General features: G+C 63.7%; 50 protein-coding genes, 1 pseudogene and 1 riboswitch (1 of these 52 only partly in view). Of the genes and pseudogenes, 19 read left to right on the plus strand and 32 right to left on the minus strand.

Annotated features, from left to right (window positions below):
* Both NKI10_RS05630 and NKI10_RS05635 read right to left on the minus strand, forming a co-directional pair.
* A protein-coding gene (locus NKI10_RS05630; RefSeq protein WP_352859043.1) for an ABC transporter substrate-binding protein crosses the window boundary here: on the minus strand, nt 1–170 show its 5' portion. It extends 1,090 nt beyond the left edge of the window; only the first 170 of its 1,260 coding nucleotides appear in the window; it begins with the start codon at nt 168–170; its stop codon lies off the left edge, out of view.
* A gap of 1 nt (nt 171) precedes the next feature.
* Entirely contained in the window at nt 172–1,128 is a 957-nt protein-coding gene (locus NKI10_RS05635; RefSeq protein WP_023696935.1) for an N-acetylmuramic acid 6-phosphate etherase, read from the minus strand.
* A gap of 197 nt (nt 1,129–1,325) precedes the next feature.
* Between NKI10_RS05635 and NKI10_RS05640 the strand changes: the two genes are divergently transcribed.
* The 6 genes from NKI10_RS05640 (at nt 1,326) to NKI10_RS05665 (ending at nt 8,431) form a co-directional block, all read left to right on the plus strand.
* The gene (locus tag NKI10_RS05640) at nt 1,326–2,204 is read left to right on the plus strand and encodes a glucosamine kinase nucleotide-binding domain-containing protein (protein WP_352535473.1); all 879 of its coding nucleotides are present in this window, start codon (nt 1,326–1,328) and stop codon (nt 2,202–2,204) included.
* The gene (locus NKI10_RS05645; RefSeq protein WP_352859045.1) at nt 2,201–2,983 is read left to right on the plus strand and encodes a GntR family transcriptional regulator; all 783 of its coding nucleotides are present in this window, start codon (nt 2,201–2,203) and stop codon (nt 2,981–2,983) included. Before NKI10_RS05640 ends, NKI10_RS05645 begins: the two co-directional genes overlap by 4 nt.
* Nucleotides 2,980–4,011: an SIS domain-containing protein gene (locus NKI10_RS05650; protein WP_352859047.1), complete on the plus strand. Its 1,032-nt coding sequence runs from the start codon at nt 2,980–2,982 to the stop codon at nt 4,009–4,011. Before NKI10_RS05645 ends, NKI10_RS05650 begins: the two co-directional genes overlap by 4 nt.
* Nucleotides 4,008–5,183 carry an N-acetylglucosamine-6-phosphate deacetylase gene (gene nagA, locus NKI10_RS05655; RefSeq protein WP_352859049.1) on the plus strand — a complete coding sequence of 392 codons (1,176 nt, stop codon included), beginning with the start codon at nt 4,008–4,010 and terminating at the stop codon, nt 5,181–5,183. Before NKI10_RS05650 ends, nagA begins: the two co-directional genes overlap by 4 nt.
* 9 nt (nt 5,184–5,192) lie before the next feature.
* Complete coding sequence (locus NKI10_RS05660) at nt 5,193–6,305, plus strand: NAD(P)/FAD-dependent oxidoreductase (RefSeq protein WP_352859052.1); 1,113 nt, start codon at nt 5,193–5,195, stop codon at nt 6,303–6,305.
* A 71-nt stretch (nt 6,306–6,376) separates the two neighbouring features.
* A complete protein-coding gene (locus NKI10_RS05665; RefSeq protein ID WP_352859054.1) occupies nt 6,377–8,431 on the plus strand; it encodes an ABC transporter ATP-binding protein/permease in 2,055 nt (684 codons plus the stop codon).
* Nucleotides 8,432–8,503: 72 nt separating this feature from the next.
* Here the strand turns inward: NKI10_RS05665 and NKI10_RS05670 are convergent, their stop codons facing one another.
* The 5 genes from NKI10_RS05670 to NKI10_RS05690 form a co-directional block, all read right to left on the minus strand.
* Nucleotides 8,504–10,015: a malonate--CoA ligase gene (locus NKI10_RS05670; RefSeq protein WP_352859056.1), complete on the minus strand. Its 1,512-nt coding sequence runs from the start codon at nt 10,013–10,015 to the stop codon at nt 8,504–8,506.
* A gap of 230 nt (nt 10,016–10,245) precedes the next feature.
* Nucleotides 10,246–10,983 carry a GntR family transcriptional regulator gene (locus NKI10_RS05675; RefSeq protein ID WP_352859058.1) on the minus strand — a complete coding sequence of 246 codons (738 nt, stop codon included), beginning with the start codon at nt 10,981–10,983 and terminating at the stop codon, nt 10,246–10,248.
* A 494-nt stretch (nt 10,984–11,477) separates the two neighbouring features.
* Complete coding sequence (rpe, locus tag NKI10_RS05680) at nt 11,478–12,155, minus strand: ribulose-phosphate 3-epimerase (protein ID WP_023684266.1); 678 nt, start codon at nt 12,153–12,155, stop codon at nt 11,478–11,480.
* Nucleotides 12,156–12,458: 303 nt separating this feature from the next.
* Nucleotides 12,459–16,316 (minus strand): DUF7929 domain-containing protein, encoded by a 3,858-nt coding sequence (locus NKI10_RS05685; protein WP_352859060.1) that lies wholly within the window; start codon nt 16,314–16,316, stop codon nt 12,459–12,461.
* Nucleotides 16,317–16,326: 10 nt separating this feature from the next.
* On the minus strand, nt 16,327–18,582 hold the full coding sequence (locus NKI10_RS05690) for a hypothetical protein (RefSeq protein WP_352859108.1): 2,256 nt from the start codon (nt 18,580–18,582) through the stop codon (nt 16,327–16,329).
* Between the two features lie 202 nt (nt 18,583–18,784).
* Here NKI10_RS05690 and NKI10_RS05695 point away from each other — a divergent pair, with 202 nt between their 5' ends.
* A complete protein-coding gene (locus NKI10_RS05695; protein WP_352859062.1) occupies nt 18,785–20,377 on the plus strand; it encodes an ABC transporter substrate-binding protein in 1,593 nt (530 codons plus the stop codon).
* Nucleotides 20,378–20,383: 6 nt separating this feature from the next.
* The gene (locus tag NKI10_RS05700) at nt 20,384–21,247 is read left to right on the plus strand and encodes a hypothetical protein (protein ID WP_352859064.1); all 864 of its coding nucleotides are present in this window, start codon (nt 20,384–20,386) and stop codon (nt 21,245–21,247) included.
* A 6-nt stretch (nt 21,248–21,253) separates the two neighbouring features.
* On the opposite strand, the gene NKI10_RS05705 is transcribed toward NKI10_RS05700, so the two are convergent.
* The 7 genes from NKI10_RS05705 to bcoG form a co-directional block, all read right to left on the minus strand.
* Nucleotides 21,254–22,189, minus strand: coding sequence for an alpha/beta hydrolase (locus NKI10_RS05705; protein WP_352496952.1), 936 nt, complete (start codon nt 22,187–22,189; stop codon nt 21,254–21,256).
* A 123-nt stretch (nt 22,190–22,312) separates the two neighbouring features.
* Nucleotides 22,313–23,095: a carnitinyl-CoA dehydratase gene (locus NKI10_RS05710; protein WP_352859067.1), complete on the minus strand. Its 783-nt coding sequence runs from the start codon at nt 23,093–23,095 to the stop codon at nt 22,313–22,315.
* Nucleotides 23,088–25,166 (minus strand): acetate--CoA ligase family protein, encoded by a 2,079-nt coding sequence (locus tag NKI10_RS05715; RefSeq protein ID WP_352859069.1) that lies wholly within the window; start codon nt 25,164–25,166, stop codon nt 23,088–23,090. The genes NKI10_RS05710 and NKI10_RS05715 overlap by 8 nt, the downstream gene beginning before the upstream one ends.
* Before the next feature lie 3 nt (nt 25,167–25,169).
* Nucleotides 25,170–26,333, minus strand: coding sequence for an acyl-CoA dehydrogenase family protein (locus NKI10_RS05720; RefSeq protein ID WP_023684275.1), 1,164 nt, complete (start codon nt 26,331–26,333; stop codon nt 25,170–25,172).
* A 5-nt stretch (nt 26,334–26,338) separates the two neighbouring features.
* Nucleotides 26,339–27,433 carry a carnitine 3-dehydrogenase gene (locus tag NKI10_RS05725; RefSeq protein ID WP_023732588.1) on the minus strand — a complete coding sequence of 365 codons (1,095 nt, stop codon included), beginning with the start codon at nt 27,431–27,433 and terminating at the stop codon, nt 26,339–26,341.
* A gap of 2 nt (nt 27,434–27,435) precedes the next feature.
* Entirely contained in the window at nt 27,436–28,059 is a 624-nt protein-coding gene (locus NKI10_RS05730; RefSeq protein WP_352859072.1) for an HD domain-containing protein, read from the minus strand.
* A gap of 14 nt (nt 28,060–28,073) precedes the next feature.
* Nucleotides 28,074–28,997: a 3-dehydrocarnitine:acetyl-CoA trimethylamine transferase BcoG gene (gene bcoG, locus NKI10_RS05735; RefSeq protein ID WP_352859074.1), complete on the minus strand. Its 924-nt coding sequence runs from the start codon at nt 28,995–28,997 to the stop codon at nt 28,074–28,076.
* A 78-nt stretch (nt 28,998–29,075) separates the two neighbouring features.
* On the opposite strand from bcoG, the gene NKI10_RS05740 reads away from it, so the two are divergent.
* Nucleotides 29,076–30,056, plus strand: a complete 981-nt coding sequence (locus NKI10_RS05740; RefSeq protein WP_023668864.1) for a GlxA family transcriptional regulator — start codon at nt 29,076–29,078, stop codon at nt 30,054–30,056.
* Nucleotides 30,057–30,117: 61 nt separating this feature from the next.
* On the opposite strand, the gene NKI10_RS05745 is transcribed toward NKI10_RS05740, so the two are convergent.
* Nucleotides 30,118–30,321 (minus strand): hypothetical protein, encoded by a 204-nt coding sequence (locus NKI10_RS05745; RefSeq protein ID WP_023684278.1) that lies wholly within the window; start codon nt 30,319–30,321, stop codon nt 30,118–30,120.
* A gap of 205 nt (nt 30,322–30,526) precedes the next feature.
* On the minus strand, nt 30,527–31,852 hold the full coding sequence (xylA, locus tag NKI10_RS05750) for a xylose isomerase (RefSeq protein WP_023684279.1): 1,326 nt from the start codon (nt 31,850–31,852) through the stop codon (nt 30,527–30,529).
* A gap of 113 nt (nt 31,853–31,965) precedes the next feature.
* Between xylA and NKI10_RS05755 the strand changes: the two genes are divergently transcribed.
* A complete protein-coding gene (locus NKI10_RS05755; protein ID WP_023745168.1) occupies nt 31,966–32,328 on the plus strand; it encodes a nuclear transport factor 2 family protein in 363 nt (120 codons plus the stop codon).
* A gap of 191 nt (nt 32,329–32,519) precedes the next feature.
* On the opposite strand, the gene xylB is transcribed toward NKI10_RS05755, so the two are convergent.
* The 3 genes from xylB to NKI10_RS05770 all read right to left on the minus strand — a co-directional run bounded on the left by xylB (nt 32,520) and on the right by NKI10_RS05770 (nt 36,029).
* Nucleotides 32,520–33,974 carry a xylulokinase gene (xylB, locus tag NKI10_RS05760; protein ID WP_023745167.1) on the minus strand — a complete coding sequence of 485 codons (1,455 nt, stop codon included), beginning with the start codon at nt 33,972–33,974 and terminating at the stop codon, nt 32,520–32,522.
* Between the two features lie 81 nt (nt 33,975–34,055).
* Nucleotides 34,056–35,381: a tetratricopeptide repeat protein gene (locus NKI10_RS05765; protein WP_023755578.1), complete on the minus strand. Its 1,326-nt coding sequence runs from the start codon at nt 35,379–35,381 to the stop codon at nt 34,056–34,058.
* A 24-nt stretch (nt 35,382–35,405) separates the two neighbouring features.
* Nucleotides 35,406–36,029: a LysE family translocator gene (locus tag NKI10_RS05770; RefSeq protein ID WP_352859078.1), complete on the minus strand. Its 624-nt coding sequence runs from the start codon at nt 36,027–36,029 to the stop codon at nt 35,406–35,408.
* A 229-nt stretch (nt 36,030–36,258) separates the two neighbouring features.
* Here NKI10_RS05770 and NKI10_RS05775 point away from each other — a divergent pair, with 229 nt between their 5' ends.
* The 6 genes and pseudogenes from NKI10_RS05775 (at nt 36,259) to NKI10_RS05800 (ending at nt 40,785) form a co-directional block, all read left to right on the plus strand.
* Entirely contained in the window at nt 36,259–37,026 is a 768-nt protein-coding gene (locus NKI10_RS05775) for a L,D-transpeptidase (protein WP_352859080.1), read from the plus strand.
* Between the two features lie 99 nt (nt 37,027–37,125).
* A complete protein-coding gene (locus NKI10_RS05780; RefSeq protein WP_023831241.1) occupies nt 37,126–38,292 on the plus strand; it encodes a diphosphate--fructose-6-phosphate 1-phosphotransferase in 1,167 nt (388 codons plus the stop codon).
* Complete coding sequence (locus NKI10_RS05785; RefSeq protein WP_352859083.1) at nt 38,292–39,056, plus strand: MBL fold metallo-hydrolase; 765 nt, start codon at nt 38,292–38,294, stop codon at nt 39,054–39,056. The genes NKI10_RS05780 and NKI10_RS05785 overlap by 1 nt, the downstream gene beginning before the upstream one ends.
* A gap of 15 nt (nt 39,057–39,071) precedes the next feature.
* Nucleotides 39,072–39,302 (plus strand): annotated as a pseudogene (locus NKI10_RS05790) (PDZ domain-containing protein); the annotation flags it as partial.
* Nucleotides 39,303–39,436: 134 nt separating this feature from the next.
* A complete protein-coding gene (locus tag NKI10_RS05795) occupies nt 39,437–40,048 on the plus strand; it encodes a sulfite oxidase-like oxidoreductase (protein ID WP_023684287.1) in 612 nt (203 codons plus the stop codon).
* Nucleotides 40,045–40,785: an FAD-binding oxidoreductase gene (locus NKI10_RS05800; RefSeq protein ID WP_352859085.1), complete on the plus strand. Its 741-nt coding sequence runs from the start codon at nt 40,045–40,047 to the stop codon at nt 40,783–40,785. Before NKI10_RS05795 ends, NKI10_RS05800 begins: the two co-directional genes overlap by 4 nt.
* A gap of 45 nt (nt 40,786–40,830) precedes the next feature.
* On the opposite strand, the gene NKI10_RS05805 is transcribed toward NKI10_RS05800, so the two are convergent.
* The 8 genes from NKI10_RS05805 to NKI10_RS05840 all read right to left on the minus strand — a co-directional run bounded on the left by NKI10_RS05805 (nt 40,831) and on the right by NKI10_RS05840 (nt 48,673).
* The gene (locus NKI10_RS05805) at nt 40,831–42,300 is read right to left on the minus strand and encodes a nucleotidyltransferase family protein (protein WP_352859087.1); all 1,470 of its coding nucleotides are present in this window, start codon (nt 42,298–42,300) and stop codon (nt 40,831–40,833) included.
* Nucleotides 42,300–42,992 carry a glycosyltransferase family 2 protein gene (locus NKI10_RS05810; protein ID WP_352545532.1) on the minus strand — a complete coding sequence of 231 codons (693 nt, stop codon included), beginning with the start codon at nt 42,990–42,992 and terminating at the stop codon, nt 42,300–42,302. The genes NKI10_RS05805 and NKI10_RS05810 overlap by 1 nt, the downstream gene beginning before the upstream one ends.
* Complete coding sequence (locus NKI10_RS05815; protein ID WP_352738934.1) at nt 42,977–43,729, minus strand: glycosyltransferase family 2 protein; 753 nt, start codon at nt 43,727–43,729, stop codon at nt 42,977–42,979. Before NKI10_RS05815 ends, NKI10_RS05810 begins: the two co-directional genes overlap by 16 nt.
* 33 nt (nt 43,730–43,762) lie before the next feature.
* Complete coding sequence (locus NKI10_RS05820; RefSeq protein ID WP_023725908.1) at nt 43,763–44,506, minus strand: glycosyltransferase family 2 protein; 744 nt, start codon at nt 44,504–44,506, stop codon at nt 43,763–43,765.
* Nucleotides 44,503–45,552 carry a hypothetical protein gene (locus NKI10_RS05825; protein ID WP_023822091.1) on the minus strand — a complete coding sequence of 350 codons (1,050 nt, stop codon included), beginning with the start codon at nt 45,550–45,552 and terminating at the stop codon, nt 44,503–44,505. The genes NKI10_RS05820 and NKI10_RS05825 overlap by 4 nt, the downstream gene beginning before the upstream one ends.
* Nucleotides 45,553–45,705: 153 nt before the next feature.
* Entirely contained in the window at nt 45,706–46,128 is a 423-nt protein-coding gene (locus tag NKI10_RS05830; protein ID WP_023725910.1) for a PqqD family protein, read from the minus strand.
* A 159-nt stretch (nt 46,129–46,287) separates the two neighbouring features.
* On the minus strand, nt 46,288–47,388 hold the full coding sequence (locus tag NKI10_RS05835) for an FAD-binding oxidoreductase (protein ID WP_023703626.1): 1,101 nt from the start codon (nt 47,386–47,388) through the stop codon (nt 46,288–46,290).
* Between the two features lie 37 nt (nt 47,389–47,425).
* Complete coding sequence (locus NKI10_RS05840) at nt 47,426–48,673, minus strand: aromatic ring-hydroxylating oxygenase subunit alpha (protein WP_023823862.1); 1,248 nt, start codon at nt 48,671–48,673, stop codon at nt 47,426–47,428.
* A gap of 117 nt (nt 48,674–48,790) precedes the next feature.
* A riboswitch (cobalamin riboswitch) is annotated at nt 48,791–48,992 on the minus strand.
* Between the two features lie 500 nt (nt 48,993–49,492).
* On the opposite strand from NKI10_RS05840, the gene NKI10_RS05845 reads away from it, so the two are divergent.
* From NKI10_RS05845 to NKI10_RS05855, 3 genes are all read left to right on the plus strand, one after another.
* Nucleotides 49,493–49,699 carry a DUF680 domain-containing protein gene (locus tag NKI10_RS05845; protein WP_023668885.1) on the plus strand — a complete coding sequence of 69 codons (207 nt, stop codon included), beginning with the start codon at nt 49,493–49,495 and terminating at the stop codon, nt 49,697–49,699.
* A gap of 67 nt (nt 49,700–49,766) precedes the next feature.
* Nucleotides 49,767–49,970: a DUF680 domain-containing protein gene (locus NKI10_RS05850; protein ID WP_023668886.1), complete on the plus strand. Its 204-nt coding sequence runs from the start codon at nt 49,767–49,769 to the stop codon at nt 49,968–49,970.
* A gap of 71 nt (nt 49,971–50,041) precedes the next feature.
* Nucleotides 50,042–50,275 carry a DUF680 domain-containing protein gene (locus tag NKI10_RS05855; protein WP_023694259.1) on the plus strand — a complete coding sequence of 78 codons (234 nt, stop codon included), beginning with the start codon at nt 50,042–50,044 and terminating at the stop codon, nt 50,273–50,275.
* Between the two features lie 73 nt (nt 50,276–50,348).
* Here NKI10_RS05855 and NKI10_RS05860 read toward each other — a convergent pair whose 3' ends face one another.
* From NKI10_RS05860 to NKI10_RS05880, 5 genes are all read right to left on the minus strand, one after another.
* Nucleotides 50,349–51,461: an ABC transporter ATP-binding protein gene (locus NKI10_RS05860; RefSeq protein WP_023725912.1), complete on the minus strand. Its 1,113-nt coding sequence runs from the start codon at nt 51,459–51,461 to the stop codon at nt 50,349–50,351.
* Nucleotides 51,462–51,527: 66 nt separating this feature from the next.
* The gene (bglA, locus tag NKI10_RS05865; RefSeq protein WP_031198273.1) at nt 51,528–53,192 is read right to left on the minus strand and encodes a beta-galactosidase BglA; all 1,665 of its coding nucleotides are present in this window, start codon (nt 53,190–53,192) and stop codon (nt 51,528–51,530) included.
* Between the two features lie 5 nt (nt 53,193–53,197).
* The gene (locus NKI10_RS05870) at nt 53,198–54,352 is read right to left on the minus strand and encodes a carbohydrate ABC transporter permease (RefSeq protein WP_023742570.1); all 1,155 of its coding nucleotides are present in this window, start codon (nt 54,350–54,352) and stop codon (nt 53,198–53,200) included.
* 1 nt (nt 54,353) lies between these two features.
* Nucleotides 54,354–55,367, minus strand: coding sequence for a carbohydrate ABC transporter permease (locus NKI10_RS05875; RefSeq protein ID WP_023668891.1), 1,014 nt, complete (start codon nt 55,365–55,367; stop codon nt 54,354–54,356).
* 234 nt (nt 55,368–55,601) lie between these two features.
* A complete protein-coding gene (locus tag NKI10_RS05880; RefSeq protein ID WP_023668892.1) occupies nt 55,602–56,957 on the minus strand; it encodes an ABC transporter substrate-binding protein in 1,356 nt (451 codons plus the stop codon).
* Between the last annotated feature and the right edge of the window lie 20 nt (nt 56,958–56,977).

Here is a 56,977-nt window from a genome sequence, read left to right on the forward strand (position 1 = left end):
ATGCCCGGGTTCTTGGCCTCAAAAGCCGGGATCAGCTTGTCCTTCCAGATGGCAAGGTCGTCGCCGCGCCAGCTTTCGATATTGAGCGTTACGTCATCGGCGTGAGCCAACCCGGCGGTGCCGAGAATGCTGGTGCCGAGAAGCAGTGCCGTCAGTAATTTCGTTGTCATGCTAGTCTCCCTGTTGACCTTTTTCAGGTTCGGTTTTGAGAACAGGGGCCTTCGCGCCCTTGTTCCCCTCGATCGCGGAAAGGGCTGGCCGCAGCTTCTGGCCGGTCCCTTCCAGTATCTTCTCGGCCGCAACGGCGTTGGCAGCGCCGGCGGCGAGCAGAATGGCTGTTTTGACGACGCCGCCGCTCGCTTCGAGCAGCCGCACGGCGTCTTGCCGGTCGCGGCCGCTGATAGCGGCGACGATGCGAGCCGCGCGGTCGCGCAGCTTGATGTTGTCGGCGGTGAGATTGACCATGTAGCCGTCATGGACATGGCCGAGATGAATGGCGGTAAGCGTCGACAGCATGTTGAGCGCGATCTTCTGGGCAGTGCCGGCGCCCATGCGCGTCGAGCCGGCAATCACCTCCGGTGGCGTCTCGAGCAGGATGGCGACGTCGGCCAGCCTGAGCAGGGGCGTGTCCTTGTTGTTGGCAATGGCGATGGTTGCCGCGCCCCGGCTGCGCGCATCCTTCAGCGCCTGCACCGCATAGGGCGTCGAGCCGCTGGCCGAAATCGCGATCAGGCAGTCGCCCTTGCCGATGCCGGCGCCGGCAATTGCCGTCGAGGCTTCGTCGGTGTCGTCTTCCGGTCCGCCGGCCAGGGTCTTGAAAGCGTCGTCGCCACCGGCGATGAGGATGGCGATGCGTTCGCGCTTGATGCCGAAGGTGCCGGGCAACTCCAGCGCGTCGGCCAGCGCCATCAGGCCGGAGCTGCCGGCCGCAGCATAGGCGAGCTTGCCGCCGCCGTTCAGCCGCCCGGCGATGATTTCGGCTGCGGCGGCGATGGCGGGAATGGCGTCGCGCACAGCCTTGGCGGCCTCGATCTGCGCATTGACCAAAGAAGAAAGGATGGCGTCCGGGGCCTGGATGTCCAGTCCCTCGGCATTGCTGTGAAGCGCTTCGGTGCGCGGTTCGGCCATCCCTGTCCCTCCGATGGACGAACAATACCAAAAAAATACCACTTGTCCACACGCATTAACGAAATTGCGAACTGGAAATCGTTGAGCCGGCGAAATTCCCGGGTTTTCAACCTGATACGCCTTAATCTTTTTGAAACGGAAATTAATCCCTTGGCTATTGGTATTTTATTGGTATTATCGCCCGGAGGAGACATCGCGTGAAATTCGTGCTCGGTATCGACGGCGGCGGCACCAGCTGCAGGGCAGCCCTTGCGACAGGCGATGGCGTTGTCATTGGCCATGCCAAAAGCGGCGCCGCCAACATCCGCACCGATCTCACCGGCGCTCGCACCCACATCGTCGAGGCTGCTCGTCAGGCCTTCATCGCCGCCGGGCAAGATCCGGACCTGATCCCGCAGACACCAGCCATTCTCGGCCTTGCCGGCGCCAATGTCGGCACCTACCGCCAGCAGCTTGAAGCAATCCTGCCGTTCAGCATCAGCCGCGTCGAGACGGACGCCGAGATCGCGCTCGAAGGGGCAGTCGGCTCTGGTGACGGCGCCATGGCCATCCTCGGCACCGGCACCGCCTATATGGCGCGCAAGGGCGGCACGTCGCGCGCCATCGGCGGCTGGGGCTTTCAGGTCGGTGATCAAGGCAGCGGCGCCCGGATCGGCCGCGACCTGCTGGAGCAGACGCTGCTCGCCCATGACGGCGTCCGGCCGCGCTCAGCCCTGACCGACAGCATGATGGCCATTTTCCGCAACAATCCCGAAGACGTGGTCGAGTTCACCACCAATGCCAAGCCCGGCGATTTCGGCGGCTTCGCGCCCAAGGTTTTCGAGCATGCCGAGAAGGGCGACAGCGTCGCCAACTGGATCGTGGACAAGTCGGTTGCCGATGTCGAGGCGTCGCTCCACGCGCTCGACCTCTCTGATGACGCCCCGCTCTGCCTGCTCGGCGGGCTGGCGCCGCTCTATGGGCCGCGCCTTTCCCAGCGCTACCAGGCGCTGCTGAAAGCGCCGCTCGACGATGCGCTGGGCGGCGCCGTGCAGATGGCGGCCCGCATCTTCGTCAAAGCGGAGGCGACGCGATGAGCGATGCCGCCGACCAGATCTTCGCCACGCTGAGGCAGTCGTCGCAGAGCGGCGCCCCCCTCTACCTGCAGCTCAGGAAAAGCATCGAGGACGCCGTCAATCGCGGCCTGATCGGGCCGGGCGATGCGCTGCCTTCCGAGCGCGACATCGCCACCAAGGCCGACATTTCGCGCGTCACCGTCCGCAAGGCGGTGCAGGACCTAGTCAAGGGCGGCATCCTCGTGCAGCGCCACGGCTCCGGCACCTTCGTCGCGCCGCGCATGGAGCGCGTCGAGCAGTCGCTGTCCAGGCTCACTTCATTCACCGAGGACATGGCAAGGCGCGGCATGGCGGTGCGTTCAGCCTGGCTCGACCGCGACCTCTACCCGCCCTCGCCGGACGAGATGATGGTGCTCGGCCTGTCCTCCAGCGAGTTGGTGGCGCGCGTGTCGCGCCTGCGCATCGCAAACGACACGCCGCTGGCCATCGAACGCGCCTCGCTGTCGGCCAGCGTGCTGCCGGATCCGGCCGGGATAGGCTCGTCGCTCTATGCGGCGCTGGAGCTGACCGGCAACCGGCCGGTGCGGGCGGTGCAGCGCATATCGGCCGCCAACCTCGGCGACGCCGATGCGCGTCTGCTCGAAGTGCCATCCGGCATTGCCGGCCTGCACATCGAACGCATTTCCTATCTCGCGAGCGGCAAGGTGATCGAGTTCACCCGCTCCATCTACCGCGGCGATGCCTATGATTTCGTCGCCGAATTGCGCCTGACAGGGCCGAGCGAAGAGGGCCGACCATGATCCCCAAGACCACCCATATGCGGCGCGAGATCGACGAAATTCCGCAAGCCGTCGCTCGCCTGCTCGATGGCTCGGCGGCGGTGCTGACCGAGGCCGGACGCGGCATTCGCGAGCGCGATCCGAGCTTCGTCGTTACCGTCGCGCGCGGTTCGTCCGACCATGCCGCCACCTTCATGAAATATGCGGTCGAACTGACCGCCGGCCTGGCCGTGGCATCGGTCGGTCCGTCGATCGCCTCGATCTACGGCGCCAAGCTCAAGCTCGCCGGTTCGGCTTGCCTCGCCATCTCGCAATCCGGCAAGAGCCCTGACATCGTCGCCATGGCCGAGACGGCACGGGCCGGCGGTGCGCTCACCGTCGCCATCACCAACACCGCCGATTCGCCGCTGGCGCGGGCTTCGGATTTTGCCATCGACATTCTGGCCGGCCCCGAGCGCAGCGTCGCGGCGACCAAGACATTCGTCAATTCGGCGGTCGCCGGCCTGGCGCTGATGGCGCATTGCACCGGCGACGACAGACTGCTGGCCGCCCTTGCCCGCCTGCCCGAGCATTTCAGCAAGGCGATCGCCTGCGACTGGATGGCGCTGGCCGACGCATTGGAGACGCCGCAATCGCTGTTCATCCTCGGCCGTGGCCCGTCGGCGGCGATGGCCGACGAGGCGGCGCTGAAATTCAAAGAGACCTGCGGCATGCATGCCGAGGCCTACAGTGCTGCCGAAGTCATGCACGGCCCGCTGGCGCTGGTCGGGCCAGGCTTCCCGGTGCTGGCGCTCGCCGCCCGCGATGCCTCCGAGCCGTCCGTGGCAGAGGCTGCCGACAACCTTGCCGGCAAGGGTGCAGCAGTTTTTGTAACCTCGGACAAAGCCAAGAGCGCGGCGCGGCTGCCGCATGTCGCCACCGGTCATCCCTTGACCGACCCGCTGACGCTGATCGTCTCCTTCTACGGCTTCGTCGAAGCCTTCGCCCGCCATCGCGGCCTCGATCCGGACGTACCGCGCAATCTGCGCAAGGTGACGGAAACCGTATGAGCGACCGTTTTGCCCTGACTGGCGCCCGAATTTTCGATGGCGACGACTGGCATGATAACGCCGCCCTTGTCGTGCACGGCGATGTGGTCGAAGGCATTCATCCCGTCGGCGCCATTCCGTCGGGCGTTGCCCGCATCGACGCCGGGGGCGGCATGCTGGTGCCGGGTTTTGTCGACCTGCAGGTCAATGGCGGCGGCGGCGTCATGCTCAACGACCATCCCGATGTCGCCTCGCTGGCAACAATCTGCCGGGCGCATGCGCCGTTCGGCACGACCGCACTGCTGCCGACGCTAATCACAGATACGCCTGACATCACCGCCGCGGCCATTGCCGCCGGCACCGAGGCGGCACGGCAAAAACTGCCGGGGTTTCTCGGCCTGCATCTCGAGGGACCGCATCTCTCGGTCGCCCGCAAGGGGGCGCATGACCCGGCGCTGATCCGGCCGATGACGGATGCGGATGAAGCGGCGCTGGTCGCGGCACGCAAAAACCTGCCGGTGCTGCTGACGACGATCGCGCCCGAATCCGTCGAGCCCGCCCGTGTTGCGGCTTTGGCCAAGGCCGGCATCGTCGTCAGCCTCGGCCATTCCGATACCGGCTATGGCACGGCCAGAGCCTTTGCCGACGCGGGCGCCAGCGTGGTCACACATCTGTTCAACGCCATGAGCCAGATCGGCAACCGTGAGCCGGGGCTGGCGGGTGCGGCCATCGACATAGGCAGTCTGTCGGCCGGGATCATTGCCGACGGCATCCATGTCGATCCCGCCACCATGCTGATCGCGCTGCGCGCCAAGCAGGGGCCGGGCAGGATCGTGCTGGTCACCGACGCCATGGCGACGATCGGCACCGACATGACGTCGTTCACCCTCAACGGCCGCATCATCTATCGCAAGGATGGCAGTCTGCGGCTGGCCGACGGCACGCTGGCCGGCGCCGATCTCGATATGATCTCGGCCGTCCGCTACATGCACAGGATCGTCGGGCTGGACGTGTCGGAAGCGTTGCGCATGGCCTCGCTCTATCCGGCGCAGGCGGTCGGCCAGGCACACCGGCTCGGCCGCTTCGCCAATGGCACGGCTGCCGATATCGTCGCTTTGTCGGACAACCTCGACGTCACCGGTGCGTGGGTTGGCGGCGACAAGGTTTTTGCAGGCGCGGGAAGTTCGCGCTAAAGTCCACTTATGCATGATGTCGACTGCGTTGTCGCTGGCGCCGGTGTTGTCGGCCTCGCCATTGCCCGCGCGCTGGCGCTGTCGGGCCGCGAGGTGCTGGTGGTCGAGAAGGCCGCAGCCATCGGCACCGGCACCAGTTCGCGCAATTCGGAAGTCATCCATGCCGGGCTTCATTATACGCCGGGCAGCCTGAAGGCCCGTCTCTGCGTCAACGGCCGCGAGCGTCTCTATGCCTATTGCCGCGAGCACGACGTCGCCCATCATCGCACCGGCAAGCTGATCGTTGCCGTCGAACCCGACCAGTTGGACAAACTGCAGGCGATCCAGATCAACGCGGCGCAATGCGGAGTCGGTGACCTCAAGCTTTTGACGCGCGCAGAGGCCGAAAGCCTGGAACCGGCGCTGAGCTGCGCCGGCGCGCTGCTGTCGCCGTCGACCGGCATCGTCGACAGCCAGGCGCTGATGCTGTCATTGCGTGGAGACGCGGAAGCGGCCGGCGCATCTTTCGCCTTGCTCACCGTTGTCTCAGGCGCGAGCATCGAAGCCGACGGCATCCGGATCGACACGCGCGACGCCGATGGCGAGGGTTTCACCTTGAAGACCGGCGCCTTCATCAACGCCGCCGGCCTCGACGCGCAGGCGCTCGCCGGCCGCATCGAAGGCCTCCCGCAAGACCGTGTTCCGCCGCTGTGGCTGGCGCGCGGCAATTATTTCGCGCTTTCCGGTCGCTCGCCCTTTTCGCGGCTGATCTATCCGGTGCCAGTCCATGGCGGCCTCGGCGTGCATCTGACCCTCGACATGTCGGGGAGCGCGCGCTTTGGCCCGGATGTCGAATGGATCGATCGCGTCGACTATACCGTCTATCCCGCACGAGGCGCTGCCTTCTACGACGAAATCAGGCGCTACTGGTCCGGCCTGGCGGACGGCGCCCTGCAACCGGCATATGCCGGCGTCAGGCCGAAACTGTCCGGTCCAGGCCAGCCGGCCGCCGACTTCGTCATCCGGGGACCGGCTGACCACGGGGGCGGTCAGATCGTCAATCTGTTCGGCATCGAGAGCCCTGGCCTTACCGCCAGCCTCGCCATCGCAGAACATGTCGTTGGGCTTTTATATCCGCAATGACGGGCGTTCCTGAAACGTCGGGCAGGCGCATACCATGAAACCTTTTGATATGGAGGTCGTTGTCGGGGCATATGTCCGAGGCAAAACCCAAATCGGAACCGGCCGACGGCATCGAAGCGCGCGATGCCCCGAAGTCGCGTCGGGAAAAGCCGTCACGGCAAACGCGCGGAGATGGACCGCGCGAGGACACGCCGCGCGAGAAAAAAGCATCGGCCGCCGAAGCCGCGTCCGAGCCCGTTGGCGAGGCTGCGCCGCCGCCGGATGCCGTCGAACCCGATCCCAAGCTGACGCCCGAGCAGGCCGAGCAGGCGCGCAAAAAATATCTGCTGCGGCGTTTCTGGATCAGCGGGCGCGGCTATTGGGGGAGGCATGGCGACAAGCTCGCCTGGCCTTTGACGATCGGAGTGCTGCTGCTGATCTGCATCAACATCGGTTTCCAGTATGGCATCAACGTCTGGAACCGCTCGATGTTCGATGCCCTCGAGCAGCGCAACGCCCGCACAGTCTATCTCCTCAGCGCCGTATTCGTGCCGCTGGTGATCTGCAGCGGCAGCCTTGTCGTCGCGCAGGTCTATCTGCGCATGACGATCCAGCGCCGCTGGCGTTCCTGGCTGACCACCGGGGTCGTCGCGCGCTGGCTGGCAAACGGCCGCTACTACCAGCTGAACCTCGTGGGCGGCGATCACCAGAACCCCGAGGCACGCATGAGCGAGGATCTGCGTATCGCCACCGAGTCGCCGGTCGATTTCACTGCCGGCGTCCTCAACGCATTCCTGTCGGCCTCTACCTTTATCGTCGTGCTGTGGACCATCGGCGGCGCGCTCACCCTGCCGATCGGCGGCGAGAGCATCACCATTCCCGGCTTTCTGGTCATCACCGCGATCATCTATGCCGCCATCACCTCGACCTCGATGGTGGTCATCGGCCGCGACTTCGTCCAGCTCTCCGAGCGGAAGAACCAGGCGGAGGCCGAACTGCGCTACACGCTGACGCGCGTGCGCGAAAACGGCGAGAGCATCGCCTTGCTGGGAGGCGAGGACGAGGAGCGCAGCGGCATCGACAGGAATTTCGGCCATGTGCTGAGGCAATGGGCGCTGCTGACCGGACAGCACATGCGCACGGCCGCGGTGTCGCAGGGATCGAGCCTGTTTGCGCCGGTCGTGCCGATCCTTTTGTGCGCGCCAAAATTCCTCGAAGGCTCGATGACGCTTGGCGAGGTGATGCAGGCGGCGTCTGCCTTTGGCATCGTGCAAGGCGCGTTCGGCTGGCTGGTCGACAACTATCCGCGCCTCGCCGACTGGAACGCCTCCGCGCGGCGCATTGCCTCGCTGATGGTGTCGCTCGACGGGCTCGAGCGCGCCGAGCAGAGCGATGCGCTCGGACGCATCAACCGGGGCGAAGCGGAAGACGGCGCCATCCTCAGCCTCGACAATCTTTCCGTGACACTCGACGACGGCACCTCCGTAGTCAAGGAAACCGAGGTCGTGATCGAGCCGGGCGAGCGGGTGCTGGTTTCAGGCGAATCCGGTTCAGGCAAGTCGACGCTGGTGCGGGCCGTCGCGGGCCTGTGGCCATGGGGCGGCGGCAGCGTCAATTTCCACACCGACAGGCGCCTGTTCATGCTGCCGCAACGCCCCTACATCCCTTCCGGAACGCTTCGCCGCGCGGTCGCCTATCCCGCGGCGGCGGACAAGTGGACCATCAAGCAAATCAAGGCTGCCCTCGACAAGGTGGGGCTTGGCTATCTCACCGGCAGGATCAAGGAAGAGGCGCCATGGGACCAGACGCTGTCGGGCGGCGAAAAGCAACGCCTCGCCTTCGCGCGCCTGCTGCTGCATCGCCCCGATATCGTGGTGCTGGATGAAGCGACTTCGGCGCTCGACGAGAAGAGCCAGGACACGATGATGTTGACGGTGATCCGCGAACTGCCTGACGTCACCATCATCAGCGTGGCGCATCGTGCGGAGCTCGAAGCCTTCCACAGCCGCAAGATCACCCTGGAGCGGCGCGAGGGCGGCGCCAAGCTCGTCAGCGACGTCGACCTCATCCCGCGCAAGCGCAAACGCAGCCTGCTGAACCGCGCTTTGTGGGGTTCCAGCACTCGGGTGAAAAAGCCGCGCAGGTAAAAGGCGCCACTGCCGAACCGCGAACAGATGTCCAGGCGAAGCGCTTGGGCAAAGACATTAGCCGGCTATGGATTAGCCGTAGAGACCCTTGTAGGTCTCGCGCAGCAGGTTCTTCTGCACCTTGCCCATCGTGTTGCGCGGCAGCTCATCGACGAAGATCACCTGCTTCGGGTGCTTGTATTTGGCCAGCTGGCCGGCAATGGCGCCAACGATCTCGGCCCCGGTGATCTGCGATGCCGGCGCCCGCACCACGACAGCGGTGACGCCTTCGCCGAAATCGGGATGGGCAATTCCGATGACGGCACTTTCCAAGACGCCGGCAACGGCGTCGATCTCGCTCTCGATCTCCTTGGGATAGATGTTGTAGCCGCCGGAGATAATGAGATCCTTGCCGCGGCCGACGATGTGGACGTAGCCGTCCGCGTCGATGATGCCGAGGTCGCCGGTGATGAAGAAGCCGTCCTTGCGAAACTCCGCCTTGGTTTTTTCCGGCATGCGCCAATAGCCGGAAAAGACATTCGGACCTTTGACCTCGATCATGCCGACTTCACCCTGGCCAAGCGCATCGCCGCTGTCAGGGTCGGCGATGCGCAGCGAAACGCCGGGCAGCGGGAAGCCGACCGTGCCGGCCCGACGCTCGCCCTCATAGGGGTTCGACGTGTTCATGTTGGTCTCGGTCATGCCGTAGCGCTCGAGAATGGCGTGGCCGGTGCGCTCGCGCCAGGCCTTGTGCGTTTCGGCGAGCAGCGGCGCCGAGCCGGAAACGAACAGGCGGATGTTCTTCGCCGCCTGGGCATCCAGCCCGTCCTGCTGCAGGAGCCTGGTATAGAAGGTCGGCACCCCCATCATCACTGTCGCACGGGGCAAGAGCGAGACGATGCGGCCGGCGTCGAATTTCCGCTCGAACAGCATCGAGGCGCCGGCCATCAGGGTGACGTTGGTGGCGACGAACAGGCCGTGCGTATGGAAGATCGGCAACGCGTGGATCAGCACGTCATCCCCGGTGAAACGCCATTGCTCGACCAGCACGCGCGCATTGGAGGCCAGGTTTTCATGGCTGAGCATGGCGCCCTTGGAGCGTCCGGTGGTGCCGGATGTGTAAAGGATTGCGGCCAGATCGTCCGGCCCGCGCGCCACGGCGTCGAAATCCGTGGGCTGTTGTGCCGCCAGTTCGGTCAGCGAGCCCTCACCATTGCTGCCAAGCGTGAAGGTGGCAGCACCCGACGCCTGCGCCAACGGCGCGATAGCGCCGGCGCGGGCCGGGTCGCAGACGACCAGCCGCGGCTCGGCATCACCGAAGAAATAGCCGAGTTCGGCCAGCGTGTAGGCGGTGTTGAGCGGCAGGAAGACCGCGCCGGCGCGCAGGCAGGCGAGGTAAAGGAAAATGCATTCAGGGCTTTTTTCGACCTGCACGGCAACGCGGTCGCCCGGCTCGACGCCGAAATGCCTCAGCGCATGTGCCAGCTGTGCCGATTGCGCCAGCATGTCGCCATAGGCGATCGCGCGTCCGTCATCGGTCGCCATCAGGATGCGCTCGGAGGCTGAAATCCGGCTGCGGAACGCGTCGAACAGGTGATTGGTCATGCGCATTCCCTAGAGATGATGCCGAAAAGTGTGAAGCGGTTTTCGGAGGACATCATGCTCTATCCCTTTGATTTAGAGCCGGATGGCCTTGGAACAAAGGAAACGATTTCGCCTCCGTCCGGCAAAAACGTGAAATCGGGTTTGCCGCCGATCAGATGAAGGCAAGCGGACTTGGATAACGGGCGATTTTGGATAGCGGGCGGATTTTGGATAGCGGACCGGAAGCGCTTCTATCTGCGGCTGCGCAGCGCCTTGGTGGCGCTCACGCGTGGATCGCCGCTGTCGTTGAAGCGCTCCATGCACATGGCTGCCGTCAGACGGTAGTGGTTGAGGAGGGCTTCAACGGCGCCGTCGGCATCGCCATCCACCGTGCGCTCCGCAATCAGCCGATGTTCACTGATTTCGTCGCGCTCGCTGCCGTCCTGGGAGATCAGCCGGTAACGGGAGGCCTGATCCGAAAGCTGGTCGCAAAAGCCGGTCAGCCAATGCGAGCGGCAGCCTGCGATCAGTGCCCGATGGAAGGAGCGGTGCAGCTTTTCCCATTCCGGATTGTTCGAGGACGGATCCTCCGGCAAGCGGCGCGGGGCACGCGCCAGGCGATGCAAGGCCAGCACGAGCTGCTCTTCCCATTCGCCGGTGCGGTTGGCAATGGATTCACGCAGCGCCCGCTCTTCCAGCCAGCAGCGGGTGCGCGTCAATTCCTCGAGTTCCGGGGCACTGACCGGCATGATGAAGAAACCGCGCTGGTCGTGGCGGCCGAGCAGGCCTTCCGAAGCAAGTCGGTTGAGGGCCTCGCGAACCGGTGAGGCGCCGGCGCCGTAACGGGAAACCACCCATTCGACACGAAGCTTGCTTTCACTTTCAAACACGCCGCGCAGGAGATCGTCGCGAAGCTGTTGATAGACCGTACTAGCGAGTGTGCTCTTGGGTCCCGCGCCTTCGCTCACATCGGCAGATCCGTAGGTCAATACGACTCCTGTAGCTCTCCCATGCTCCGCTAGCCCGTTCGCGAAGCAAACGATTTCCCCTGTAAATTTACTGTAACTCCTAAGGCATCCGCCCCTCAAGCGAAAGATCACGATATTCGACTTAAAGAGGAAGGTTGACCGCATCTTATCCGCCGGAAGTAACTAAAATCGTGAAAAACTTGTTCTTCTGAAGAAAGTTTGTCTCCCAGCATGGCAGGCGCCCTCGAGAAACAGCTTCGAGATCCCGAATACGGATAATTTTTTCTTAACGCGCGTCATGCCGCCGGATTGACCTCTCCCCGCATGCAGATCCCTTCGGCAGTTATCCACTAGATTTATGGGCCAAAACTAGTGCCGGATGCCGCGATCCTGTCGCGTGCCGCGATGCCCTTGCGGCTGCCACCCGTTGACGGCTTTTTGGGAGATCGAAGGATCAGGCAGGGAGATCAGGCCGAGGAGAACCGACCAGCCGGGAACTTGCCCTGGAACTGATGTCAGCCGGCAGCCCGGTCGGCCGCGGTTCGGATGGCTTCTATATTGGCCCGGTAGGCTTCGACGCTGCCACCCTTGAAGATGGCGGCGCCCGCCACCAGCACATCGGCGCCGGCTGATGTGACCAGGGGGGCGGTTTCCGGCGACACGCCGCCGTCGATCTCGATGCGAATCGGCCGGTTGCCGATCAGCGCTTTCACCCGCTTGACCTTGTCGACCATGGCCGGGATGAAGGCCTGGCCGCCAAAGCCCGGATTGACGGTCATGATCAGGATCAGGTCAAGCCGGTCGAGCACATATTCGATCGCACTTTCCGGCGTCGCCGGATTGAGCGATACGCCGGCCTTCTTGCCGAGACCCTTGATGGTCTGAAGCGAGCGGTCGAGATGCGGTCCGGCCTCGGCATGCACGGTCATGCCGTCGCAGCCGGCATCGGCAAAGGCGGCCAGATAAGGATCGGCCGGCGCAATCATCAAATGGCAGTCGAAAAAGGCCTTGGTGCGGTTGCGGATGGCCTTGATCACCGGCGGGCCGAAGGTGATGTTGGGCACGAAATGCCCGTCCATCACGTCGAGATGGATCCAGTCGGCGCCGGCCGCCGCCACCGCCTCGACCTCGTCGCCGAGCTTCGAGAAATCCGACGCCAGCACCGATGGCGCGATCAGGGTCTTCCTGCTCATGATGCGGCCCCTTCGGGCGCCCTGTTTGCGGGCGCGGCCTTGACGACTGCTAGAGCAATTCCAGGAAAAGTGGGAACGGCTTTTCGTCCGGAATTGCGTGAAAACAAAGAGATAGAGCGGTTCGACGTTTCCACGAAACGATGAACTGCTCTAGACCATGATCCCGAAAAGGGAAAGTCGGTATTTGCTGCGCCCGGCAGCGGGTTCGGCGAATACCTGGCCGCCTGATCGCCGCAGCGCGCCAAGGAAAAAACCCGCCGGATCGCACCGGCGGGGTTCTGACTTTTGACTCGTATTCAGATCCTATGGCTTGAAGTTGGCCGCCGGATCCCTTTGCGGCTGTACCTGCGTCTGCGGCGTGCGCTTCGGTATGAACTGCTGAAGGACACCTGGATTGAGCAACAGGGTCGGGTCGAGCGACGGCTGCTGCCGGATGGCTCTGCAGTTCGGGAACCGACCAACGGTGCCTTCGGGGCAGCGCCGCCTGATGATCGGCACGCACTGACCGCCGACCATCTGCGAGCCCGGGGCGCAGTCTCCCACCTGCGGCCTCGGCTTGCGGCATGCGCCGTCGATCACCTGGGTGCCGCGCGGGCAAACACACTCGCCGCGCTTGTTGTGCACCTGGCCGCGTATGTCGCACTGTTCCAGCACAGGCTTCTTCTGCCGGCAGGCATTGCCTTGCACCTCGGTACCCCGCGGGCAGACACAATTGCCGTTGGCGTCGTGGACCTGGCCGCGGATCGAGCACTGCTCGGGCTTCGGCCGGATCGGCCGGCAGACCTTGCCCCTGACTTCTGTGCCGTCCGGGCAGACGCAATCGCCATTGGCGTTTTGGATCTGACCACGGATCGAGCATTGTTCAGGCTTTGGCCGGATCGGCCGGCAGGCTCCATTGCGCACCTCTGTCCCACGCGGGCAGACACAATCGCCATCGGCGTCATGAACCTGGCCGCGTATGCTGCACTCCTGAGGCTTCTGCTTGTCGCGCACGCAGGCGTTTGCCTGTCGGTCGAGATGCGTACCTTCCGGGCAGTAGCAGCCATTGCCGTCCGACGTCGGGACCGAACCGGGGATGGTGCAGCCAGGCTTGTCGGTCTTGACGCAAGCGCCGTTCTCAAGCTCGGTTCCGCGCGGGCAGACACAGCGTCCATCCTCGGTGCGGATCTGGCCCTTGAGCAGCACGCAGGGCCTTGGATCCTTCGGCTGGATGATGACGCCGCCGTCGGGCGAGCACTGGCCGTTGCGGAACGTCGTGCCTTCCGGACACACGCACCGACCGGCATCGTTCATGACGAACCCCGGCGAGCATTCCTTCTTCACCTCGCGCTTGATGGTGAAGGGATGGCAGGCATAGGCCTTGCCTCGATCCCCCTGGATATTGGTCAGGTCGCCGGGCAGTACGTCGCCGCCGCCTTGCACCCTGGTGTCGGGAGACAAGACGCCGACGCAGTTCCGGCCGCTGACGTTGCCCCGCAGATTGCCCAGGGGAGCGTCGGGAAGGACCACCGTGACCTTGTGCACATGGCTTTCCCCGGCGCCGAGCGTCAGATTGGCAATGCAGGTCAACGGCAAGGTCGTCGGTTCGGGCGAGCAGCCGAAGGGCGGTTCGATCGAGGTGATCGCGACGCCTTGCAGCCGCCCCAGCCCGTCCACCCCGATCGCATCGCCGATGCGGACCGGACCGGAGAAGGCGGTCTGGCCATCATTGGTGATGGTGATCTCGAACGAGCAGGGTTGCCCCGGCTGGCACTCGGCATCGCCGGTCTTCTTGACGCTGACGGTGGACGTGCCGCCGCCCTTGGCGCAGGCCTGGCCGATCGGGTAGACGACGTCGTCTCCAGGGGCCGGGCCATACGAGCCGCGTGCGCAGTTTTCGAGCGCGCCATTGGCCGAGACCGTCACGTCGAAGTGCCTGGAGGTTCCGGGTGTCATCGCGGCGCCGGGTATCTGGCATGACAGCGCATTGGCCGGAACCGCTCCGCAGGCCCATTCCGCGCCGTCGGGCGTGACGGTCTGGATCTGGACCGGCGCGCCACCCGATATCAGCGTGGCAGCATCGTTGACCCGCACCGGACCGGCGGGGGCAGAGGTGCCAAGGCTGATGACGGTGATGCGGCAGGAAACCACCGCCGCGCCGGCGAGCGAGCCATTGCAGACTTTGGTGATGCGTAGGGTCGGCTTGCCGCCATTGGGATGACGGAAGCGTTCCTTGGCGCAGGCCTTGTTGTTGGTGAGGTCGACCTCACCGGGGACGGGCTTCAGCGCCGCGCAGTTCTCGACCGAATCCGACTGGTAGCCGGCCGGCATGACCGCCTTGACGACGATCGGCGTCGAGGCGCCCGGCATCAGCACGATGCCGGCATTGTCGCAGCGGAACTGGCCGGGACCGTTCGGTCCGCATGTCCAGGGCGGAGACGGGCCGAAGGTCGAAGAGGCCGGCGCGCCGCCCGGGTAATTGTCGATAACCGTCAGCGGCCCATTATAGGGGACGGTGCCATTGTTGATGATGTCGATCACGAAGTAGCAGATGCCGTCGGGCGTGCAGACCGGGATGCGGGCACGCTTCTTCAGGATCAGGTCGACCTTCTTGTCGACCGGGGGCCGGCAATCGCGGTCGCGGTCGCCACGCCGGCAGATCGGGATCGAGGCACAGCCGCGATCGTTCTGCTGGCTGCCGAACAGCGGCTTGCCGCTGGCGCCGTAATTGTAGGTGGCGCAGTTGCGCAACGCGCTGCCTTGCCAACCACCCGCCGGCTTGAAGCCGAGCTTAAGGTTGATGGAGGCCCCCGGATTGAGCGTGGTCACCGGATAGGTGCACGTCATCGGGGTCACGCCGGGCATGCATACCCAGGGCGGATTGGGCCCTGAATCCAGAGTCGAGCCGGCCGGCAGCGTCACCTCGTCGAGCACGATCTTGCCGTGATACGGCCCGTCGCCGACATTGGTGACCTTGATGGTGAAGTCGCAGCCGCCGCCCATCGTGCAACGCGTCACGTCGGCGCGTTTCTCGACCTTCAGGTCCGGTTCCTTGTCCTTGGGCGGACATCTCAAGTCACGCGGGATGACGATGTCGATGGTCTGCGTGCAGCATAGCCCCCAACCCTCCTTGGGGCCGGCATAGGTCTCGATGCCGGTGACGGTGAGGTGGATGACGTCGCCGGGCGATGCACCGACGATCTTCCAGTTCAGCACACCGCCGCCCGCCGGCACCAATTGCGTGTCGGGGATGATGGTGATGCCTGGGGTCGTCGTCGATACCTGCACCCATTTGCCGCCCATCTCCGGGCCGACAGGCATGTGGTAGATGAACGCGCCGCCGCCTTGCACGCAATCGACCGTGCCGCGCTCCACCTTGAAACATTCCCGGTCGGGAGGCGGAGGCCGCTTGTCACAGTTGGTGAGGTCGATCTTGATCGAGGTCTTGGCCCCGGTCTTGTAGTCGCCATCGTCGGGCTTGCCCGGATCCTGCGACGGGATGATGGCCCCCGTGCCGACGCCCGGCGTCACCTTGATCATGCCCTGGTTGTCGACGATGGTCGGCGAAGGAAACGCCGCATGGTCGATCTTGGCGGTGATCTTGAAATTGATGACGCGTTCATTGCCAGCCCCAGCGCCGTCGAGATCGGTGGCGGAAATCCGGAAATCGGAAACCGTCGCCGTATCGTTCGGATTAGCCGAGGTGCTGATTGTCGCACCCGGCAGCGGTCCGCCGGACGCACCCGTGCCGTCGCCGGACACGTTGACGTTGACGATCGCAAGACCGTGCGGAAGCTGATCCTTGAAGTCGAGTTGGAGTTTCTTCAGCCTGGCCGAAAAGCTTGGGTCGGCAAAGCCTTGCGAGTCGCCGCGCAGGCCAAAGCTCAGGGAGTAGACGACGTAGTCGCAGCTCCTCTGTGTGCCTGTTTTGGTGAAGAACGGCACGATCCGTTCCGGCCTCGGATTGACGATTTTTGAATTGTCGAGGTCGAGCCGCAGTTCCGGAGTGATCGGGACTGCATCTTCGGCGTGGCTTGCGACAGGGGTGAACATGGCGACCGCGATACCGGCCGCCATCAGCCAGCGCGCGCCGCGCCTGGCATATGACAGGGGTTTCATGATGGTCTCCATGACGTTGGATTGACTGCTGTTCGCGGTCGGGGAAAGTGCGAGATTTTTCATCTTCCCCTCCTCAACGTTCGCAGCTGACGGCTGGGGTTCTGAGCGGCAAAGTCATCTTGCAGCAAGGATAGTAGCCACCCTTGTCCTTGTCGGACTGCCTGTAGAAGCAAAGTCCAACATCGACTCTGTCGCCCGGAGAATGGCCGGTGATGTCGACCGTGTAAGGCTTGCCGGGAGCATGCGACTGGGGTGATGTCACCCCGACGCCTGGTGTCATGGACTGGACCTTGATCGAATCGCCGCCAAAGCCGGCATGGTCATGGAGATAGAGGTCGGCCTGGAGGCCGCGAGGCGTGCAGTAGAACTGAACATCCTCGACATCGATGCACGGAGGCAGATCGCCGGGCGGTGGGAAGTCCGGCGGATAGAACGGCGGCAGATAACCGCCGGGGATCTCTTCATAATAGCCGGCACGGCCTTCGCAGGGGTGCCAGACCTCGACGTCGCCGACATGGCCTTCCACTTCCGGGTCTTCGAAATAGCCGTCGAAGTCGACGAACCACGAGCCGAAAGGCGGCACGTTGGCCGGCTTGACCAACGGCGTCGGCGTGATCTGCACGCCGTGCACGCCAAGCGGCCCGCCGGCGGCGAGCTGGTCGGCAAGTGTCGGGCTGTCGCGCAGCTTGTCGCCGGTGTTGACCAGCGTGTCGATGCACACGCCGGTGTCGAGATTGCCGTCGGCGTCATAGCCATATTGCAGGTCGAGCCCACCGGCAGACTGCCGGTTGCCTTGCGGGAAGCCGACCGCATATTCCTGCGGCTCTTCCACCCAGACCGATTCCGTCGCCGGATCGTCCGGGTTTTCGCGCCAGTAGCGGATGACCTCGCCCTTGCCGGAATCGGCGAACTGGCTGTAATCGTAGCGATTCTCGACCGGGCCGCGCTGCGCCAGATACATGAAACCCTGGTTGTCGAAGGCGATGTCGGTGACGGCGTAGTCCTTGTCGGCCTTGACCGTCAGCTCCCAGCGCGGATCACCGGCAAAGCTGCCATCGCGGGCAATGCCAACCGACCAGATCTCGGCCTTTTCGCCGACCGAATAATAGAGCCGGCCGCCATGATAGGCGACGGACCAGACGCGGCGTTCGTCCTGCGTGTAGCCCCATGTGTCGGGGTCTTCCGAGTCGAAGGCAGCACCCTGTATGTCCATCACCGCACCGTCATCGGCGACGGGAGCCAGCCCATGCGCCGGCCGCCCGGCAACGCCGTGATCGAATGTGTCGATCAGCGTGCCGTTGGCGTCGAGGCGGTGGATGAGGCCGGTGTCGAGATCGCTGGCGAAGAACTCGCGGTGATTGCTGTCGAAGCTGATGTCGCCGATGCCGGAACCGCTGTTGGTGTCAATGTCGGCGAATTTGGAGACCGCGCCGGTGATGCCGTCGATCTTCCAGATCGTGCCCGGACCGCCACCGCTTTCGGTGCCGAACTGGCCGTCCATGAAGACGGCGCCTGCGGTTCCGCGGCGCTGTCGCTCGGGCCGACCGTCGGCATCTTCGTCCGGGGTGACGATACGGATGCCGTGCAGCGAGGTAGCGCCGGCATAGAGGTTGGGGACGCCCGAGGGAACGCCGTCGCGCACACCGTCATCATAGGTGATGGCGAATACCTGGCCGATCTGTTCGGCCGTCACCTCGAAAGGCGGCGGCGTGTAGACGAGCTGGCCGGAAGCCGGTCCGCCGAGCGCCGAAACGTCGAAGACGCGCAAGGTGGCGCGCGTCGTGTCGATGAAGGTTTCGTCGACTGGGTCGACGCCGGGCGGCAGCCCCCCCCTTTCGGAATCGGCAGAGTCGAAATTGGGAATGACGGTGCCGGAAAATCCGGTGACCGCCATCGAGCCGGGATAGATGATCTGGGTTTCCTGCGCTTGGGCGGCTGTGCCCAACCAGAGCGCGGCGCTCAGCGCCAGGGCAAGCAAACCGCCGGCCAGATGGAGCGAACGGCGCAAACCGCCGCTTGGAGACGACATGGACGCGCCGCGATCGCAGGACATAAAACTCCCCCCGAAGTTTTCGGGAGGAACATCCGGTCCGGCCGCGCGAAACAGGGCAAGGCGCGGCGTTCCGGCACGTTCGTCCCTGATCGAATTGTCTGCTTTCCTCATCTTCACGATACGCCTGCTCCTGCGCAGGGTCAACGGAATCAGCCGAAAGCCCAGCGCATCGACTCCATCCCGAAGGCGGTGGTCGCGCTGAGCTTGCGTTGGTCCCGGAGACCGTGGAGCCTCTGGGGTCCTAGTCATGGGGGCATCCTTTCCGGCCCGCACCATGCGGCGCCTGGTCGTCAGTCGCAGGCTGAAGCGGAAAGGTTCATGCAAAACGGCGGCCGGGTCTGTCCGCCATTTCACAGAGGCGCGGCTAATTCCTTGTGTCAACTCAAGGTGGAAAACAGTCTTGGCGCGCGAAAGACCGGCCGGCTTACTTACCGTCAGTGCCGGCTTCTGCTAGCGTCTTCCCAACCCTGGGGGGATCATGACACGCAGGCACTTCGTTCTCTTGCTGGCGGCGCTTTTTCCATGTGCGTTGCCGGTCCATCAATCCGTAGCCAAGACCTTGGTCTACTGCACCGAGGTTAGCCCCGATACGTTCGATCCCGCACTCGCCTCCGGATCCCGCGACGCCTCGGCCACCGCTCTCTACAACCGCATGGTCGAGTTCGAGCCCGGCACCACCAAGGTGCGCCCCAGCCTTGCCGAAAGCTGGGAGATTTCCGACGACGGCCTCACCTACACATTCCACCTGCGGCACGGCGTGAAATTCCACAGCGTCGAGGGTTTTACGCCGAGCCGCGACTTCAACGCCGATGATGTGCTGTTCACCTTCGACCGGCAGGCCAACGCGCAGAACCCGTTCAACAATTACGCCAAACGCCAGTACATTTACTTCGACGGCATCGGCATGCCGGATCTTGTCGCCGGTTGGCGCAAGCTTGACGACCATACTGTGGTGATGACGCTGAAGGCGCCGCATTCGCCGATGCTTGCCGACCTGGCGATGGATTTCGCTTCGGTCGTTTCCAAGGAATATGCCGACAAGCTCGTCGCCGAGAAGCGGCTTCTCGACCTGGCGCTGAAGCCGGTCGGGACGGGTCCGTTCCAGCTTGTCGACTACCAGCAGGATGCAGTCATCCGCTACAAGGCCAATCCGGACTACTGGCGCGGCAAGCCGAAGATCGACGATCTCGTCTTCGCCATTGCCACCGATGCCAGCATTCGCATGGAAAAGCTGCGCGCCGGCGAATGCGATCTCATGCCCTATCCAAATCCGGCCGACCTGGAGGCGATCAAGGCGACGCCCGGAATCAAGGTCATGCGGCAGGAGGGCCTCAATACGGGATACCTCGCCTTCAACACCTTGCAGAAGCCCTTCGACGATCCAAGGGTGAGGAAGGCGATCGCCATTGCCATCGACACGCAGGCGCTGGTCGACGTCGTGTTCCGCGGCACCGGCGAAGTCGCACGCAATCCGCTGCCGCCAACCTCCTGGGCCTATGACAAGACGAGCCCCGATCATGTCTTCGACCCCGCTGCCGCCAGGCAGGGGCTCGCCGATGCCGGCGTAAAAGACCTGCACATGAAGATCTGGGCGATGCCGGTGCAGCGTCCGTATAACCCGAATGCGCAGCGTATGGCCGAAATGATCCAGTCCGACCTGGCAAAGATCGGTGTCACCGTGGAAGTCGTGACGTATGAGTGGACTGAATACCTTGCCCGCTCGAAGTCACGCGACCGCGACGGCGCCATGCTGTTCGGCTTCACCGGCGACAATGGCGACCCCGATAACTTCCTGTCGGTGCCGCTTGGCTGTGCCGGCGTCGGCACCACCAATCGTGCCAACTGGTGTTTTCCGGCCTTCGACGATCTGCTCAAGCAGGCAGCCGGGATCGTCGATCCCGCTGCCCGCGCAAAACTCTATTCGCAGGCGCAAACGATCTTCAGGGAGCAGATGCCGTGGGTCGCTATCGCCCACTCCGTGGTCTCGATCCCGATGCGCGAACAGGTGACGGGCTATGTCATGGACCCCTTTGATCACCACGATTTCTCGGGCGTCGATATCAAGGAATAGCGTTCGGTGTCTGCCGCCGATCTCGATGTCTATGTAGAGAGCCTGCGCAATTTCCGACTGGTGCGGAGCTATTGCATCGCGCAGTTACTGCCTTACCTGGAACAGGCTGGATTGAAAGTGCGCCTGCTCGACCGGCCGGCCGGCCGAGATCGGGCGCCGGTGGCCTTTCTGCATGTCGACCTGACAATCGTGCCGCCAACGTACCGCGGTCTCGGCCACCTCTACGACCGCACCATCAATGGCCGCGCGCTGTCCATCCACCGGCACCTTTATTCGACACTGAAGCTGGAGGCAGGCGACAGCCACGAGGGGCCGGTTGTCGTCAAGACCGTCCTCAACTCCAGGGGCCGACCAGAGCAGCGCTGGTGGCAGCATCGCAACGGCCTGACCAGGAGCGCGCATGCCATCCGCAAGCTCTTCGAACCCGGCTACAAGGACCGCCTGTGCCCGCCCTATAAGGTCTACCAGACGATCGGCGAGGTTCCTCCGGATGTATGGCGCAACAATCGCCTGATGGTGGAAAGGTTCGCCTTCGAAACCCTCGACCTGCCCATCGTCAAACACCGCTACATGTTCCTGCTCGGCGCCGAGATCAACATGCGGCAGGTCTACGACGATGTGTTGTGCGCCGGCTCAAAAATCCTGAGCAATGAGGTGGGCGGCGCCGTCCCGCCGGAGGTGCTGGCGGTGCGGCAAAGGCTCAATCTGGATTTCGGCGCCATCGACTATTTCATCGTCGACAGCAAAGGCATTGTCGTCGATGCCAACAAGACCGTCGGCTCAAACCCTGAATGGCTGAAGAAGAATCGCTTTCGTCAGGAATTCAACGATCGCATGGCTGAGGAACTGATCGCCTTTGTCCGCGGTTGAGCCGGATCACCAGATCCAGTCGCCTTTGCCCAGCACGGAAACCGCCTCGACAATGCGGCTGAAGGAGGCGCGGGCCCGGCCAACCGTGTGCCTAGCCCGGAGATAGCCGTGCACCAGTCCCGGCTCCTCGAACCAGGTGGCATGGCCGCCGGCAGCGAGGACGCGGTCGCGATAGGCCTCGCCGTCCGACGACAGTGGGTCACACTCAGCGGTGATCAGCACTGTCGGTGGCAGGCCGGTAAAATCTGCGTCGGCCATTGGATACAAAGTGATGTCGCCGGTCCCATCGACGCCGCCGGTGCGGATATCCCTGTAGAAGTCGAGATCGCGCACCGTCAGCATCGGCGCTTCCGCATGCGTCAAATAGGAGCCTTGCGAACGGTCGCCGCCGAGGCCGGGATAGATCAGCACCTGGCCGATCGGCTTTTTGGCATGGCTGCGCGTTGCGTGGGCGACAGCCGCGCAGAGATTGCCGCCGGCGCTGTCGCCGCAGAGCAAAATAGGGCAGTCGTAGTTCGAGGCCGCCCATTCGAAGGCATGCAGCGCATCGTCGAAGGCGGCAGGGTGCAGATGCTCTGGCGCCAGCCGGTAGCCGATGGAGACCACTTCGAAGCCGGTCCGGGCGCACAGCTCGGCGCAGACATCGTCATGGCTGTCCAGCCCACCGAGGATGAAGCCGCCGCCATGGATGTAAAGCACCATCGCGTCCCGGTTGGGTGAGGCAGAGCGATAGATGCGGATCGGGATGTCGTGGGCGGCAATGAAAGTCGTTTCCGCCGTCACACCATTGGGATAGCCGGCAAAGAACTCGCGGCACATCCGGTCATAAATCGCACGCTGCTGGGCGATGGTGTAGTCGATCGTATCGGGCGGGTAATAGGAATTGGTCCGCTCGATGAAGGCCCAGGTCTCGGCATCGATGAGGGTTTTGTAGTCGGTCATGCAGCTCCTTTACCTCCCCCTTGATGGGGGAGGTCGCCGCGAAGCGGCGGGTGGGGGTGGTGGCGCATCACCCCACCCCGGACCTTCGGTCCGACCCTCCCCATCGAGGGGAGGGTAAAGAGGCTACTTCCCCTTCCACACCGGGTCGCGCTTCTCCGCAAACGCCCGGAACCCTTCCATACCGTCCTCGGAGCCATAAAGCGCATCGACCGTCGCCAGTTGCCGGCGCGTGACGCGGTTCATGGCATCCTGGAAGGTCAGCGCCTCGGCCACCCGCGCCGTCTCCTTGATCGCGGCAAACACCAGCGGCGGGCCGCTGGCCAGTAGCCTTGCGACCTCCCAGACGCGGTCTTCAAGCTTTTCCTTGGGCAACACTTCGTTGACCAGGCCCCAGCGATGCGCTTCCGCTACATCCATCCAGCGGCCGGTGAGCAAGAGGTCCATGGCGACGTGATAGGGAATGCGCTTCGGCAACTTGATCGTCGCGGCATCCGCCAGCGTGCCGGCGCGGATTTCGGGCAGCGCGAAGGAGGAATGATCCGAGGCGAAAATGAGGTCGCAGGACAGCGCCAGCTCGAAGCCGCCGCCCACCGCCATGCCGTTGACGCAGGCAATGACCGGCTTGTTCATGTCGCGCAGCTCCTGCAGGCCGGCAAAACCGCCGATGCCATAGTCGCCGTCGACCGCGTCGCCACCGGCGGCTGCCTTCAAATCCCAGCCGGCGCAGAAGAACTTGTCGCCGGCGGTCTTGACGATGGCGACGCGCAATCCGGGATCGTCGCGGAACGCCTTGAAGGTCTCGCCCATCAGCCGCGAGGTCTTGAGGTCGATGGCGTTGGCCTTGGGCCGGTCGAGCGTGACCTCGAGGATGGTGCCCTCGCGGCGGGTGGAAATGACGTCAGACATTCTTCTTCTCTCCCAGCACCAGCAGCGCGTCGGCGATCCAGGCGCCCTTGCCTTCGGCGCAGACGATCAGCGGGTTGATGTCGAGTTCCTCGATCTCGCCGGCATTCTTCTGCACGAAGCCGGCAATGCCTGCGATGGCGTCGATGGCCGCGGCGACATCGGCCTTCGGCCGGCCGCGATAGCCCTCAAGCAGAGGGAACAGTTTCAGGCCGCGCAGGGCGGCCTCGATGTCGTCGCGCGTCGCCGGCAGCATGAGCGTAACGCTGTCGCGCAACAGTTCGACCAACACGCCGCCGGTGCCCAGCGTCATGACGGCGCCGAACATCGGGTCGCGGGTAAAGCCGACAATCAGCTCGGCGACGCCGTCGCGCACCATGCGCTCGACATAGAGCCCGGTGCCGAGCGGCAAGAGATCGTGCGCCGCGGTGCTGACGGATTCGGCGTCCTTGAGGTTAAGCCTGACAGCGCCGACCTCCGACTTGTGGGTGACGCCAAGCGCCTTCAACGCCACCGGGAAGCCGAGCGCCATCGACGAAATCACCGCTTCGACGGCATTGGCGGCGCGTTCGGCCTTCGGCACCGGCAAGCCGGCCTCGATCAGCCGCGCCTTGGCCTCGGCCTCATCAGGCGTGACATGGTCGCCTCCGGCCGCACCTGCAGCCGTGGTGTCGATCGGCTGCGCCTGCGGCTCGGCCCAGGCCCAGCCGATGAAGGCTGCCGCGCCTGCGGCGTCCATGGCCTCGGAAATGCCGAACAACGGCACCATGCCGCGCGCCATCAGTTCGGCGGTATATTCCTCCGGCAGGTTCTCCGGCAGCGAGGAGACGATCGCACCATGCGCCTTGTTGGTCTTCAGCGCCGATTCGAACGCGCGCAGCGTCGCCCACCAGTCGGTGACCGAGCAGCGGTCGGGGCGTGGAAAGTCGAGCACCAGCATGTTGAGGTCGAAGCCGCCCGACACCATGGCGGTGAAGGTGGCGGTCATCGCCGGTTCGTTGTTCCAGATGAAGGTGTGATAGTCCAACGGGTTGGCGACCGCGACCAGCGGCCCGAGCGTCGATTTGACATGGGCGCGGTGCTTGCTGGTGAGCTCCGGGAAATTGACCCAGCGGCCTTCGGCGCTGTCGGCCATGACAGAGGCTTCGCCGCCCGAGCAGCTCATCGATGACAGTCGATAGCCGGGCAGTGGTCCTGTGACATGCAGAAGCTTCAGCGCCTCGATGAAAGCGGGGATGGAATCGACGCGGGCAATTCCGAGCCGCCGCAGGAATGCGCCCGAGGCAGCGTCCGAGCCAGCCAGCGATGCCGTGTGCGAGACCGTCGCCTGCCGCGCCTGTTCGGACCGGCCGACCTTCATGGCGATGATCGGCTTCTTCAGTTCGCGCGCCCGCGCCGCCAGCTTCTCGAAGCCGGCTACCGAATCGAAGGCTTCGATGTGCAGGCCGAGCGAGGTGACGCGCTCGTCCTCGATCAGGCCGAGCGCCATTTCGGAGAGGCCGGTCTGCGCCTGGTTGCCGGCGGTCATCAGGAAGGCGATCGGCAGGCCGCGCTTCTGCATCGTCATGTTGATGGCGATGTTGGAGGACTGGGTGATGATGGCGACGCCCTTGGCGCCTTCGGGCAGCCTGATGCCGCCATGCTGGTCGGGCCATAGCAGCGCGCCATCGGCATAGTTGATCAGGCCGTAGCAGTTCGGCCCGATGATCGGCATCTGGCCGGCCGCGGCCACCAGTTCGGCCTGCAGCCGCTCGCCGTCATCGTCATAGGCCTCGGTCTCAAGAAAGCCCGCGGCAAAACAGACGGCGCCGCCGGCGCCGCGCTCAGCCAGCGCCTTGATTACCTCGATGGTGAGATGCCGGTTGACGCCGACAAAGGCAGCGTCCGGCGCGTCGGGAAGGTCGGCGACCGAGCGATAGGCCTTGCGGCCGGCGACCTCGTCCTTGTTCGGATGCACCGGCCAGATTTCGCCGGCAAAGCCCATCTTGATCGATTGCGCGACGACGGCAGCGGCCTGCGCCCCGCCGAACACGGCGATGGATTTTGGACGCAGGAGACGTTCAAGCTTATGCATGGTTTATGCCCCGAACGGGCGCAGCAGCGCCCGCGAAATGATGTGGCGCTGGATTTCCGACGTGCCTTCCCAGATGCGCTCGACGCGGGCGTCGCGCCAGATGCGCTCCAGCGGCAGGTCATCCATCAGCCCCATGCCGCCATGGATCTGGATTGCTTCGTCGGCAACAAAGGCGAGCATTTCGGTAGCCTTCAGCTTCGCCATGGCCATGTCCTGGTCGGTGACGGTGCCCTGATCGTACTTCCAGCCGGCTTCGAACACCATCAGGTCCGCCGCCTTCAATTCCGTCGCCATGTCGGCGAGCTTGAACGACACGCCCTGGAACTTGCCAATCTGCTGGCCGAACTGCTGGCGCTGCGCGGAATATTCGATGGCATGACCGAGCGCCCGCTCGGCGCGGCCGAGGCAGGTGGCGCCGACCTGCAGGCGCGTGGCGCCGAGCCAGGAATTGGCGACGTCGAAGCCCTTGTGGACCTCACCCAGCACCTGGCTTGCCGGCAGGCGGCAATCGTCGAATTCGAGGATGGCGTTGGTGTAGCCGCGATGCGAGACGTTACGGTAGCCGTCGCGCACGGTGAACCCCTTGGTGCCCTTGTCGACGAAGAAGGCGGTGATCTTCTTGCGCTTGCCGCGCGGCGTTTCTTCCTCGCCCGAAGCCATGAAACAAATCGCGAAATCGGCAAGATCGGCATGGGAGATGAAATGCTTGGTACCGTTAAGGACCCAGTCGTCGCCGTCCTGCACCGCGGTCGCCTTCATGCCTCGCAGGTCGGAGCCGGCGCCGGGCTCGGTCATCGCCAGGCAGTCCCACTTCTCGCCGCGGATGCACGGGAACAGGTACTTTTCGCGCTGCTCGGGCGTGCCGGCGAGCAGGATGTTGGAGGGGCGCGCGACGCAGGTCCAGTGCAGCGCATAGTTGGCGCGGCCGAGTTCCTTCTCGTAGAGCAGCCAGGTCACCGTATCGAGGCCGGCGCCACCGACATCGGCCGGCATGTTGGCCGCATAGAGCCCCGCTTCGATTGCCTTGACCTTGATCTCCTCGATCAACTCGCGGCGCAGCACGCCGGTGCGCTCGACCTCGCGTTCATGCGGGTAAAGCTCATTCTCGACGAACGCGCGCGTCGTCTCGACAATGAGCTTCTGTTCCTCCGAAAGACCGAAATCCATGGTACTCAGCCCTTCTTCTTTTTCTTCGGCTTTTCCGCCTTCTTCACCGGCTTCGATGCCTTGGCCTTTTCTGCGGCCCTGGATGCGGCCGGCTTCTTCGCCGCCAGCTTGGCCAACTGCTTGGTATAGTCCTTGTGCAAGGCGCCGGCGCCCCAGCCCTTGCCTTTGTTCTGTTTCGACAGAGCATCCATGATCGCGACCAGATTGTCGTCGCGGATCTTTTCCAGTTCGCGGATCGACAGGCCGTGCGCCTGGTCGTCCGACTGGGTGGCAATAAGATCGACCAGCTCGTCGTTGAACTCCGGCACGTCCATAAGCTTGGTCCACGGCCATTTCAGGCACGGCCCGAACTGCGCCATGAAGTGGCGCATGCCGGCTTCGCCGCCGGCGACGCGATAGACCTGGAACATGCCCATCTGCGCCCAGCGCAGGCCGAAGCCATAGCGCATGATGTCGTCGAGTTCCTCAACGGTGCAGATGCCGTCCTTGATCAGCCACAGCGCCTCACGCCAGGCCGCTTCGAGCAGGCGGTCGCCGACAAAGGCCTCGATCTCCTTGCGGATTACCACCGGCTTCATGCCGATCGAAGCATAGATTTCCTTGGCGACCTCGATGGCCTCCGGGAACGTCTGCTCGCCGCCGACGATCTCGACAAGCGGCAGCAGATAGACCGGGTTGAAGGGATGTCCGACAACCAGACGCTCCGGATGCTTCTTCATCGCGACCTGCATGTCGGTCGGCTTGATGCCGGAGGTAGACGAGCCGACTATGGCGTTGGCCGGCGCATAAAGGTCGATCTCGGCCAGCACGCGGTGTTTGAGGTCGAGCCGCTCCGGCACGCTCTCCTGGATGAAATCGGCATCGGCCACCGCCTCGGCGATGGTCTTGGCAAAGGTCAGTCTGCCTTCCCTGGGCAGGCCGCCGGGAACCATCTGCTTGTAGGCGCGGCGCGCGCCCTTCATCACTTCCGAGACCTTGCGTGACGCTTCCGGGTCCGGATCGAAGATAGACACGTCGATGCCGTTGAGCAGCAGCCGCGCCACCCAGCCGGCGCCGATGACACCACCGCCAATGGCGGCTGCCTTGTTGATGATGCTCATGGTCAGGCTCCGGTTCTTGTCTTGGCGGTTTCGGGGTCGATGAGAGGCACGCGCTCGCCGGAGCGGATCACGGAGGGGTCGTAGGCCTTGCGGGCGAAGACTTCGAGCACGAAGGGCCGGAAGAATTCGATCGGCAGCGTGTCGTAGTCCGGGTCGAAGCTCGACTGGTCCCAGCGTTCGCAAAACTGGTCGCAATCGTCGAAATAGGCATGGCCGGCGAAGCGGTCGCGGGCGTGACGGTTGCCGCCGAGATGATGGGCATAGTAGAGCCGCTGGAAGTCGCCGTGCTTTTCCACCACCCAGGTGCATTGCTCGCGCACGAAAGGCTTCAGGATCGAAGCGGCGTATTCGTCGTGATTGTACGGTGCGTAGATGTCGCCGATGTCGTGCAGCAGCGCGCAGGCGATCCAGTCGGTGTCGGCGCCGTCGCGCCACGCACGTGTCGCCGCCTGCAGCGAATGGCCGAGCCGGCTGATCTTGTAGCCAGACAGGCCCTCGTCGAGCTGGACGAGCGCGTCGAGCAGCCGCTCACCGGTCCTGGCGGCATAGTCGATTTCATGGGCGGTCAGGAACTCATAGTCGTCCCTGTCGCCATCCTTCATCGCAGTGAATTTGACGGTAGCCATGATCCGCTCCCGTTTTACGCAGCTGCTGCGATCGGCGCCCGTTTGGTCAGGTTGAGCTTCTTGCGCACTTCCTCGGGTCCCAGAATCCTGGCGCCGAGATTGGTGACGATGCTGGCGGCACGCTCGACCAGCTGCGCATTGGTGGCGAGCACGCCCTTGTCGAGCCAGAGATTGTCTTCGAGACCGACGCGGACATTGCCGCCGGCGAGCACTGCAGCGGCTGCATAGGCCATCTGGTTGCGGCCGATGGCGAAGGCCGACCAGTTCCAGGTCGACGGCACGTTGTTGACCATGGCCATGAAGGTGTTGAGGTCGTCCGGCGCCCCCCACGGCACGCCCATACAGAGCTGCACCAGCGCGTCGGCGTTGAGCACTTTCTCTTCGACCAGCTGCTTGGCGAACCAGAGGTGACCGGTATCGAAAGCCTCGATCTCCGGCTTGACGCCGAGCGCCGTCATCATGCCGCCCATGGCGCGCAGCATGCCGGGCGTGTTGGTCATGACGTAATCGGCCTCGGCGAAGTTCATGGTGCCGCAATCCAGCGTGCAGATTTCCGGCAGGCACTGGCGCACATGTTCCATGCGGTTGGTGGCGCCGCCCATGTCGGTGCCTTTTTCATTGAGCGGCAGCGGCGCTTCCGGCGAGCCGAACACCATGTCGCCGCCCATCCCGGCGGTCAGGTTCAGGATCACATCGACTTCTGCCGCGCGGATGCGGTCCGTCACTTCGCGGTAGAGATGGACATCGCGGCGCGGCTTGCCGGTCTCGGGGTCGCGGACATGGCAGTGGACGATGGCGGCACCGGCCTTGGCCGCATCGATCGCCGAATCGGCGATCTGCTTGGGCGAGCGTGGCACATGCGGGGAGCGGTCCTGCGAGCCGCCGGACCCGGTCACGGCACAGGTAATGAAAACCTCACGGTTCATCGCGAGCGGCATGGACATCTCCTCCCCATAGAAACAGACCCTAACAATGACCGACTTGCCGGAAACTGTTTTGCAATTTACGAAGCTCTCGTGATCAAAAGCGAAAAACCGACCATCTTTCGCGCTGAGCGATCGCCGCTCAAGGTGACGCTGCTGGTGTTTTCAGGCTCGTCCATCATGTGCGTGGCGTCGACCGTCGACCCGCTGCGCGCCGCCAACCGCATCTCAGGCGAGACGCTGTTCGATTTCAAACTGGTCTCGGTCACCGGCGAGGCGCCGGTCACCACATGCGGCCTGCCGGTGGCGGTCAGGGGCCGCTTCGATGCGGCCGAGCCGACCGACGTGCTTGTCGTCGTCGCCGGCTTCGGCACCCAGAATTACGCGACATCGGCTCTGCTTTCCGGATTACGGCGAGCGGCCCGCGCGGCTCGCGCCTGCGGCGGCGTCGAGGCCGGCACATGGCTGGTGGCGCGCGCCGGCCTCCTCGAAGGCCGCAGCGCCACCACCCATTGGGAAGACATGGAGGATTTTTCCTCCGCCTTTCCCGGCGTCGACGTGCGTCCGGACCGCTACGTCATCGACGGACCGGTGTTCACCTCGGGCGGGGCGTCGCCGACCTTCGACCTGATGCTGCATCTGATCCGCACCCGGCTCGGCATGGCCGTCGCGCTCGATGTCGCCAGCGTCTTCATCTACGACCAGGCGCGCGCCGCGACCGACGCGCAGCCGCTGGTCTCGCTCGGCCGGCTCGACGGCTACGACCCGCGTCTGGCGCAGGCTATCCGGCTGATGGAATCGCATGTCGACCAGCCGCTGACCATCGACGCGGTGGCAAAACGCGCCGGGGTGACGGCGCGGACATTGGAGAGCATTTTTCGCAAGTCGATCGGCGAGACGCCGGGCGCATATTATCTCAGGCTTCGGCTGGGCGCGGCGCGGCGGCTGGTGGTCGACACGCGGATCGCCATGGCGGATATTGCCGGGCGGACGGGGTTCTCGTCCGCCGCGGCATTTTCCAGAGCGTTTTCAAGAGCGTTCGGCGAAGCCCCGGTCAGGCTGCGCCGAGGTTGATGCATGTCGCCCAAAAGTGTGTCGCGGTTTTGGGATTACGACATGCACAGACAAAGGGAGATCAGGCTGCGTTCTGTCGATCGCTGCCGGCGTCCATCTGCGAGCGCATCTGCCTCGCCAGACGGACTTCAAATCGGCTGCTGACAGCACGATCCCATTCGTTTTTCACGCTGTCGGTCGGCCGCGGCAGCGCCATCAGCCGGTCGATGATCGATCCGGTCTCGCCGGATGAGAGCAGGGCGTTGATTTCGCGTTCATGCTGCATATCGGTTCGCCTCCTTCCTTTTCACCCGCCACAACCGCATCCTTATACGAGATACGTGACGGCAGTTTGAAGGCAAGAGCGAGGTCATTGAGGGGCGCCAAAGGGCAAACCCTTGTCGTCGGATAGGGTCTTGCGCAAACCCCATTCCGGGGCGGCCGGAATGTTATCCAGCCACCCTTGAGCACAACGAATCGGCTTTCCGCCCTCAGACGTAGCGGTTGACGATGTTTTCCAGCAACTCCTGGCGGCCGGAGCGTGGCTGCGGCTCGATCTTCTTCTTCACCACGCGCTCGGCGATGTCTTCCAGCGAGCGCTTGCCCGACAGCATCGCCTTGCCCTCGGCCGTGTTCCAACCGGCATAGCGCTCGGCCAGCGGACCCGACAGCGCCTTGTCCTCGACCATCTTGGCGGCTGCCTTGAGACCTCGTGCGCAGGAATCCATGCCGCCGATATGGCCGATCAGCAGGTCCTGCGGGTCGAGCGACTGGCGGCGCAGCTTGGCGTCGAAATTGGTGCCGCCGGTCTTGAAGCCGCCGGCCTGCAACACCTGGTAATAGGCCAGCGCCATCTCCGGCACATTGTTGGGGAACTGGTCGGTGTCCCAGCCCGACTGGTAGTCGTTGCGGTTCATGTCGATCGAGCCGAAGACGCCGAGCGCATTGGCCAGCGCCAGCTCGTGCTCGAAGGAATGGCCGGCAAGAATCGCGTGGCCCTGCTCGATGTTCAGCTTCACTTCCTTCTCCAGCCCGAAGCGCTTGAGGAAACCGTAGACCGTGGCAACGTCGTAGTCGTACTGATGCTTGGTCGGCTCCTGCGGCTTCGGCTCGATCAGGATCGTGCCTTTGAAGCCGATCTTGTGCTTGTAGTCGACGACGAGACTGAGGAAGCGCCCGGCCTGCTCCTGCTCGCGAGCAAGATCAGTGTTGAGCAGCGTTTCATAGCCCTCGCGCCCGCCCCACAGTACATAATTCTCGCCCTTCAGCCGCTTCGTGACGTCGATGCAGCTTTTCACCGTCGCCGCCGCATAGGCGAAGACATCCGGATCGGGATTGGTGGCGGCGCCCGACATGAAGCGGCGGTTGGAGAACAGGTTGGCCGTGCCCCAGAGCAGTTTGACGCCGGTCTTCTTCATCTTGGCGGCAAAATAGTCGGCGATCTCGTCGAGCCGCGCGGCACTTTCGGAGAAATCCTTGCCTTCCGGCCGCACGTCGGCGTCGTGGAAGCAGAAATAGGGCGCGCCGAGCAGCGAGAACATCTCGAAGGCGACGTCGGCTTTCAGCTTGGCCAGTTCCATCGTGTCGACGCCGCCAGCCTTGGGAAACCAGGGCCGGTCGAAGGTCTGGCCGCCAAAGGGATCGCCGCCCGGCCAGGCGAAAGAATGCCAGTAGGCGACGGCGAAGCGCAGATGGTCTTCCAGCCGTTTGCCGGCCACCACCTCGTCGGGATTGTAGAAGCGGTAGGCCAGCGGATTGGTGGAATCCGGCCCCTCATACTTGATCGCTTTGATGTCGCCGAAAAATCCGCTGCTCATGATTTCTGTCCTCTCTCGAATAGTTCACCCTGATTACCTCAGGCGTAATTGGTTTCGCTCTCGCTTGGGGTGAAAAGCCTCGTGTCAAAGCCACTCAACGAAGGAGACAGACCATGACCGACCTCAATACGATCGCCCAGAACTACATCACCGCCTGGAACGAGGCCGATGCGGATCGCCGTGCCGAACTGCTCAAGGCCACCTTCACCGAAGACGTCAGCTACCGCGATCCGCTCATGCAGGGCGACGGCCACGCCGGCGTTGCTGGGCTGATCGACGGCGTACAGCAGCGCTTCGCCGGCTTCCGGTTCTCGCTGAAGGGTACGCCGGACGGGTTTGGCGACCGCATCCGCTTCTCGTGGAATCTTGGGCCGGAAGGCGTGCCGTCGGTTATCGAAGGCACCGATATCGGTGTTGTCGAAAATGGGCGCCTGAAGAGCGTCACCGGGTTTCTGGACAAGGTGCCGGCGCAGTGATCGATTAAGGGTGGCGCGAGACACCCCCCTCTGCCCTGCCGGGCATCTCCCCCGCAAGGGGGGAGATTGGCTGGCATCCACGCCTTCGCTAATCACCCACCTTACAAGACTGGCATACCCGCCGACGCTGCCGATCTCCCCCCTTGCGGGGGAGATGCCCGGCAGGGCAGAGGGGGGTGCCTCGCGCCGACTCACGCGGTCATGCCTTTGATCGCCGGGTATAGCGCCCGGTAGCGCTGGTACGCATCGGCATACGCCCCGCCAAGCGCAGCATCCGGCTCGATCGTCGCATCCGTCCTCGGCGCCGTGCACACCGCCAGCGGATCAGCCCCTGTCGCCGCGATCAGACCAAGCCTCGCCGCGCCAAAGGCAGCACCGAAATCGCCGTCGGCCGGAATGTCCACGGGCACCTGCAGCGCCGTAGCGATCGCCTTCAGCCAGTAGCGCGAGCGCGAGCCGCCGCCGATTGCCGTCACCCGCGTCAAATCCGTGCCGGCGGTCTTCAAGGCTTCGAGACTGTCGCGGAATGCGAAGGCGACGCCTTCAAGCACGGCCTGCGTCAGCACCGCGCGGCTCGACTCATGCGCCAGTCCGGTGAAGGACCCACGAATGGCGGAATCATTGTGCGGCGTGCGCTCGCCCGAGAGATAGGGCAGGAACGACACCCCGCTCGGCGCTTTCAGCACATCGCCAAGTTCGGCGGTCAATTCACCGGCCTTCTTGCCTGAAATCTCCGACAGCCAGTTCAGCGAATCGGTCGCAGACAGGATGACCCCCATCTGGTGCCAGGTGTTGGGCAGGGCATGGCAGAAGGTGTGCACCGCGCTTGCCGGATTGGGCAGGTAGGAAGCGTTGGCAGCAAACAGCACGCCAGATGTGCCCAGCGACACAAAAGCGTGGCCGGCGCCGACCGTGCCCATGCCGCAGGCCGAAGCAGCATTGTCGCCGGCGCCGCCGGCAACCGGGGTGCCCGATGCTATGCCCCAGCTGGCGGCCAGTTCGGCGCGCAAGGCTCCGGCCTTCTCCGTGCCTTCGACCAGCGACGGCATCTGCCTTTCGTCGAGCGATGTCGCCGCAAGCAACTCGGGGGACCAGCGCCGTTTGCCGACATCGAGCCAGGAGGTGCCGGCCGAGTCGGACATTTCTGAGATATGCTCGCCGGTCAGCCACAGCCGCAGGAAATCCTTCGGCAAAAGCACCTTCGCCACTTTGGCGAAGACGGAGGGCTCATTGTTCTTCACCCAGGCGAGTTTCGGCGCCGTGAAGCCGGGGAAGACGATATTCCCGGTGAGTTGGCGAAAGCGCGGGTCGGCATCCAGCGCGGCGGCCTCAGCGTGGCTGCGCGTATCGTTCCACAGGATGCAGGGGCGCAGCACCTGGTCGCCGGCATCGAGCAAGGTGGCGCCATGCATATGGCCGGAAAGGCCGATGCCCTTGACCGCGGCAAGCTCTTTCGGGTGCGACGTTTTCAGCTCGGCGATGGCCGTCTCGCAGGCGCGGATCCAGTCGGCGGGGTTTTGTTCGGACCAGCCGGGATGCGGCCGCGATACGTCAAGCGAAGCATGGCCGGAGCCGATGATCTTCTGCCCGGCATCGATCAACAGCGCCTTGACGCCCGACGTGCCGAGATCGAGGCCGAGATACATGCATTCCTCCCATTGCCATTAATTTTTTCGGGTCTCGAAAAAATCTGGCTTGCCAGTTTTTAAAACAAGATCCGCCGCGGGTCAATTCTCTGACAAATTGGCGGCGCGTTGCGAAAACAGCGCCGACAGCGGACTGTCCGGCCGGACCAGTGCGCGCTCGGCCGTCAACGCCCAGGCAAGCGCCGTGTCGCCGGCGCGCAACGCCGCCTCGATCAGCGTGAGATCAATCACATCGCGCTGGGCGTGGCTGCCGCCAAAGCGATGGGCAATGGCGCGGACCGGTCGGATCAGGCGCACCGCTTCGCTGTAATTGCCCTCGCCGAATGCCTTGATGCCTTCCGTCAGTGGCTGGCCGACATCCCGGGTAAAGGCGGCGTTGTCGTCGCTGCCGCGCATCGCCTCGTGCTGGGCTTCGAGCAAGATCTTGACCGGCGCTTCGAGACCGGCGCCGACGAATGCCATCATCGCATGCGCATCGTTGAAGGCGTAATTGCCGGCTCCAGCCTTCGGCGCCCAGTTGGCAGCGAGCGCTGCCCAGCGGTCGCCGACATCGACACCGCCGAGATAAAGCCGCCACAGGATCGCAGAGGCGTCGACCATGTTCAGCGCCAGCGTCGAACGCTCGCCATAGATCGGCCCGTCATAGAGCTTGAGCACCTCGTCGGTCTCGCCGAGATCGTAGTGGAACAGCGCCAGATGCCACCAATTATGCACCTGCAGGAAGCTTTCCTTCGTCCACGCCCCGGGGTTGGCGCGCATCCAGGCGATGCCGTCCCGTTGCCGGCTCTGCATCTCCATGACATGGGCGACCGCATGCTGCGCCCAGCCGTCTCGCGGCTCGATCTCGATCGCCTGTCGGCCGAAACTTTCGGCTCTGATATAGTCGCCCATCTCCTCGAGACCGAAGGCCTGCATACCGAGAATGGCGTGGTAACCTGGCATGCCGCTCTGCCAGGACGGCAGCGCGCGGCTGATACGGTCGCGCAGCATGCGGGCATTGCCGGTGAAGAAGTCGATCTGGTGGCCGACCTGCAACGCCACCGCGTCGAGCGGGTTGTCGATGGCGATATCTTCGAGCAGGCGCGCGGCGTCATGCCAGCGTCCCTCGGCAAGGTGGCCAAGGGCCGCCACATGCGCCTGTTCGCGCGGCGTCGCGGCAAGCGGCAGTGCCGCAGCATGGCATGCCTGGGTGACCGCCATTGCCTCGCGTTCGGTGGCGAGGCCGAACAGATACCCCTTGAAGACATGCGCCATGACGAAACCGGGATCCGCCGATATGGCGCGGTCAACGGAGCCGACCGGGTCGCCGACGAAGCATTGCAATTCATGAACGGCCTGGCTGTAGGGTGAAAACCCGGCCTCGGTCGCGCCCGAAAACATTAGGCCGAATGGATCTCTTACTGCCATATCGGCCCTGATGCTCCGCAGTTCCTAATTGCCCGAGCGCATCGCCACCGTGGCGATCCCGGCGCCGACCAGCAGCGTGCCGCCGGTGCGGTTGAAGATGCGGATCGCCTTGGGGTTGCGTACGACGTTGCGGGCGCGCGCCGCAACCAGCGCGTAGCCGAAGGCATTGGCGAAGGCGAGCGCCAGGAAGGTCGCTTCGAAGATCAGCATCTGTGTCCAGAAATCGGCTTCCCGGTTGAGGAACTGCGGCAGGAAGGCGACAAAGAACGTGATGCTCTTCGGGTTGAGTGCGGTGACCAGCCAGGCGTGCGCCATCATCTTGGCGGCCGAGACGGCATCTGTGCGTGGTTCGGCTTTGAGCGCGCCGCCGGCGCGAAACAGTTTTACCCCGAGATAGATCAGATAGCAGGCGCCGATCAGCTTCAGAATGGTGAACACGGTCGCCGACGCGGCCAGCAGCGCGCCGATGCCCAGCATCGACAGGGTCATGGCGGTGAAGTCGCCCAGCGCCACGCCGACGGCCATCGGCAAGGCAGTGCGCCAGCCCTGGCCCAGCGCATAGGACACGACCAGAAGAATGGTCGGGCCCGGAATGATGAGCAGCACGGCCGAGGCGGCGGCGAAGGCGGCCCAGTTTTCGAACGACATCTTTGTCTCCTTGAGCGCAAAGAAAAGGATAAATCCTCGTGTGCGGAGGAATGTAAAGAGCCCTCTCCCAAAAATGCACGGCGGACCATTTCGCCCGACCGCTGCGGCTATTGGCGGCACAAGTTTAATGCCGGTCGTTGGGCCTTCACCCTTTTTCAACCATGTTTGGCGAAACTGCCTGCTATCCGGCCGGACCGTGTTTCCCGCCGACAGCGTAGGGTTTGGGTGCATGCGTGAGTTGCCGCAGAATGTGACGCCGCCAGCAAATGGCGACGCAAACGAGACCGAACATCTCTATTCCCGCCGCTTCGTCCTGTCAGGGGCCGGCGCCATGACGCTGCTCGGCATGGCCGGCTGCAGCACTTCGACGCTCGAGCTGCCGCAATTCCAGCTGGATGACACGGTCACCGGCTCGGTGCGGCCGATCCGTCCGGCGATCAGCGTCGACAAGAACGTCACCGGCCCCGATGTCATGTACGCTTCGCTCAACGATGGCGGCTTCGAAGTGCCGGCGGTGCCCTATCAGAAGGTCAAGCCGGAGTTCCGCCGCCATATCGTCGTCAACGAGACCGGCGAGGCGCCCGGCACCATTGTCGTCCATCTGCAGGAGCGAAAGCTCTATCTGGTGCAGGAGGGCGGCGACGCCATCCGCTACGGCGTCGGCATCGGCAAGGACGGCTTCCGCTGGTCCGGCCGCGCCAACATCCAGTACGGCAAGGAATGGCCGACCTGGACGCCGCCGCCGGAGATGATCCAGCGCAAGCCGGAACTGGTGAAATGGCAAAACGGCCAGCCCGGTGGCCTCACCAACCCGCTCGGCGCACGCGCTCTTTACATCTACCAGGACGGCAAGGACACCGGCTACCGCATACACGGTTCGCCGGAATGGGCGAGCATCGGCCAGGCGATGTCGTCGGGCTGCGTGCGCCTGATCAACCAGGATATCATCGACCTCTACAGCCGCGTTTCCAAGAAGAACCCGGTCGTGGTCGTCTGATCCTGTGCGGCGGTTTGGCGCCGCTGGAAACTCCCGTTGCGCGATGCGGCAAGCTAGGCCAAGGTGCCTTGAAAACCACAGCGCCGGGAGAAATCGAGCATGGCTGGAACGTTTGTCATCGCACAGGGCGGCGGCCCGACCGCCGTCATCAACCAGACGGTTGTCGGGGCCACGCTGGAAGTCCGCAAGCGCCATCCCGGCGCCAAGGTGCTGGGCTCGCTCCACGGCGTGCGCGGCATTCGTGACGGCAACTATGTCGACCTCTCCGCCATCCCCGAGGACCGGCTGCGGCTGATCGCCGGCACGCCGAGTGCCGCGCTCGGCTCGACACGCGACAAGCCCGACGCTGCCTATTGCGAAGTCATCCTCAACGGGTTGAAGAAGGCCGGCGCCGACGCTTTCATCTACATCGGTGGCAACGACACGTCGGGCACGCAGCAGATCCTGACCGACGCAGCCGGCGGCAGCATCGCTTTCGTCCATGCGCCAAAAACCATCGACAACGACCTCGAGGAAAACGACCACACGCCGGGCTTCATCTCGGCGGCCGAATTCGTCGCCGGCGCCTTCCTGTCCGTCGATCTCGATTTCCGCGCATTGCCCGGCATCTATGTCGGCATCGTCATGGGCCGGCATGCCGGCTTCCTCACCGCGGCGGCTGCAGCCTGGCAGCTCGATCCCGACAGCGGCCCGCATCTGGTCTACGTGCCGGAACGGCCATTCTCCGCCGCCGGTTTCATCGACGACGTGCGCTCCACGCTCGACCGCCACAAGCGCTGCATCGTCGCCGTCTCCGAAGGTGTCAGCACCGCCGACGGCAAGGCGCTGGTCGAAAGCCTGGTGCCGCCGGACAAGCTCGAGCGCGACGCGCATGGCAACGTCAAACTGTCGGGCAGCGACCTGCCGTCAGCTCTGGAACGTGCGCTCGCCGAAGGCCTGCCGGGCAAGCGCGCCCGCGTCGATGCGCTTGGCTACATGCCGCGCGGCTATGTCGGCGCGATCAGTGCCGTCGACGCGCAGGAGGCTTTCGACGCCGGCGCCTTCGCGGTTGCCGTTGCCGGCGAAGGCGGTGGCTCGGTGGCGCTGCAATATGACGGCACGAAAACCGTGCTGAAGAAGGTGCCGCTGAAGAACGTCGCCGGTAAGACGCGCCATATGCCCGACGATTTCATGAAGCCCGATGTCAACCAGCTTTCGGAAGCGGGTATGGCTTACCTGAAGCGGCTGGTGCCGGAAAAATACAAGGTGGGAAAGCCCTTCGTCTGATGGGCGGCCGTTTTGGTGGCGTCCGTTTTGGTGGCGAGCGCGTTGTCGGCGACTGGTTCGGCAAGACAATCATCGACGACCGCACGACGATGCTGACCGAGCCGTTCGTGCATGATTTCGTGCGCGCCAACATCTGGCATTTCAGCGGACGCGACGCCGACCTGCTGGTCGACACCGGCATGGGCATCTGCCCGCTGGCGCCTGAGATCGACACGCCCGAGGGCAAGCCGCTCATTGTTGTCGCCACCCACATCCATCTCGACCATGTCGGCTCGCTGCACGAGTTTCAGCTGCGCGCCGGGCCGCGGCACAGTGCCGAGCATTTCGAGACCATGAACGATCAGGTGACCTACGCCTACATGTTCAACAATCTCGACGGCGCCGTTTCGAAATTGCCGGCGCCGGGCTGGACGGCGGCCGACTACAAGATTCCGCCGGCGCCGCTGACGCGCACGCTGGACGAGGGCGACATCGTCGACCTCGGCGACCGGCAGTTCCGCGTCCTGCATCTGCCCGGACATTCGCCGGATTCGATCGCTTTGTTCGACGAGGCAGACGGCCTGTTCTTTGCCGGCGACGCCATCTACGATTCCACGCTGATCGACGACCTGCCGGATTCCTCCCGGCCTGATTATCGCCGTACCATGCAGCGGCTCCTTGACCTGCCTGTTCGCCTCGGCCATGGCGGCCATGGGCCGAGCTTCGACGGCAACCGGATGCGCGAGATCGCCACAGCCTATCTCAGGCGCACCGGAGGCCTCTGACGACATTGTGATTGGAACCAGCGTGGCGCCGTGGTCGAGCGCGTCAATCCGGACACGGCAGCCGCCAATGCCGGCCTGCAGCCGGGCGACGTCATCGTCGACGTCAACCGGTCGCCCGTGCGGGATGCGCGGCAAGCCAACCAGGCGATCGCCGAGGCCGGCAAGTCGGGCCGGAAGTCGGTGCTGCTTTTGGTCGACCGGGGCGACGCGCAAATCTTCGTCGCCGTACCCTTCGCCGCCGGTTGAGACATGATGCGGCGGGCTCGCTGAACGATCGGCAGGCCTGCCGCACGGCCCCGCCAAAATTCCTGTTGCCCGCCGCGACATCTTCGAGAACATTACGGCAGGCCGGCAATGGCCTGCTAAAAACGGACAGTCCGATGGTCACTCGCGGTTTTTCCTCCGGTCGAAAGCCTCCGACGGAGACCGATGCGCGCATTCCGCCCGGTCAGTATCTCGAACAGGGCTTTCCGGTGCTGTCGGCGGGGCCGACGCCGCGCGTGCGCACCGAGGACTGGTCGTTCACGCTCAAGCACGGGCCGCGCCCGATCAAGAAATGGAACTGGGCCGAGTTCAACGCGCTGCCCTTGACCAAGATGACGCGCGACATCCATTGCGTTACCGCCTGGACCAAGTTCGATACCGCCTGGCAAGGCGTGCTGGTCGACGACATCCTTGCCGATGCCGGCATCGAAGCGCCGACCGGCTTCCTGCTGGCGCATGGCTATGACGGCTACACCACCAACGTGCCGGCCAAGGATCTCACCGCGGGGAAGGCGATGGTGGCGCTCCTTTATGAAGGCAAGCCGATCACTGCCGACCATGGCGGCCCGGCGCGGCTCCTGGTGCCGCATCTCTATTTCTGGAAATCGGCCAAATGGCTGAACGGGCTGCAGTTCACCGAGCGCGACGAGCCGGGCTTCTGGGAATTGCGCGGCTATCACATCTATGGCGACCCGTGGCGCGAGCAGCGCTATAGCGGCGATCCATGAGCGAAGCGCCGCAATCTCCCTGGCAGACGGCGAAAATCACCCGGATCGAAAAGCGGACGCCACGCGTCACCAGTTTCTTCTTCGCGCTGTCACGGCCATTCGCCTATCGCGCCGGACAGCATGTCGATGTCAGGCTGACTGCGCCTGACGGCTACCAAGCGCGCCGCTCCTATTCCATCGCCTCGGCGCCGGAGAGCGGCGCCACGATCGAGCTGGCGATCGAGAAGCTCGACGACGGTGAAGTCTCGCCCTTCTTCCACGACATCGCCGCGGTCGGTGACGAGATCGAACTGCGCGGGCCGCTCGGCGGCCATTTCGTCTGGTCCGATGGGGATGGCGGGCCGCTGCTTCTGGTCGGCGGCGGCTCCGGCGTGGTGCCGCTGATGGCGATGGTGCGTCACCGGACCTTGCGCAAATCGGCGGTGCCGGTGGCGCTGATGTTTTCGGTGCGGGTCTGGGACGAGGTGATCTTCCGCGACGAGCTGATCGGTCTCGGTGACCGCCGCGACGGGTTCGAGCTGGTGCTTACGCTGACGCGCGAGGCGGCACGGCGCCCGTCCGACTATTCGAGGCGCATCGACACGGCAATGGTCATGCAGGCGCTCACGCGGCTGCCGCGGCCGCCGGCGCTCGCCTTCGTCTGCGGGTCGAACACCTTCGTCTCGGCGGCTGCCCGGGCGCTGATCGACGCCGGCATACCAGCGGAAATCATCCGCACCGAGCGCTATGGCGGCTGAGAGGGCCACAGTGGTTCACCGTTTCATGGAGACAGCGAACCGCTCTCAGGCGGGTGAAAACCTTGCCGACAGCAATTGGAACGGCAGCGCGCCATAGGCGGCGACTTCGGCCTCATTGTCCCAGTTGCGGAACTGGCGCGATGGCCGTGCCTCGATCACCAGAGGCCGGCCGGTGTCGTCCACCGTTACCTTGCCGCGAAAGCGCAGCACACGTCCGCCGCCGGCGCGGCTGATCACCATGGAACGCAAGCGGGCGACGTGACCGCTGCCGGCATTGATTTCCATCTCGATGCGGCGGCGGACTGGCGGAACGACGATCCTGACGGTGACGTCCAGCATCATCTCTCCAGTCCTGTCCGGACGCGGCAGGGCCTGAGAAAGCGCGAACGGTTCCGGCGTCGCTCTTGCCTTGCGCAATGTCGGCCTGCCGCGCCAGACGGCAGCAGGCGTCGGATGCTGCAGTCGGCCCTTCTTGCGTTTCAGGCGCAACTGCTTGGCAAAGCCGCGCGACAGCCAGACGAGACCGCCGAAATCGGTGCGCGGCTTGGCCTGCAGCACCGAGGACCAGCGCGACAGGCCGGCGCGGTCGGCCAACTCAATCGTCTTTGCAAGTTCGGCCTCCGGCACCGCGATGCCGATCTCCAGGCAGAGATAGGAGAGCGCCACCGCCGCGGCGACGGCGAGGCCCCGCTTGGCGACGACGTCGGCGAACACGCCCCAGTCGACTGCGCCACTCTCGATGGCGACCGCACAGTCGACCAGCCAGTCGCTGTGGGTGTGGGCATCGAGGCCGCCATGTGCGATGGCGAGCGCCATGCGGTCGGCCGGAGAGGGAACAAGCACGCGGACGCCATTGAAATCGGCTGACAGCGCCCGCTGCCAGATCGCCAGATCATCTTCCGCGCTTTGCTGCGACCCGTCATAAGCGAGCTGGTGCAGGTCGATGTCGCCGAAACTGCCCTTGAAAAAATTCATCGAACGCAAGGACGCCAGCCTGGTGCGCAGATATTGCGGACTGACGCCGGTGGCGATCTGCCAGTCGCGTTCGCTAAGCACATCGAAGGCGGCAATCATGGCCTGCGGGCGCACCAGCATGTCGATGTCATGCGCCACCCGGCCGCGCTGCGCCGACGCGTTGACGGCGATGCGGCTGGCGCCTTTGATAAGCATCACCGCGCAGCCGGCGTCGATCATGGCCTGTAGCGCCGGCTCGGCCTCGCGCGCAGCCAGCCGCGATTTGGTCCACAGCATCTTTTGCAGGCCGACAAGACGTGGATAGGCCGGATGCCCAGCGAGCTTGCGGCCGAACCTGTCGGAGATCGCGGCCAGCAGCCGATGCTCTCGGAAGGCAACATGGTCGATATCGTTCTCGTCGAGCCAGCGCGCCGCGTAACGCCCTGCCGCTTCTTCATCGGGCAGCAATGCGGCCTTCAGCAGCTGGTCGAGTCCGCCAGTTGGCCATGACCAACCATAGTCCGGAAACCGACGGCCGATACGGCGCATGGCATTGGCCATCAGTCGGCGCTCGCCTTTTTCGCTGCTCGCCTTTGCATGGCCAGCCTTACGACTTCGACATAACCGCGGTCGCGCACGGGGTCGCGTCCATAGGACATGCTGTCGGGCCGGATGCGGCGCAAGGTCAGGACATCGTCGAGCATGGCAAGCGCAAAGCCCGCCTCGCGGACACGGGCGATCCAGTCGACCATGTCGCCGCGACCGCCTTGCGGGTCGATGATCGGACCGACGGCCTCGGCTACCTCCCGGCGGATCATCATCGTCGTGCGCGACCAGCCCGCCACGGCCACGTCCTGTTGCACATCGGGCTTGTCATCGCGAAACGTCCGCCAGTGGGCAAAGACTCCTGCCGTCGCGGGAAACCGCTCGAAATGCTCCAGCTGCCTTTCGATCTTGGTCGGCAGCCACAGATCGTCCGCATCGAGCGTGGCGACGAAGGGCGTCGCCAGCGCGGCGATGCCCCTGGTGGTGGCGCTGCCTGGTCCGGCATTGTCCTGGCGCAACACCCGCACCGGCATGCCCAGCGCATTGACTACCGCGACCGTATCGTCGGTCGAGCCGTCATCGACGACGATTATGGCGTCGGGCTGGACCGTTTGGGCCGCGACCGATCGCAGCGTCTCGGCGATGGTGGCGGTCGCGTTGAAGGCCGGAATGACGACGCCGTAGCTGGCCATCACAGGAAACGCCAATTCGCAAGTTCCTTGAAATCGAAGATGCCGTCGACAGGGTGCAAGGAGCGGTCGGCCTCGCGCCGTTTCATCGACTTGTAGACGGCGCGCATGAATTCGCGAAAAGGAACATCGGCCTGCCTGGTCATGTTGCCGGGATGGCGCCGGTAATAGAGCGCAACAGTGTCGGGCATCGTGAATTTCGGCCCGCTTTCGAAAGTGCGCAGCAGATAGTCGGTGTCCTCGGCCTGGTGGAAATCCTCGTCGAAGCTGCCGATGCGTTCGACCAACCGCCGGACGAAGATAGCGGGAGACAGGTGAATGCCGCGAACCGTCACCGAGTGGCTGTCGGCTGTCGGCTCCAGCGTATCGTCATCTATGTCGTCGACCAACGTCATGCGCGAATAGGTGAGCTCGAGGGTGGGGTCTGCGTCGAAGCAGGCCAGATCCGCCTTGAAGCGGCCGGGCGGGGAAATGTCGTCCGAATCGAGAAACGATACCAGCCTGGTCTGCGGCAGCAATTGCCGCAAGCCCGCGTTGCGCGCCCGCGTCACCCCCGCATTCTCCTGCTGGAAAAGGCGAATGCACGGCGCCTCCGCGATCAGCGAGCGCACGACCGCCGCCGAACTGTCGGTCGAACCGTCATCGATAACGATGATGTCGAGATCGGCGGCATCGCGCTGCCTCAGCAGCGAGCGCAGCGCCGAGCCGACATGGCGTTCGCGGTTGTAGACCGGCATGATCACGCTCAGCTTCACGCACGCATTCCAGGCTGTGATCTGTTCATTCTTTCACCACTCTGCCGGGCGCTTGATCTCGAAAAGCCCCTCGACCGGGCGCCGCGACGGATCGGCCTTGCGCCGCCGCAAGGATTTCTGAATTACACGTAGATATTCGCGCACCGCCACATCCCTTTGCTTGGTCAAATTGCCGGGGTGGCGCCGGTAGTATACCGCGACGGTGTCGGGAAAAATGTGCTTTGGGCTGGTTTCGAAAATGCGCAGCAGATAGTCGGCGTCTTCGCCCTGCCGGAACTCCTCGTCGAAAGCACCTGTACGGTCGATGAGTGCCCTGCGGAATATCCCGGCGCTAAGGCTGACGCCGCGCACGGTGGGACCTGCGCCGCCCGGTGCCGGCTGAAGGGCTTCGTCGTCCATGAGATCGACGCGCGTCATCAGCGAGTAGGTCAGCTCGAGCGCAGGGTCGGCCGCGAACAGGGGTAGGCCAGCCTTGAATCGTCCAGCCGGCGAGACGTCGTCCGAATCCAGGAACGACACCAGTTCGGTTTGCGGCAGCAACTGCCTCAGCCCTGTGTTGCGCGCGTTGGCCACGCCCTGGTTTGCCTGCTGGAACAGGCGGATGCACGACGCTTCCCGCATGATGGCGCGGACGGCTTCAACGGAGCTGTCGGTCGAGCCGTCGTCGACAACGATGATATCGAGATCGGCATCGTCGCGTTGCCTGAGCAGGGACCGCAACGTCGAAACGACATAGATCTCCCGATTGTAGACCGGCACAATGATGCTCAACTTCATGCAGCGCCCCGAAGGACGAAATCCGCAATCGTGCCGGCGATCTCGCGCGGCTCGGTCCCCAGCGACAGCCGGTAGCATGGCAGGTCGCGGGTAAGCTCGCTGAAAAAGCGAAAGCCCGCTTCCCGCTCGCCCGGCATCTGCACGATTCCTGACGGGGCCAAGGCGATCATGGCATCCTTGCGCGATATGGGCATGACCGAGCTTCTCGCACCTCCCCTGATATGGGGCACTATCAAAGCAATAATGTCCAGACTTGCAGGAGTTGGTCGAGGCGCGATCTCGTTGATGTGAAAGGCATGCTTGCCTTGCCAGTTCAGCGGTTGGTACGACTTTAGCTGCTCCTCCAGCTTCAGCCGCTTGAAGCCCTCCGGATCCTGCTTGAGCGTGGCAAACAGCGGATAGGCCGTCACCCCCCCGGTCCGGTCGATCAGCACATAGTCGTCGCCGACGCTATCGAGCCCATTGAGCAGGCCGGCGACGACCGTTCCCGATTTGCCGGCTCCGCCGGAGCCCGCCAGCAACACGCCCTTGCCATCGATGCCCAGCGTGCCGGCATGGGTGAGCCGCATGCCGCGCGCCGCATATTCCCAATGCAGGAAGGCGCGCAGCGGCGCCCCTTGTTCCCATGGCGGAAAGGCGTCGGCCGACATCATCAGCTGCGCCCCGACATGGCGTTGCGGATCATGGAACTGCCAGAAGTCGAGATCATGATAGTAGCTGCCGCGCAATCCGGCCTCTTCCAGCCGGTTGGCAAAGGCATGATGGTTGTAATCGCCTCGGCCCCAGGTGGCCGGGGCGGGGACGCCATCGATGGCCGGGTGGGCGACGAAAATGCGGCAGCCGTCAGATGCAGACGGATTTTCCGGGGCCGGTATGAAGGCATGGCTCATGGCTTCCGCCAGCGTGCCATGGTCGAGGTGGACACTCAGGTCCAGTCCCGGCAACCGCACCCCGGCGGTAACGGGATAGAAGGCGGCGGCGCTTTCCGCGGCCGCCAGCACATGGCGGGCATAATCCGGCAGGGTTTGCAGCGTGATCAAAGGCATGTGTTCGTTGTTCCAGCGTCCAGAATTGCGCCGGGTCGCCTGATGCATGTCGCTCGGGGTGGCCCCGGTTTTGAGACGACGACATGCATAAAATCAAAGATCTAAACCGCGTCGCCTGAGTCCGTTCAAACGCGACGCGCTTTAGGGAAACGATTATGCCTGTTTCACCGCCGGCCAGCCGAGAGGTTCCTCGACCTCATGGATCGGGTCGACAATGATGAGATCGGCAAGGTCGTCGTGGACATCGACCTTGAGCGGCTCATTGCTGGCAGCAAGCGCAGACGACAGCTCGCCCGAAAGCGGTTGCGCCGGTGTTTCGGCTGGTGCAAGCAACCCGAAATCGAGCAGTCGGGCAACGAAGCTTTCGAGGTCGGCCAGGCTTATTTTTGCGGCGGCCGCGGCAGCTCCGACCAGCGCTTCAGTGGCGACGCCGGACGACAAAGCCTGCCAGACCCGGCTGCCGGAATCGGAAAAGCCGAAATACTTACCGTTCGAAAGATCGAGAACGACGGCTTCGCCATCGAATGATTCGAAAACGATGTCCTTGCTTGCGACCGCGTAGACCCGCTGTTGCATCGCTCTGTCCCCCGTTCCATGCGCCCATGAAGGGATGCGCCAGTTTCACGGCCTGCCAGCCCTTCCTAAGTGCGTCTAAATCACTCGGCCTATGCTTGGCAAGACAAAGACCCGCGAACACCGCCTGCGTCGGCGACCGTTGCGGCGAAGTCGACCGGCTCAAGCCTCGATTTCGAGCGCCGACAACGGTTTCGAGCAGCAGGCAAGGATGAAACCGTCATCGATCTCGTGGTCGAGGATGCCGCCATTGTGGCTCATCTCGACTTCGCCGGAGACCTTCTTCACCTTGCAGGTGCCGCACAGGCCGAACTCGCAGGCGGCGGGAATCCGCACGCCCGAGCTGCGCGCGGTCTGCAGCACGGTCTGGCCGGCGACGCAGCCGGCATCGACCTCCGAAAGCGAGAAGCGGATCGGCGTCACGGCTTCGACAGGTGCAGCGATGCCGTCCTCGACCGGGGAGGCAAACGGCGCCGGAATTTCCTCCATCACAGGCGCGGCAAAGCTCTCCTGATGGTATTTCGTCATGTCGAAGCCGGCGGCATCCAGCATGCCGCGCACGGCGCGCATGAACGGATCGGGGCCGCAGCAGAAGATTTCGCGCTCGCGGAAATCCGGAGCCAGCAAGGGCAGCCGGATCGCATCGATGCGCCCCATATGGCCGTACCAGCCTTCGCGGCTGGAACGTTCCTCGATCATGAAGCCGAGCGACAGGCCGGGCATATGGCCGCCGAGCAGTTCGAGTTCCTTGCGGAAGATGATCTCTTCGGCACGCCGCGCGCAGTTGACGAAACCGACATCGGTCCATGGCGCGCAGTCGTTCAGCCAGCGCAGCATCGACATCATCGGTGTCACGCCGGAGCCAGCCGAAATGAACAGATATTTGGCCGCCGGGTGGCTGTGCAACGAGAAGTCGCCCGCCGGTCCATAGGCCTTGACATGCGAGCCGGGCACCAGTTGGTCGAACATCCAGCGTGTGCCGATGCTGCCCGGTTGCGCCTTCACTGTCACCGCGATCGAAAACGGCCGCGATGGTGACGACGACAGCGTATAGGTGCGCATCAGCGGCCCGTCCGGTGTCGGCAGTTCCAGCGTCAGGAACTGGCCCGGCTTGTAGCGGAACCAGGTCTGGTTGTCGGAGCGGAAGGTGAAGGTCTTGACGTCAGGCGCCTCGTCGCTGACGCCGATCACTTCCAGCACCTGCAGCCTATCGTTCCACGGCGCCATCTGGTCGAGATGGCGATAGAGCCCAAGATCCGTCATCGCATTCATCCTCCGGTCCTTCTTCGCCTGCTCCAGCTCACGCGACGCTGCGCAGCGCCGGCCTGCCACCTTCGGCAAGGCGCGGGCCGATGAAGGCCGCGTACCATTCGACGAACTGGATCACGCCGCCCTCGTGCAGCTCCGAATAGGGGCCGGGCTCATAGGCCGGAGACAGGATGCCAAAGGCGTTTTCCTCGACGATGCGGCGGTCCTGGTCGTTGGTCTCGGTCCAGACATGGGTGAGCTCCTCAAGGTTGTAGTCGACCCCCTCGACCGCATCCTTGTGCACCAGCCACTTGGTCGTCACCGCGGTTTGCGTGGCGCTGATCGGCAGCACCCGGAAGGTGACCGCATGGTCGATCAGTATGTGGTTCCAGGTCGTCGGATAGTGGTAGTGCATCAAGGTGCCGATGCGGTCGGCGGCAACAGTGTCGGACAGGTTCTTCGTCACCGCGCGCTTTCCCGACATCGTGTAGCTGACGGCATCGCGCAGCAGCGGCGCGCGGGTGGCGCGGTATTGCCCGGCCGGATCGATGCGGAACTTGCTCGGCAGGCCCGCCGCCTCGCATTTCGCCCAGTGCGCCAGCATCTCCGGATCGCTGTCGGCGCCCTGCACGCCGGTCACCGTCGGCGCTTCGGGGAATGTCTTGCACAGCTCTGGATGATTGCCGGCGCAGTGATAGCATTCGCGGTTGTTTTCCCAGACCAGCTTCCAGTTGCCCTTCTCGATGATGGTGCTCTCGAAGGCGACCTTGGCTTCATTCAGCCCGTGCGGCTTGAGGTAGGGCTCTATCATGGCGCGCATCGGCGCAAAGTCGGCAGGTTCTTTTGCCAGGCAGATGAAGATATAGCCGCCGACGCTCTCGCAGGCGACGGGCTTCAGGCCGAACTGGCTCTTGTCGAAACCGTCGGCCATCTGGCGGGCAAACAGCAGCCGGCCGTCAAGCTCGTAGGTCCACTGGTGATAGGGGCAGACAAGCTTTGCCGCCATGCCCTTCTCAGTGTTGCAGACACGGCTGCCGCGATGGCGGCAGGAATTGTGAAAGGCGTTGATGTTGCCCTTCTGGTCGCGGACCAGCACCACCGGATAATCGCCGATCTGCACGGTGATATAGCTGCCGGGCTTCGGCAGTTCGCAATCATGGCCGATGAACAGCCAGTCGCGATACCAGATAAGCTCCATGTCGAGCTTGAAATAGTCCGGGTCGGTGTAGAAGGGCTGTTCCAGCGAAAAGCCTTGCTTGCGGCCGTTCAGGAGCCTCAGCATGTCGTTGCGCGTATCCATAGTTCTGTCCTCGTGGTTTAAGGACTGAACTTGGTGGTGATGGAGGAAGGATCGGACGCAGGCCGGCGCGGCGCCGGACATGCACTATCCACCTCTTGACCGCCCACCGCGATCAGTCGAGTCTATGCATCTCGGGCTGGTTTCCGGGCTCTGGAGTTGTCCTTGCGGACCATCGCGACACCTTCCCAGGCTCTTGCCCAGTGGTCTCCCGTTGCGACTTCAACTCCACCACCGTTGCGGGGGCAGCGCCGGATTCTGACCGGCTTCCCAATTCTCCGCTGCGTCGTCACGAAGCGGCACCTGAGATGCGATCATCTAATCACGGCAGCGATCGCGACGTCGGCATGAAAGCGACATCATATCCATGCGGCGCGACACGCGCGGCTTACGCCCCCCGCCCCCGGGTCAAAGAGCTGAGACGTTTCTTGCGACGCCATCATCGCCGTTTCGAATCGCTGCCGATCCAGTTCGATCGCGGGCAAAAATGGCTCAACGGTATCGAAAAGTTACTATTAGCAATCTCTAATCGAACCGAACGGTTCGTTTCTGTTGACAATGCGTGCAGGACAGTGTGAACGACGGCCCGGAAACCGACATCGGAGCGAACCACTCGGTTCGGCATAAGCGACTGAAAACAATGCGATAAATGACCATAGAGGAACTTCATGGCACAATTTCAAGGTGCAGGACCGTGGTCCACACGGAACAACTTCGTGATTGGAAACCAGCCTATGGCTTTCCCACATCGGGGCTGTCCGAACGACGCGAATTCCTCCCAAGACACGCCGCTAGACGGACAGACAAACTGGAGTACTAAAAATGAAAAAGATCATCCTCACTGCCGCAGCCGTTTTGGCGATCACCGGCAGCGCCTTCGCCGGTAGCGACAATTACGGTTCCAATGGTGCGAACCAGCCAGCCGTCTCGGTCGACAGCTCGTATACGGCTTCCATTCAGAAGCCGGCGCACGCTGACAAGCAGCCTGTCGTTCAGGGCGCCGACCGCGACCTCTACGGCAATCGCTGATCCCGACCAAAGAAGGGCGGCTAACCCGTCGCTCTCGGGATCCCAAAAAATTCAGGAGTATTTGAAAATGAAAAAGATCATCCTTGCTGCCGCCGCCGTTTTGGCCATCTCCGGCAGCGCTTTCGCCGGCAGCGACAACTACGGTTCGAACGGCGCCAACCAGCCTGCGATTACGTCGACCGATAGTGGCCATACGGCTTCGGTTGAGAAGTCGGCTCCAGCCGAGCAGGCGCCTGCCCACGGTGCCGACCGTAACCTTTTCGGCCGCTAAAAGCCGGTTTCCAGCACGTGGCGGGCTTATCCGCTGCAGCTGGCGGCATCAGAAAAATTCAGGAGACTAAAATGAAGAAGATCGTTCTTGCCACCGCAGCCGTTCTGGCTGTTTCGAGCGCTGCCTTTGCCGGCAGCGACAATTATGGCTCCAATGGCGCCAACCAGCCGGCCGCTGCCGTCGACACCACCCGCACTTCGTCGACCGGCACCAACTCGGCGGTCTACAAGCTGCTGAACTCGTCGGACGACCAACAGAAGTTCGTTCCTCAGAGCAGCGACAGGGATCGGTTCGGCAACAACTAACAGCCGAAGCTTAAAAAAAGAGCGGCGGGCCTAGCCCGCCGCTCTTTTTTCATGCCTGTACAACGCAGCTATCTCAAGCCGCCTTCACTTCCACCGGCTTGAGCGAGAAGGAGTGCCCATCGGCGTCGAAGATGTGCAGGTCCCCGGCATCCGCGGTCAGCCGCAGCTTTGCCCCGCGCTTGACCTCGACATTGCCGGGCAGCTTGGTCACCAACGGCAGGTCGGCGCGACCGATATCGATATAGACCAGCTGCACCTCGCCGAGCTGCTCGACATAGTCCACCACGCCCTCGAAAAGATATTCCGTGCCGGTGGCGACCGACAGATCCTCCGGCCGCACGCCGAAGCTGACTGCCGCACCCTTGGCTGACGCCGGCGTTGCAATCGGCACCGTGGCCTTGCGGCCGCCGACATGGCTGACGATTGTCGGGTTGCCCGTCTTGTCGATCGTTGCCGGCAGGATGTTCATGGCCGGCGAGCCGATGAACTGAGCAACGAACAGATTGCCGGGCTTCTTGTAGAGGTCCATGGGCGTGCCGACCTGCTCGATGTGGCCATCCTTCAGCACGACGATGCGGTCAGCCAGCGTCATCGCCTCGACCTGATCGTGGGTGACGTAGATCATGGTCGTGGCAGGCATCGATTCCTTCAGCTTGGCGATCTCGATGCGGGTGGCGACGCGCAGCGCCGCGTCGAGGTTCGACAGCGGCTCGTCGAACAGGAACACTTTCGGGTTGCGCACGATGGCCCGGCCGATTGCGACGCGCTGGCGCTGGCCGCCCGACATGGCCTTGGGCAGACGGTCGAGATATTTGGTCAGCTGCAGGATCTCCGCTGCCTGCCGTACCCGCTTGTCGATCTCGGCCTTGCTTTCCTTGCCGATCTTCATCGAGAAGGCCATGTTGTCGTAGACGGTCATGTGCGGATAGAGCGCATAGGACTGGAACACCATGGCGATGCCGCGCTTGGAAGGCGGCACATCGTTCACCACCTCGCCGGCGATCTTCAGCTCGCCGGAGGTGATCTCCTCAAGCCCGGCGATGGACCGCAGCAAGGTCGACTTGCCGCAACCCGACGGGCCGACGAAGACGATGAACTCGCCCGACTTTATGTCGAGGTCGATGCCGTGGAGAATGTGCAGATTGCCGTATGATTTCTTCACCTGTCTCAGCGTGACATCGGCCATAATTTCCTCCCAGTGATTTCCCTAGAGAACCTGGATTTCCTCAAAAAATCCAGTTTCGTCAAAAACTCAGTCGATGCGCCCGAACCAGGCGCCGTAGCCGCCGAGGCGGATGGAACCTGTGCCGGATTGTCCCGAAAAACCGTGCCCGGCCAATGGCAGCAGCGCCTGACCACCGAGATCGACCTCGGCCGGCTTGCTGGCCAGATTGAAGACGCAGACGATCTGCTCATTGCCCTCACGGCGAGTGAAGGCGACGGTGTCGCCCTCGCTTTCGATGAACTCGATGTCGCCTTTGGCCAGGGCCGGATGCTGGCGGCGGAAACCGAGAAAGCGCCGGTAGTGCTCGAGCAGCGAGGCCGCGTCGCCCTGCTGAACATTGACCGCTTGCGACAAGTGCTTGCCCGGCACCGGCAGCCAGGGCTTGGCCGTCGAAAAGCCGGCATTGCTGGCGGTTGCATCCCACACCATCGGCGTGCGGCAGCCGTCGCGGCCCTTGAATTCGGGCCAGAAGCGAATGCCGTAGGGGTCCTGCAGATCCTCGAACTGCAACTCGGCTTCGCCCAGCCCAAGCTCCTCTCCCTGATAGAGGCAGACCGAACCGCGCAGCGACATCAGCAGCGCCGAGATAACCTTCAGATAGGCGGCCGGGTCGGCCTCGTCGGCGGCCCAGCGCGAGGCCGGACGCATCACGTCGTGGTTGGAAAAGGCCCAGCACGACCAGCCGTCGCTGGCGACCTTGCCGAAGGCTTCCAGCACCTGGCGCACCTTGGCGGCGCTGATCTTTTCCGGCGCCAGGAAATCGAAGGAATAGCACATGTGGACGCGTTTGCCGCCGGCGGTGTAGGCGGCGACCACTTCCAGCCCGCGCTGCGAATCGCCGACTTCGCCGACCGCGGCGGCCGCCGGATATTCGTCGAGCAGCGCCCGGAACCGTTCGAGGAAGGCAAGGTTTTCCGGCCGGCTCTTGTCGTAGATATGGTCCTGGTAGTTGTAGGGATTGACCGCAGGTGCTGTCTGGTCGTTACGCTCTTCGGGCGGCAGCGGCGGATTGTTCTCCAGCCCCTGGCTGTGGAAGTAGAAATTGATGGTGTCGAGGCGGAAGCCGTCGACGCCGCGCTCCAGCCAGAAGCGGGTGACGTCGAGCAGCGCGTCCTGGACTTCCAGATTGTGGAAGTTGAGGTCCGGCTGCTCGGACAGGAAATTATGCAGATAATATTGCTGGCGGCTGGTGTCCCACTGCCAGGCCGAGCCGCCGAAGATCGACAGCCAGTTGTTGGGCGGCGTGCCGTCCGGCCTGGCGTCGGCCCAGACATACCAGTCGGCCTTGGGATTGCTACGGCTGGCGCGGCTCTCCTTGAACCATGGATGGTTGTCGGCGGTGTGCGACAGCACCTCGTCGATCATCACCTTGAGGCCGAGGTGATGGGCTTCCGCAACCAGCGCGTCGAAATCGGCGAGCGTCCCGAACATCGGGTCGACGTCGCAATAGTCCGAGACGTCGTAGCCGAAATCCTTCATCGGCGACTTGAAGAAGGGCGAAATCCAGATGGCGTCGACGCCGAGCGAGGCGATGTAGGGCAGCCTGCGGATGATGCCCTTGAGGTCGCCGATGCCGTCGCCATTGGAGTCCTGATAGGAGCGCGGATAGATCTGGTAGATCACCGCGCCCCGCCACCAGTCGCGATCGACGGCGAGATCGGGCTTCGAGGTCGCCTTCAAAGCGGCTTGCATAAGTCTCAACCTCCTTTGACCGAGCCGGCCAGCAGCCCGCGGACGAAATAGCGCTGCAGCGAGAAGAACACGATCAGCGGCACGATAATGGTGACGAAGGCCGATGTCGTCAGGATTTCCCAGTCGCCGCCGCGCGAGCCGAGCAGCGCGTTGAGCTTCGCGGTCAGCACGATCTGGTCCCCTTCGGTACCGAGGAAAACCATTGCCACCAACAAATCGTTCCACACCCACAGGAACTGGAAGATTGCAAAGGACGCCAGCACCGGGAAGGACAGCGGCAGCACGATCTTGACGAAGATTTCGAAATCGCTGGCGCCATCTATGCGCGCCGATTCCATGATCTCGCGCGGCAGGCCGGCAATATAGCTGCGCAGGAGATAGATGGCGAAGGGCAGGCCGAAGCCGGTATGCGCCAGCCAGATGCCGAGATAGGTTTTCGACGGCACACCGAAGAAGATGCCGACGCCGTTGTAGATCTTCAAAAGCGGGATCAAGGACATCTGCAGCGGCACGACCAGCAGGCCGATGATTGTGGCGATCAGCAAGGCGCGGCCGGGAAAACGCATCCACGCCAATGCATAGGCGGCGAAGGCGGCGATCAGGATCGGGATGACCGTCGCCGGGATGGTGACGGTCAGCGAGTTTATGAACGAGCGGCCGATGCCCTCCGAAAACAGCACGGTCTTGTAATTGTCGGTGGTGAATTTCGGCGGCGCCGACGAGGCGTAATAGACGCGCTGGCCACGGTCGCCTTCGAAAGCCTTGGGCGAACTCATGACGAACGTTCCGTCGGCATTGAGCTGCAAGGTCACGCCGTCGCCGAGATCGGCAGTGGTGCCGGCCGGATATTGCGTCGGTGCCGCCGACTTGACGCCGAAGGCGCTGATGTTGCGCGCAGCACCGTCGCCGAAGATATTGCCGGCAAGCAGGAACTTGCCGTCCTTCTCGACCTGCGCCGAGGCCGGCGGCAGGCGGCCGGCTTCAGTCTGGCTGGAGCTGGAGAACGAGTTCCACCAGCCCGAGGCGATGATCTGGTCCTTGTCGCGCAGCGACGAGACCAGGATGCCGAGCGTCGGCACGGTCCAGATGGCGACGAAGACGAGCACGGCGATGTGGACGCCGAAGCGGCTGGCAAAGGACTTTCCGGTCGCGACGGCCATCTCAATGTCCTCCCGTCTCTTTGTTCGCCTGGCGGATGTTCCAGACCATGATCGGGATGACCGCGATCATGATGATGATGGCGATGGTGGCGCCGCGGCCGAAATCGCCGCCGCCGCGGAACATCCAGTCGAACATCAGATTGGCCAGCACCTGGCTGTTCCACTGGCCATTGGTCATGGTCAGCACGATGTCGAACACTTTCAGCACCAGGATGGTGATCGTCGTCCAGACCACGGCGATGGTGCCCCAGATCTGCGGCACCATGATCTTCCAGAAGATCTGGAACGGATTGGCGCCGTCGATGACCGCGGCTTCAAGCGTCTCTTCGGGGATGCCGCGCAACGCCGAAGACAGGATGACCATGGCAAAGCCGGTCTGGATCCAGATCAGGATGATCATCAGGAAGAAATTGTTCCAGAACGGCAGCGATATCCAGACCTGCGGCTGACCGCCGAAATACTGGATGATGGCGTTGAGCAGACCGATCTGCGTCTGGCCCTCGCCGCGATATTCGTAGATGAATTTCCAGATCACGCTGGCGCCGACGAAGGAGATCGCCAGCGGCAGGAAAATCAGGCTCTTGGCGATCGTGCCCCACCAGATCTTGTCAGTGAGCACGGCGATTATCAGCCCTAGAAAGGTGCAGGCGGCGGGCACCACCGCGAGCCAGATGATGTTATTCAGGATCGAGTTGCGGAACTCGCGGTCGCCGAACGCCCATTCATAGTTGGCGAAGCCGACAAAATGCTGGCCGCCGCGGTCGAGGAAGGACAGCCAGAGCGTCGCCACCACCGGATAGATCAGGTAGACGGTGAGGATGATCATCGCCGGGCCGACGAACAGCCACGGACGGACCAGTCCTTGCCGGCGCAGATTGTCGATGGCCGCAGCCCCGGCCACGCCGCGCGACGGGAATATCAGGTCGACCAGCTTGTTGGCGCCCCAGAAATAGGCGACGCAGCCGCCGACGCCGATGATGATGACAAAAATGGCCGATAAGATCTGAGCAGCCATGGGTCCCTCTTCCCTGCGCATGATCGGCCGGGCCTTGAACAGCCCTGGCGATGTGGCTCTGGCCGATTTAAGTTATTCTGAAACGAACGAACGCAAATCGGTCCGGCGTAAGGCGCCGGTCGGATCCGGGCCATAGCGGCCCGGATCCAGTCTGTGGAGGAAGTCCTGAATTTGCCGCCAAAGCGGCTGAACACTTGGCAGTGGTTACTTGCCAGCTGACTGCTTGCCAGCTGACTACTTGATAGCGTCCCAGCTCTTCTGGATGTCGGTGGCGACATCCTGCGCCGACTTGCCGCCGACCAGATCGATCATGCCGGTCCAGAAGGCGCCGGCGCCGATCTTGCCCGGCATCAGGTCCGAACCGTCGAAGCGGAAGGTCGAGGCATTGGCGAGGATATCGCCCTGCTTCTTCAGCGCGTCGCTGGCATAGGCATCCTTGTTGACCGACTTGAGCGGCGTGACGAAGCCGCCCTGGGCCATCCAGATTTCATGTGCCAGCGGCATTTTCAGGAATTCGATGAACGCGCGTGCACCCTTCGAGTCCTTGGTGATCATGGCCAGCGTGCCGGCGCCGAGCACAGGCGTGCCGAGCTCGGGCTTCGAGGCATAGGGCGGGAAGTAGAAGAAGTCGGCGTCCTGTCCAACCTTTGTGCCTTCCGGGAAGAAGGTCGGGATGAACGATGCCTGATGGTGCAGGTAGCATTTCGGCGGCACCGAGAAGAGGCCCTTCGGGCTGTCGCGGAAGTCGGTCGCGGCAACCGCCTTGGCCCCACCGTCGACCATCTTGTCGTCGGTCGCGATCTTGCCGAAAATGTCGATGGCGTTGACCACCGCCGGATCGTTGAACGGGATCTCGTTCTTTACCCACTTGTCATACACGTCGGGCGCCTGGGTGCGCAGCATGATGTCTTCGACCCAGTCGGTCGCCGGCCAGCCGGTAGCGCCGCCTGAGCCGAGGCCGATGCACCACGGCGTGCCGCCGTCGGCGATGATCTTCTTCTCGAGGTCGGCGAGCTCTTCCTGGGTCTTGGGAACCTTGTAGCCGGCTTCCTCGAAATTGTCGGGCGAATACCAGACCAGCGATTTCACGTCGGCCTTGTAGGGGAAGGCGAAGAAGCCCGGCTTGCCGTCCTTGTCCTTGAAGGTGCCGAGATCGACCCATGACTGGCCGGCGCCGTAATTGTCCTTGATCCATTTGGCGGTGTCGTCGCCCAGCGGCGTCAAAAGGCCCTTGGACGCCAGATCCTGGATCAGGCCCGGCTGCGGCAGTACGGCGATATTGGGCGGGCTGCCGGCCTGGGTATCGATGACGATCTGCTGTTCGTAATTTTCCGACGAGGAGTATTTGATCTCGGCGCCGGTGGCTTCCTGAAAATATTCGAGAACAGTGCGGATGAGGCCTTCGTCCTCGCCGCGCCAGGGCCCGAAGATGGTCAGTGTCTCGCCCTTGAGATCGACCTTCTTCAGTTCTTCGTAATTGGCCCAGTTGAAGCGCTTGTCTTCCCCGGGCTTGAACTTCAGTTCGGCTTGCGCCGGCAGGGACAAGGCGAGCGTGGCAAACGCTGCGCCAAGCAGAAGCATCTTCTTCATCGGTATTCCTCCCAGTGTGG

The organism is Mesorhizobium sp. M0802 (assembly GCF_040320115.1).
Classification (GTDB): Bacteria; Pseudomonadota; Alphaproteobacteria; order Rhizobiales; family Rhizobiaceae; genus Mesorhizobium.

Bases quoted from the DNA above. Each gene is read 5' to 3' on its own strand.
- NKI10_RS05635 (WP_023696935.1), bottom strand. From the start codon at position 1,128: ATGGCCGAACCGCGCACCGAAGCGCTTCACAGCAATGCCGAGGGACTG.
- NKI10_RS05645 (WP_352859045.1), top strand. From the start codon at position 2,201: ATGAGCGATGCCGCCGACCAGATCTTCGCCACGCTGAGGCAGTCGTCG.
- NKI10_RS05650 (WP_352859047.1), top strand. From the start codon at position 2,980: ATGATCCCCAAGACCACCCATATGCGGCGCGAGATCGACGAAATTCCG.
- nagA (WP_352859049.1), top strand. From the start codon at position 4,008: ATGAGCGACCGTTTTGCCCTGACTGGCGCCCGAATTTTCGATGGCGAC.
- NKI10_RS05660 (WP_352859052.1), top strand. From the start codon at position 5,193: ATGCATGATGTCGACTGCGTTGTCGCTGGCGCCGGTGTTGTCGGCCTC.
- NKI10_RS05665 (WP_352859054.1), top strand. From the start codon at position 6,377: ATGTCCGAGGCAAAACCCAAATCGGAACCGGCCGACGGCATCGAAGCG.
- NKI10_RS05670 (WP_352859056.1), bottom strand. From the start codon at position 10,015: ATGACCAATCACCTGTTCGACGCGTTCCGCAGCCGGATTTCAGCCTCC.
- rpe (WP_023684266.1), bottom strand. From the start codon at position 12,155: ATGAGCAGGAAGACCCTGATCGCGCCATCGGTGCTGGCGTCGGATTTC.
- NKI10_RS05685 (WP_352859060.1), bottom strand. From the start codon at position 16,316: ATGAAAAATCTCGCACTTTCCCCGACCGCGAACAGCAGTCAATCCAAC.
- NKI10_RS05690 (WP_352859108.1), bottom strand. From the start codon at position 18,582: ATGGTGCGGGCCGGAAAGGATGCCCCCATGACTAGGACCCCAGAGGCT.
- NKI10_RS05695 (WP_352859062.1), top strand. From the start codon at position 18,785: ATGACACGCAGGCACTTCGTTCTCTTGCTGGCGGCGCTTTTTCCATGT.
- NKI10_RS05705 (WP_352496952.1), bottom strand. From the start codon at position 22,189: ATGACCGACTACAAAACCCTCATCGATGCCGAGACCTGGGCCTTCATC.
- NKI10_RS05710 (WP_352859067.1), bottom strand. From the start codon at position 23,095: ATGTCTGACGTCATTTCCACCCGCCGCGAGGGCACCATCCTCGAGGTC.
- NKI10_RS05715 (WP_352859069.1), bottom strand. From the start codon at position 25,166: ATGCATAAGCTTGAACGTCTCCTGCGTCCAAAATCCATCGCCGTGTTC.
- NKI10_RS05720 (WP_023684275.1), bottom strand. From the start codon at position 26,333: ATGGATTTCGGTCTTTCGGAGGAACAGAAGCTCATTGTCGAGACGACG.
- NKI10_RS05725 (WP_023732588.1), bottom strand. From the start codon at position 27,433: ATGAGCATCATCAACAAGGCAGCCGCCATTGGCGGTGGTGTCATCGGC.
- NKI10_RS05730 (WP_352859072.1), bottom strand. From the start codon at position 28,059: ATGGCTACCGTCAAATTCACTGCGATGAAGGATGGCGACAGGGACGAC.
- bcoG (WP_352859074.1), bottom strand. From the start codon at position 28,997: ATGCCGCTCGCGATGAACCGTGAGGTTTTCATTACCTGTGCCGTGACC.
- NKI10_RS05745 (WP_023684278.1), bottom strand. From the start codon at position 30,321: ATGCAGCATGAACGCGAAATCAACGCCCTGCTCTCATCCGGCGAGACC.
- xylA (WP_023684279.1), bottom strand. From the start codon at position 31,852: ATGAGCAGCGGATTTTTCGGCGACATCAAAGCGATCAAGTATGAGGGG.
- NKI10_RS05755 (WP_023745168.1), top strand. From the start codon at position 31,966: ATGACCGACCTCAATACGATCGCCCAGAACTACATCACCGCCTGGAAC.
- xylB (WP_023745167.1), bottom strand. From the start codon at position 33,974: ATGTATCTCGGCCTCGATCTCGGCACGTCGGGCGTCAAGGCGCTGTTG.
- NKI10_RS05765 (WP_023755578.1), bottom strand. From the start codon at position 35,381: ATGGCAGTAAGAGATCCATTCGGCCTAATGTTTTCGGGCGCGACCGAG.
- NKI10_RS05770 (WP_352859078.1), bottom strand. From the start codon at position 36,029: ATGTCGTTCGAAAACTGGGCCGCCTTCGCCGCCGCCTCGGCCGTGCTG.
- NKI10_RS05775 (WP_352859080.1), top strand. From the start codon at position 36,259: ATGCGTGAGTTGCCGCAGAATGTGACGCCGCCAGCAAATGGCGACGCA.
- NKI10_RS05780 (WP_023831241.1), top strand. From the start codon at position 37,126: ATGGCTGGAACGTTTGTCATCGCACAGGGCGGCGGCCCGACCGCCGTC.
- NKI10_RS05785 (WP_352859083.1), top strand. From the start codon at position 38,292: ATGGGCGGCCGTTTTGGTGGCGTCCGTTTTGGTGGCGAGCGCGTTGTC.
- NKI10_RS05795 (WP_023684287.1), top strand. From the start codon at position 39,437: ATGGTCACTCGCGGTTTTTCCTCCGGTCGAAAGCCTCCGACGGAGACC.
- NKI10_RS05800 (WP_352859085.1), top strand. From the start codon at position 40,045: ATGAGCGAAGCGCCGCAATCTCCCTGGCAGACGGCGAAAATCACCCGG.
- NKI10_RS05805 (WP_352859087.1), bottom strand. From the start codon at position 42,300: ATGGCCAATGCCATGCGCCGTATCGGCCGTCGGTTTCCGGACTATGGT.
- NKI10_RS05820 (WP_023725908.1), bottom strand. From the start codon at position 44,506: ATGAAGTTGAGCATCATTGTGCCGGTCTACAATCGGGAGATCTATGTC.
- NKI10_RS05825 (WP_023822091.1), bottom strand. From the start codon at position 45,552: ATGCCTTTGATCACGCTGCAAACCCTGCCGGATTATGCCCGCCATGTG.
- NKI10_RS05830 (WP_023725910.1), bottom strand. From the start codon at position 46,128: ATGCAACAGCGGGTCTACGCGGTCGCAAGCAAGGACATCGTTTTCGAA.
- NKI10_RS05835 (WP_023703626.1), bottom strand. From the start codon at position 47,388: ATGACGGATCTTGGGCTCTATCGCCATCTCGACCAGATGGCGCCGTGG.
- NKI10_RS05840 (WP_023823862.1), bottom strand. From the start codon at position 48,673: ATGGATACGCGCAACGACATGCTGAGGCTCCTGAACGGCCGCAAGCAA.
- NKI10_RS05845 (WP_023668885.1), top strand. From the start codon at position 49,493: ATGAAAAAGATCATCCTCACTGCCGCAGCCGTTTTGGCGATCACCGGC.
- NKI10_RS05850 (WP_023668886.1), top strand. From the start codon at position 49,767: ATGAAAAAGATCATCCTTGCTGCCGCCGCCGTTTTGGCCATCTCCGGC.
- NKI10_RS05855 (WP_023694259.1), top strand. From the start codon at position 50,042: ATGAAGAAGATCGTTCTTGCCACCGCAGCCGTTCTGGCTGTTTCGAGC.
- NKI10_RS05860 (WP_023725912.1), bottom strand. From the start codon at position 51,461: ATGGCCGATGTCACGCTGAGACAGGTGAAGAAATCATACGGCAATCTG.
- bglA (WP_031198273.1), bottom strand. From the start codon at position 53,192: ATGCAAGCCGCTTTGAAGGCGACCTCGAAGCCCGATCTCGCCGTCGAT.
- NKI10_RS05870 (WP_023742570.1), bottom strand. From the start codon at position 54,352: ATGGCCGTCGCGACCGGAAAGTCCTTTGCCAGCCGCTTCGGCGTCCAC.
- NKI10_RS05875 (WP_023668891.1), bottom strand. From the start codon at position 55,367: ATGGCTGCTCAGATCTTATCGGCCATTTTTGTCATCATCATCGGCGTC.
- NKI10_RS05880 (WP_023668892.1), bottom strand. From the start codon at position 56,957: ATGAAGAAGATGCTTCTGCTTGGCGCAGCGTTTGCCACGCTCGCCTTG.